At 71.2% G+C, this 42638-nt stretch carries 43 protein-coding genes and 1 pseudogene; 23 read left to right on the forward strand and 21 right to left on the reverse strand.

The window, feature by feature from the left end:
- Positions 1 to 117: 117 nt before the first annotated feature.
- Together ACZ5XZ_RS34240 and ACZ5XZ_RS34245 are read right to left on the reverse strand one after the other, a co-directional pair.
- Complete coding sequence (locus ACZ5XZ_RS34240) at positions 118 to 885, reverse strand: endonuclease I family protein (RefSeq protein ID WP_468985564.1); 768 nt, start codon at positions 883 to 885, stop codon at positions 118 to 120.
- Positions 886 to 1149: 264 nt separating this feature from the next.
- The gene (locus ACZ5XZ_RS34245) at positions 1150 to 2376 is read right to left on the reverse strand and encodes an MFS transporter (protein ID WP_468985373.1); all 1227 of its coding nucleotides are present in this window, start codon (positions 2374 to 2376) and stop codon (positions 1150 to 1152) included.
- Positions 2377 to 2764: 388 nt separating this feature from the next.
- Between ACZ5XZ_RS34245 and ACZ5XZ_RS34250 the strand changes: the two genes are divergently transcribed.
- Positions 2765 to 3169, forward strand: a complete 405-nt coding sequence (locus ACZ5XZ_RS34250) for a hypothetical protein (RefSeq protein WP_468985375.1) — start codon at positions 2765 to 2767, stop codon at positions 3167 to 3169.
- Positions 3170 to 3179: 10 nt separating this feature from the next.
- Here ACZ5XZ_RS34250 and murJ read toward each other — a convergent pair whose 3' ends face one another.
- Both murJ and ligD read right to left on the reverse strand, forming a co-directional pair.
- A complete protein-coding gene (gene murJ, locus ACZ5XZ_RS34255; protein ID WP_468985378.1) occupies positions 3180 to 4883 on the reverse strand; it encodes a murein biosynthesis integral membrane protein MurJ in 1704 nt (567 codons plus the stop codon).
- Between the two features lie 10 nt (positions 4884 to 4893).
- Complete coding sequence (ligD, locus tag ACZ5XZ_RS34260) at positions 4894 to 5787, reverse strand: non-homologous end-joining DNA ligase (RefSeq protein ID WP_468985380.1); 894 nt, start codon at positions 5785 to 5787, stop codon at positions 4894 to 4896.
- 81 nt (positions 5788 to 5868) lie between these two features.
- Between ligD and ku the strand changes: the two genes are divergently transcribed.
- Positions 5869 to 6831, forward strand: coding sequence for a non-homologous end joining protein Ku (gene ku / locus ACZ5XZ_RS34265; RefSeq protein WP_468985382.1), 963 nt, complete (start codon positions 5869 to 5871; stop codon positions 6829 to 6831).
- A 49-nt stretch (positions 6832 to 6880) separates the two neighbouring features.
- Complete coding sequence (locus ACZ5XZ_RS34270) at positions 6881 to 7255, forward strand: RNA-binding S4 domain-containing protein (RefSeq protein WP_468985384.1); 375 nt, start codon at positions 6881 to 6883, stop codon at positions 7253 to 7255.
- Between the two features lie 24 nt (positions 7256 to 7279).
- On the opposite strand, the gene ACZ5XZ_RS34275 is transcribed toward ACZ5XZ_RS34270, so the two are convergent.
- Positions 7280 to 7732 carry a YchJ family protein gene (locus tag ACZ5XZ_RS34275; RefSeq protein WP_468985386.1) on the reverse strand — a complete coding sequence of 151 codons (453 nt, stop codon included), beginning with the start codon at positions 7730 to 7732 and terminating at the stop codon, positions 7280 to 7282.
- Between the two features lie 195 nt (positions 7733 to 7927).
- Here ACZ5XZ_RS34275 and ACZ5XZ_RS34280 point away from each other — a divergent pair, with 195 nt between their 5' ends.
- Together ACZ5XZ_RS34280 and ACZ5XZ_RS34285 are read left to right on the forward strand one after the other, a co-directional pair.
- The gene (locus ACZ5XZ_RS34280; protein WP_030412631.1) at positions 7928 to 8122 is read left to right on the forward strand and encodes a hypothetical protein; all 195 of its coding nucleotides are present in this window, start codon (positions 7928 to 7930) and stop codon (positions 8120 to 8122) included.
- A gap of 157 nt (positions 8123 to 8279) precedes the next feature.
- The gene (locus ACZ5XZ_RS34285) at positions 8280 to 10013 is read left to right on the forward strand and encodes a hypothetical protein (protein ID WP_468985389.1); all 1734 of its coding nucleotides are present in this window, start codon (positions 8280 to 8282) and stop codon (positions 10011 to 10013) included.
- A gap of 30 nt (positions 10014 to 10043) precedes the next feature.
- Here the strand turns inward: ACZ5XZ_RS34285 and ACZ5XZ_RS34290 are convergent, their stop codons facing one another.
- Positions 10044 to 11549 (reverse strand): SCO1417 family PLP biosynthesis transcription factor, encoded by a 1506-nt coding sequence (locus ACZ5XZ_RS34290; RefSeq protein WP_468985391.1) that lies wholly within the window; start codon positions 11547 to 11549, stop codon positions 10044 to 10046.
- Positions 11550 to 11656: 107 nt separating this feature from the next.
- On the opposite strand from ACZ5XZ_RS34290, the gene yczE reads away from it, so the two are divergent.
- From yczE to ACZ5XZ_RS34305, 3 genes are all read left to right on the forward strand, one after another.
- Positions 11657 to 12334, forward strand: coding sequence for a membrane protein YczE (gene yczE, locus ACZ5XZ_RS34295; RefSeq protein WP_468985393.1), 678 nt, complete (start codon positions 11657 to 11659; stop codon positions 12332 to 12334).
- Entirely contained in the window at positions 12331 to 13131 is an 801-nt protein-coding gene (locus tag ACZ5XZ_RS34300) for a glycerophosphodiester phosphodiesterase (RefSeq protein WP_468985396.1), read from the forward strand. Before yczE ends, ACZ5XZ_RS34300 begins: the two co-directional genes overlap by 4 nt.
- 237 nt (positions 13132 to 13368) lie before the next feature.
- On the forward strand, positions 13369 to 13650 hold the full coding sequence (locus tag ACZ5XZ_RS34305; RefSeq protein ID WP_468985399.1) for a peptidylprolyl isomerase: 282 nt from the start codon (positions 13369 to 13371) through the stop codon (positions 13648 to 13650).
- Positions 13651 to 13773: 123 nt separating this feature from the next.
- Here ACZ5XZ_RS34305 and ACZ5XZ_RS34310 read toward each other — a convergent pair whose 3' ends face one another.
- The gene (locus tag ACZ5XZ_RS34310; RefSeq protein ID WP_468985402.1) at positions 13774 to 14424 is read right to left on the reverse strand and encodes a DUF6234 family protein; all 651 of its coding nucleotides are present in this window, start codon (positions 14422 to 14424) and stop codon (positions 13774 to 13776) included.
- A gap of 25 nt (positions 14425 to 14449) precedes the next feature.
- Here ACZ5XZ_RS34310 and ACZ5XZ_RS34315 point away from each other — a divergent pair, with 25 nt between their 5' ends.
- Positions 14450 to 15193 (forward strand): class I SAM-dependent methyltransferase, encoded by a 744-nt coding sequence (locus tag ACZ5XZ_RS34315; RefSeq protein WP_468985566.1) that lies wholly within the window; start codon positions 14450 to 14452, stop codon positions 15191 to 15193.
- 49 nt (positions 15194 to 15242) lie between these two features.
- Here the strand turns inward: ACZ5XZ_RS34315 and ACZ5XZ_RS34320 are convergent.
- Positions 15243 to 15449, reverse strand: a pseudogene (locus ACZ5XZ_RS34320) (sterol carrier protein domain-containing protein); the annotation flags it as partial.
- A 318-nt stretch (positions 15450 to 15767) separates the two neighbouring features.
- Between ACZ5XZ_RS34320 and ACZ5XZ_RS34325 the strand changes: the two are divergent.
- Positions 15768 to 16301 carry a hypothetical protein gene (locus tag ACZ5XZ_RS34325; RefSeq protein ID WP_468985404.1) on the forward strand — a complete coding sequence of 178 codons (534 nt, stop codon included), beginning with the start codon at positions 15768 to 15770 and terminating at the stop codon, positions 16299 to 16301.
- Between the two features lie 510 nt (positions 16302 to 16811).
- Here ACZ5XZ_RS34325 and ACZ5XZ_RS34330 read toward each other — a convergent pair.
- On the reverse strand, positions 16812 to 17531 hold the full coding sequence (locus tag ACZ5XZ_RS34330; protein WP_468985407.1) for a CTP synthase C-terminal region-related (seleno)protein: 720 nt from the start codon (positions 17529 to 17531) through the stop codon (positions 16812 to 16814).
- A gap of 76 nt (positions 17532 to 17607) precedes the next feature.
- On the opposite strand from ACZ5XZ_RS34330, the gene ACZ5XZ_RS34335 reads away from it, so the two are divergent.
- The gene (locus ACZ5XZ_RS34335; RefSeq protein ID WP_468985409.1) at positions 17608 to 18495 is read left to right on the forward strand and encodes a LysR family transcriptional regulator; all 888 of its coding nucleotides are present in this window, start codon (positions 17608 to 17610) and stop codon (positions 18493 to 18495) included.
- Between the two features lie 70 nt (positions 18496 to 18565).
- Here ACZ5XZ_RS34335 and ACZ5XZ_RS34340 read toward each other — a convergent pair whose 3' ends face one another.
- On the reverse strand, positions 18566 to 19774 hold the full coding sequence (locus ACZ5XZ_RS34340) for a PP2C family protein-serine/threonine phosphatase (RefSeq protein WP_468985411.1): 1209 nt from the start codon (positions 19772 to 19774) through the stop codon (positions 18566 to 18568).
- 297 nt (positions 19775 to 20071) lie between these two features.
- Positions 20072 to 20791: a leucine-rich repeat domain-containing protein gene (locus ACZ5XZ_RS34345; RefSeq protein WP_468985413.1), complete on the reverse strand. Its 720-nt coding sequence runs from the start codon at positions 20789 to 20791 to the stop codon at positions 20072 to 20074.
- A gap of 265 nt (positions 20792 to 21056) precedes the next feature.
- Between ACZ5XZ_RS34345 and ACZ5XZ_RS34350 the strand changes: the two genes are divergently transcribed.
- The 7 genes from ACZ5XZ_RS34350 (at position 21057) to ACZ5XZ_RS34380 (ending at position 27346) form a co-directional block, all read left to right on the forward strand.
- On the forward strand, positions 21057 to 21587 hold the full coding sequence (locus tag ACZ5XZ_RS34350; protein WP_468985416.1) for a hypothetical protein: 531 nt from the start codon (positions 21057 to 21059) through the stop codon (positions 21585 to 21587).
- Positions 21584 to 21871 carry a hypothetical protein gene (locus ACZ5XZ_RS34355; RefSeq protein WP_468985418.1) on the forward strand — a complete coding sequence of 96 codons (288 nt, stop codon included), beginning with the start codon at positions 21584 to 21586 and terminating at the stop codon, positions 21869 to 21871. Before ACZ5XZ_RS34350 ends, ACZ5XZ_RS34355 begins: the two co-directional genes overlap by 4 nt.
- 132 nt (positions 21872 to 22003) lie before the next feature.
- On the forward strand, positions 22004 to 22423 hold the full coding sequence (locus ACZ5XZ_RS34360; RefSeq protein WP_468985420.1) for a hypothetical protein: 420 nt from the start codon (positions 22004 to 22006) through the stop codon (positions 22421 to 22423).
- Positions 22420 to 23883, forward strand: a complete 1464-nt coding sequence (locus tag ACZ5XZ_RS34365; RefSeq protein ID WP_468985422.1) for a PrsW family glutamic-type intramembrane protease — start codon at positions 22420 to 22422, stop codon at positions 23881 to 23883. The genes ACZ5XZ_RS34360 and ACZ5XZ_RS34365 overlap by 4 nt, the downstream gene beginning before the upstream one ends.
- Positions 23880 to 24317, forward strand: a complete 438-nt coding sequence (locus ACZ5XZ_RS34370; RefSeq protein ID WP_468985424.1) for a hypothetical protein — start codon at positions 23880 to 23882, stop codon at positions 24315 to 24317. The genes ACZ5XZ_RS34365 and ACZ5XZ_RS34370 overlap by 4 nt, the downstream gene beginning before the upstream one ends.
- A gap of 7 nt (positions 24318 to 24324) precedes the next feature.
- Entirely contained in the window at positions 24325 to 26415 is a 2091-nt protein-coding gene (locus ACZ5XZ_RS34375) for a hypothetical protein (protein WP_468985426.1), read from the forward strand.
- Between the two features lie 415 nt (positions 26416 to 26830).
- A complete protein-coding gene (locus ACZ5XZ_RS34380) occupies positions 26831 to 27346 on the forward strand; it encodes a hypothetical protein (protein ID WP_468985428.1) in 516 nt (171 codons plus the stop codon).
- A gap of 316 nt (positions 27347 to 27662) precedes the next feature.
- Here the strand turns inward: ACZ5XZ_RS34380 and ACZ5XZ_RS34385 are convergent, their stop codons facing one another.
- Complete coding sequence (locus ACZ5XZ_RS34385) at positions 27663 to 28340, reverse strand: hypothetical protein (protein WP_468985431.1); 678 nt, start codon at positions 28338 to 28340, stop codon at positions 27663 to 27665.
- A gap of 203 nt (positions 28341 to 28543) precedes the next feature.
- On the reverse strand, positions 28544 to 29182 hold the full coding sequence (locus ACZ5XZ_RS34390) for a TetR/AcrR family transcriptional regulator (RefSeq protein WP_468985434.1): 639 nt from the start codon (positions 29180 to 29182) through the stop codon (positions 28544 to 28546).
- A gap of 78 nt (positions 29183 to 29260) precedes the next feature.
- On the opposite strand from ACZ5XZ_RS34390, the gene ACZ5XZ_RS34395 reads away from it, so the two are divergent.
- On the forward strand, positions 29261 to 30871 hold the full coding sequence (locus tag ACZ5XZ_RS34395) for an FAD-binding oxidoreductase (RefSeq protein ID WP_468985437.1): 1611 nt from the start codon (positions 29261 to 29263) through the stop codon (positions 30869 to 30871).
- 7 nt (positions 30872 to 30878) lie between these two features.
- Here ACZ5XZ_RS34395 and ACZ5XZ_RS34400 read toward each other — a convergent pair whose 3' ends face one another.
- The 8 genes from ACZ5XZ_RS34400 to ACZ5XZ_RS34435 all read right to left on the reverse strand — a co-directional run bounded on the left by ACZ5XZ_RS34400 (position 30879) and on the right by ACZ5XZ_RS34435 (position 38748).
- On the reverse strand, positions 30879 to 31418 hold the full coding sequence (locus tag ACZ5XZ_RS34400; protein ID WP_468985439.1) for a 2'-5' RNA ligase family protein: 540 nt from the start codon (positions 31416 to 31418) through the stop codon (positions 30879 to 30881).
- A gap of 51 nt (positions 31419 to 31469) precedes the next feature.
- Positions 31470 to 32189 (reverse strand): helix-turn-helix transcriptional regulator, encoded by a 720-nt coding sequence (locus ACZ5XZ_RS34405; protein WP_468985441.1) that lies wholly within the window; start codon positions 32187 to 32189, stop codon positions 31470 to 31472.
- A 10-nt stretch (positions 32190 to 32199) separates the two neighbouring features.
- On the reverse strand, positions 32200 to 33138 hold the full coding sequence (locus ACZ5XZ_RS34410) for an alpha/beta hydrolase (RefSeq protein ID WP_468985444.1): 939 nt from the start codon (positions 33136 to 33138) through the stop codon (positions 32200 to 32202).
- Between the two features lie 144 nt (positions 33139 to 33282).
- A complete protein-coding gene (locus ACZ5XZ_RS34415; RefSeq protein WP_468985447.1) occupies positions 33283 to 33969 on the reverse strand; it encodes a DUF4328 domain-containing protein in 687 nt (228 codons plus the stop codon).
- A gap of 238 nt (positions 33970 to 34207) precedes the next feature.
- A complete protein-coding gene (locus ACZ5XZ_RS34420; protein ID WP_468985449.1) occupies positions 34208 to 35722 on the reverse strand; it encodes a transferase in 1515 nt (504 codons plus the stop codon).
- A 98-nt stretch (positions 35723 to 35820) separates the two neighbouring features.
- On the reverse strand, positions 35821 to 37056 hold the full coding sequence (locus tag ACZ5XZ_RS34425; RefSeq protein ID WP_468985452.1) for a cytochrome P450: 1236 nt from the start codon (positions 37054 to 37056) through the stop codon (positions 35821 to 35823).
- Positions 37057 to 37114: 58 nt separating this feature from the next.
- Positions 37115 to 38497 carry an NAD(P)/FAD-dependent oxidoreductase gene (locus ACZ5XZ_RS34430; RefSeq protein ID WP_468985455.1) on the reverse strand — a complete coding sequence of 461 codons (1383 nt, stop codon included), beginning with the start codon at positions 38495 to 38497 and terminating at the stop codon, positions 37115 to 37117.
- Positions 38494 to 38748 carry a ferredoxin gene (locus ACZ5XZ_RS34435; protein ID WP_468985457.1) on the reverse strand — a complete coding sequence of 85 codons (255 nt, stop codon included), beginning with the start codon at positions 38746 to 38748 and terminating at the stop codon, positions 38494 to 38496. Before ACZ5XZ_RS34435 ends, ACZ5XZ_RS34430 begins: the two co-directional genes overlap by 4 nt.
- A gap of 177 nt (positions 38749 to 38925) precedes the next feature.
- Here ACZ5XZ_RS34435 and ACZ5XZ_RS34440 point away from each other — a divergent pair, with 177 nt between their 5' ends.
- The 4 genes from ACZ5XZ_RS34440 to ACZ5XZ_RS34455 all read left to right on the forward strand — a co-directional run bounded on the left by ACZ5XZ_RS34440 (position 38926) and on the right by ACZ5XZ_RS34455 (position 42489).
- Positions 38926 to 39606: a TetR/AcrR family transcriptional regulator gene (locus tag ACZ5XZ_RS34440; RefSeq protein WP_468985461.1), complete on the forward strand. Its 681-nt coding sequence runs from the start codon at positions 38926 to 38928 to the stop codon at positions 39604 to 39606.
- Positions 39603 to 40295, forward strand: a complete 693-nt coding sequence (locus tag ACZ5XZ_RS34445; RefSeq protein WP_468985464.1) for a hypothetical protein — start codon at positions 39603 to 39605, stop codon at positions 40293 to 40295. The genes ACZ5XZ_RS34440 and ACZ5XZ_RS34445 overlap by 4 nt, the downstream gene beginning before the upstream one ends.
- Before the next feature lie 141 nt (positions 40296 to 40436).
- Positions 40437 to 41807: an MFS transporter gene (locus ACZ5XZ_RS34450; protein ID WP_468985466.1), complete on the forward strand. Its 1371-nt coding sequence runs from the start codon at positions 40437 to 40439 to the stop codon at positions 41805 to 41807.
- A gap of 304 nt (positions 41808 to 42111) precedes the next feature.
- A complete protein-coding gene (locus ACZ5XZ_RS34455) occupies positions 42112 to 42489 on the forward strand; it encodes an RNA polymerase-binding protein RbpA (RefSeq protein ID WP_026170122.1) in 378 nt (125 codons plus the stop codon).
- Positions 42490 to 42638: the final 149 nt, after the last annotated feature.

Below are 42638 nucleotides of genomic sequence, written 5' to 3' on the forward strand. Positions count from 1 at the left end.
CCCCCCCCCCCCCCCCCCCCCCCCCCCCCCCCCCCCCCCCCCCCCCCCCCCCCCCCCCCCCCCCCCCCCCCCCCCCCCCCCCCCCCCCCCCCACGGCCGAACCCGGCCCGGTTGCGGTTACCAGATCTCGTTGACCCACTCGGGGTGGTCGATGAACGGGTTCCGGTTGTGCTGGTACTTGTCGAATATCACCTGGTTGCGGCGCTGCTCGAAGGCGGACGGCGGGTCCTGCCGGCTCCACTCCTTCAGGACCGAGAGCCGGCCGAGGTACGGCTGGCTGCCGTTGTCGACCTTGTCGTTGGGCTCCAGGTCCGGGAAGCCGTCCTCGCCGTCGTAGCGGACGGCCATGTAGAGGATCATGCGGGCGACATCGCCCTTGTCCGCGTCGCGGGGCTCGAAGGAGTCGCCGTCGGTGTAGTTGCCCGGCGCCTCGCCGACCTCCGTACCGCCGTTGTCGAAGTCCTTGTTCCCGCGGGTGCTGTTGACGGACACATCCGCCGGCCGCAGATGGTGGATGTCGGTTCCGGGGCCGGTGTCGGTGCCGAAGTCGCCGTGCGACTTCGCCCAGACGTGCTCGCGGTTCCAGTCGTCCGGATTGCTGCCGTTGGAGTTCTTGCTCTGGGACTTTCCGGTGTACAGCTGAATGACGTTCGCGCTGTTTGCCGGGTCCTCGTCGGTGTCCTTCAGGGCGTCCCAGACCTGGGAATAGGTCAGCTTTCCGGTCTGGGTCTCGCTGATGATCCGGTGCAGCGCGCCCTTGAGCTCCTGGCCGGTCTTGCCCATGGCGTCGTCGTAGTACGTGTCGTCATAGGCGGTGACGGAACCGCGCGGTGCGGCCGGGGTGGCCGTCGCACCGGCCGGGATCTGCACGGCCACCGCCACCATGACGGTGGTGGCGGCGATGGCCAGCACGCGGCCACGGCGAATTATGTGGGTCTTGTCCACGAAGGGTGTCCTCTCCCCGAATTGTGGTACCGGGCCGTGAAATGTGTGGGGCACGACCGGCACCGGCCGTTGGGAATACGGCCACTTGGAAGCCTTCCATCGCGGTAATCACCACAGTGTGAACACCAGGGGAGAGTTGTGTGTCCGACCCGTGGCAATCACCGAATTCCCCCCGAAAGGTCGGCGGAATTCATCGGTCCGCCGTCAGGACCGCGCCGCGCAGGCCTCCTTCGGCTCGACAGCGGACACCTGGACCTGCGGCGCGGGGGCTCCCGCCAGGGCCGTCGGCACCGTGCCGGGACGGCGGCGCAGGTCGGGCAGCAGTGTGACGATCCCGACGGCGGCCAGTGCGGCACCGAGCCACAACGGAGCACGCAGCCCGAAGGAGTCGATCGCCAGACCGCCGACCGAGGAACCCACGATGACGCCGAGGGTGATGAAGGACGAATGCACGGTATTCACCAACGGCCGGGCGTTTCCGGTGCGTTGCACACGCGTGGCCATCGCCGGATTCATCGTGACACCGACCAGGCCGATTCCCATCAACAGCGCCACCGCCGGTACGGCGAGATGAGCCAGCAGCGCGAACCCGGCCAGAAAGAGGAAATTCAGCACCAGACCGGCGAGCTGGACACCGACCGTGAACCGGTCCGCCAGTCGCCCCACGACGGTATTGCCGATGACGGTGGCGGCGCCGTATCCGATGAGCAGCAGCGGCACGGTTCCGGTACGGAATCCCGTGACCTCCGTCAGAATGGGATTGGCATAGCTGAACGCGGAGAAGGTCGCACCGATGATGAGCGTGCTGGTGGAGAACACCAGCCACAGCCGGGGATTTCTGAAGACGACCAGCTCTTCCCGGACGTTCCCTCCGCCCTCGGCGCGCCCCAGCCGGGGAACTCCGGCGAGTGTGGCGAGCGCGGCCGGCACCGCGATCCCGGAAATGACCCAGAACGCCACCCGCCAGCCGAAGCGTTCGCCGACGACCGTCGACAGCGGCAGCCCCAGCAGGGTGCCGAGCATCAGCCCGTTCATCAGCACCGCGATGGCGCGGCCGCGGACCTCCGGCAAGGTCAGCTGGACACAGATCGACATCGCGACGCCGAAGAACGCCTGCGAGGCGACCCCGGTGACGATCCGCGCCACCAGCATCACCCCGTAGTCCGGCGCGAGGGCGGCGAGCACATTGCCCGCCAGGAATATTCCGAACAGCACCATCAGCGCGAGCTTCTGACGCAGCCTCACCACGGCGACGGTGAGGAACGGCCCACCGGCCGCCATGGCCACCGCGAAGGCGGTGATGAGATAGCCGATCTGCGGCACGCCCACCCCCAGCCCGTCCGCCATCTGCGGCATCAGCCCGGCCACCACGAACTCACTGGTCACCATGGCGAAGATCCCGACGGCCAGCACATACACGGCACGCGGCACGGCCCGACCTCCCTTTCCCATCCGATCGATCCCTACGAGAGCGGGCGAAGGCCCCCGGAACTCCGGGCGGCCACACGTGCAGGGGGCGGCACGGCACGCCACGACAGCCCCACCTCGCCCGCTTCGAGGACGATACAGCATTTTGGATCGAACGTTCCAAAACCGCGTCGAGCGAGTGCCCGTCCCTACCCCCATCGGGTGAAGCCGCGCCCTTCTCGCAACCGAAGGCGCATCGGACGGCCTCAGAAGAACCGACGCGTCGCTCACCGGAACCGCCCGGTTCTCTCCCGGAACCGCCCCCCGCTCCCCCGGAACTGGCGCGCCCTTCGCCGAACCCCCGAGCCCTTGTGAACCTGCCGAACCCTTTCGGACCGCACTGGAGGCCCCGATGTCGCCCTACCGCCCCGCTTCCCCGCCGTACGGCGCGACACCGGACTACGCCCTCGCTCCCCCGCGCGCCGAGGACCGCCTCGACACCCGTGCGCTGCCCCTGGACCTCCTCATGCCGCCGCCCCGCCCGGAGGACCGGGTGCCCGCCCTGCCGTCGCACCCCGATGACCTGCCGCTCCCTCCCCCGCGCCCCGAGGAGCGGCTGCAGGCGCCGGTGGCGCTGCCCGACCGCCGGCGGCTGGACCTCCAGGCGGCGCTCACCGCGGCCGGGGTCGCACCGGCGGCCGGGGACCAGGCCGCGGTGGCGGAGCTGGCCGGGCTGAGCGACGCCGCGGTGCAGGCCGTCATCGGCTGGATCGAGGCCGCGGCGCGGGCGTCCTGGCCGCGGCCGCACGCGGTCTGAGCCGCCCCGGTCAGCGCAGGCCGGGCAGGGTGCGCAGCTCGGCGACCCTCAGGGCGCGGGCCAGGCCCAAAAAGATCAGGGCCATCGTCAGCCCCCCGGCGGCCAGGGCCAGGACGGGGGTCCAGCCCTCCGGGACCGGGACCCCGGAGCAGGACCGGGCCGCGAGCCAGCCGGCCGCTCCGGCCGCGGCGGCGGCCCCGGTCAGCTTGCCGTACGTACGGCACAGGCGCCGGCCGTCGAGCCGTCCGGCGAGCCGCCGGCGCAGCAGCCGCGCGGTGACCAGCAGCCCGATTCCGTACGCGACGGTGTAGGCGGCGGCCATCCCGGTGACCGACCAGCGGGCGGGCAGCAGCAGGTAGCAGGCGGTGGCCAGGGCGATGTTCACGGCGCTGGTCCAAAAGGCCATCCAGAACGGCGTACGGGTGTCCTCGAAGGCGTAGAAGCCGCGCAGCAGCAGGTACTGGGCGGAGAAGGGGATCAGGCCGAGGCCGAAGGCCTGGAGCATGTGTCCGGCGGGCGCGGCCGAGGCGGCGTCCACGGTGCCGTGCGCGAACAGCAGTTGGGCGGTCTGCGGGCCGAAGACCAGGAAGAAGAACGCCGCCGGAACGATGAGGACGCCACTGACCCGCAGTGCGCGGGAGAGGTCGCCGCGCAGGTCGTCCAGGCGGCCTTCGGTGACCGCGCGACTCATCCGCGGCAGCAGCGCGGTCACCAGCGAGACGGTGACGATCGACTGCGGCAGCATCCAGATGCCCTGGGCGTAGTTGTAGGCGGTGTACCCCGCACCCGCGGTGGGCAGTTGCTGGTCGACGGCGCCCGCGTAGTGCGTGACGACGGTCATCGCGACCAGGTTGGCGAGGACGAACAGCAGGGTCCAGCGGGCGGCCGCGATGCTCTTGCGCAGGCCGCTGCCGCGCCAGTCGAAGCGCGGCCGGAAGCGGAAGCCGGCGGCCCGTACGAACGGGATCAGCGCCAGGCCCTGGAGGGCGATACCGCCCGTGGTGACGATGCCCAGCAGGTCGATCTGGCCGGGGGTGATGTCCTCGATCCGGTCGGGTCCGGCCAGCAGGCCGAGGTAGACGCCGAACATCGCGATCAGCACGATGTTGTTGAGCACCGGCGTCCACATCATCGCGCCGAACCGGCCGCGGGCGTTGAGCACTTGGCCGAAGATGAAGAAGAGCCCGTAGAAGAAGATCTGCGGGAGGAGGAAGCGGGCGAAGACCACGGTGAGTTCGAAGGCGGCGTGGGTCCGGGGCGTGTCGTCGGTGTAGACGGAGACGATCTGCGGGGCGGCCCAGACCGACAGCAGGGCGCCGATCGCGAGCACGCTCAGGACGAGGGTCACCAGCCGCTGTTCGTAGGCGCGGCCGCCGTCCGCGTGCTCGGCCCTGGCGCGTACCAGCTGCGGCACCAGCACGGAGTTCAGCGCGCCGCCGATGAGCAGGGTGTAGATGCTCATCGGGACGACGTTGGCGGTGTTGTACGTGGTGGCGAGCAGGCCGGTGCCGAGCGCGGCCGCCTGCAGCACCGTCCGGATCAGCCCCGTGGCGCGGGAGACCACCGTCCCCATGGCCATCAGGAGCGACGAGCGCGCCACCCCGTTCCCGGTGCGCTGCCCGCCGCTGTCGTCGCCCCGGTCGCCGTCCGTGCCGGATATCCGCCCACCCGGCGCTCGCAGCTGCCGGGTGTCGTCCGATGTCCCGTCGATCATGAGGGTCAATCTATGCCGCTGCGGGCAGCGGACGGGCCCGGTCGGGGTCGAGCAGCGGCGCGTGCAGCTCGCCGTGGCGTTCGCGGCGGGGGGCGATCTCGCTGAAGAGGAAGCTGAGTTGCTCCGGTGCGGTGCAGTCGGCGATCTCGTCCCAGGTGACGGGCGTGGAGACGGTGGGGGTGGCGCGGGCGCGCAGGGTGTAGGCGACGGCGGTGGTCTTGGCGGCGGCGTTCTGGGAGAAGTCGATGAAGACCTTCCCCGGGCGTAGTGACCTGGTCATCTTGTCCACGACGAGGTCCGGCAGGGCCCGCGCGGCCTCGGCGGCGAGCCGCTTGGCGTAGGCGGTGGTCCGCGCGGAGGGGGTGGGCTCGATGGGCGCGATGAGGTGCAGGCCCTTGGAGCCGCTCGTCTTGGCGAAGGCCTCCAGGCCGTCGGCGGCCAGCCGCTCGCGCAGCCACTGTGCCGCGGCGCAGCACTCCACGATGGTGGCCGGTGCGCCGGGGTCCAGATCGACGACGAGGCGGTCGGCGATGCCCGGCGCCCGGCTCGTCCACTGCGGTGTGTGCAGCTCGACGACCAGGTTCGCGGCCCAGACCAGCGCGGGGAGGTCCTGCAGCAGGACCTGGGGGGTGGGCTCGGAGGTCGAATGGGGGACCTCGCAGGTCTGCACCCAGGTGGGGGTGCCGGGCGGGACGTTCTTGGTGAAGAAGCGCTGGCCGTCCGGCCCGTCGGGGTAGCGCAGGAAGGACAGCGGCCGGTCGTGGAGGTGCGGGAGCAGGGCGTCGGCGGTGGTGGTGCAGTAGTGCAGCACCTCGCCCTTGGTGGTGCCGGTCTCGGGATAGAGGACCTTGTCCAGGTTGGTCAGCGAGAGGCGTCGCCCCTCCACGATGGTGATCGGCGACATACGATGAGAATCCCACACAAGGGATGAGATATGCGTTCTATCTGGAATGGGTCGATATCGTTCGGGCTGGTCACCATCCCCGTGAAGACGTACAGCGCCACCGACCGCACGTCCTCGGTCTCCTTCGTGCGCATCCACGAGAAGGACGGCGCTCCGGTCCAGTACCGGAAGATCTGCGAGCTGGACGGCGAGGAGGTCCCGAACGAGGAGGTCGGCAAGGGCTATCAGCCGCCCGGCGACGACACCGTCGTGCCGATCACCGACGACGACCTCTCCCAGCTGCCGATGCCGACCGCGAAGACGCTGTCGATCCTGTCCTTCGTCGACCCTTCCGAGATCGATCCGCTCCAGATGGACAAGTCCTACTACCTGGGGCCCAACGGGGCGGCCGCCGTCAAGCCGTACACGGTGCTGCGGGAGGCGCTGGAGCACCATCGGAAGGTCGCGATCGGCAAGGTGGCGATGCGGGGGCGGGAGTCGCTGGCGATGCTGCGGGCGCACGACGGCGCGATCGTGATGCACCAGTTGCTGTGGCCGGATCAGATCCGGCCCGCCACCGGTGTCGTACCCGACGAGGTCGAGATCCGCGAGAACGAGCTGACGCTGGCCGAGACCCTGATGGACTCCCTGGGCGCGCTGGACCCGGCCGAACTCCACGACGACTACCGGGAGGCCGTCGAGGAGCTGGTCGCCGCGAAGCTGGAGGGCGCGGAGCCGGTCGTCCCCGCGACGCCGTCCGGCGCCCAGGTCATCGATCTGACCGCGGCCCTGGAGAAGAGCGTGCGGGCCGCGAAGGGGGGCGGAGCGCAGGCCGAGGAGTCGGCGTCCGTGACACCCATACGGGGGCGGAAGGCGGCGAAGAAGCCCGCGGCGAAGAAGCCCGCGGCCGGCGGCACGGACAAGAAGGCCACGACCCGCAAGACGACGGCGAAGAAGACCGCGGCGAAGAGCACCGCGAGGAAGTCCTCCGAGAAGACCACGGCCAAGAAGGCCGCCCCCAAGAAGGCCGCGGCGAAGAAGACCACGGCCAGGAAGTCCGGCTGACCGCCCGCGGCTCGGCCACCGCGCGCCGTGATCGCTCTAGAGTCTGGGTATGGCTTCAGACGAGGGGACCCTCCGCATCGACAGCTGGATCTGGTCCGTACGGCTCACCAAGACCCGCTCGCTGGCCGCGGCGGCCTGTCGCGCGGGGCACGTGCGGGTCAACGGCGAGCGGGTCAAGCCGGCGCACGCCGTACGCAACGGCGACGAGGTCCGGCTGCGGCACGCCGGACGGGAGCGGATCGTGGTGGTCTCCCGGCTGGTGCGCAAGCGGGTGGGCGCGGCCGTCGCCGCCGAGTGCTTCATCGACAACAGTCCGCCGCCCCCGCCGCGCGAGATGACAGCGCCGGCCGCGCATCGCGACCGCGGCGCCGGGCGCCCCACCAAGCGCGAGCGCCGCGAGACCGACCAGCTGCGGGGCCGCTGAGCCGGGCCGGCGGGGCGAGGCTGTCTACGCGGGCGGCAGCGCGTCCAGATAGACCCACTCGCCGCTCTCGCGGACGAACCGGCTGTGCTCGTACTGGCTGTCGGCGTGCCCGTGCAGGCTGAAGTGCGCGCGGAACTCCACGGTGCCTTCGGCATGGAAGGCGGTGCCGCCGGTCGCGCCGAGGATCTCCAGCCCGGTCCAGCGCTGCGCCGGTTCGAGGTCCAGGGCCGCGGGGCGGGTCGTCGGGTGCCAGGTGCGCAGCAGATAGCCGGTGTCACCGACGGCGAAGGCGCTGTAGCGCGAGCGCATCAGCCGCTCCGCGGTGGGGGCGGTGGCGCGTCCCTGGTGGAAGGCGCCGCAGCAGTCGCGGTAGCTCTCGGCCCGTCCGCAGGGGCAGGGCGCATCGGGGGTGACGGCCGCCGGGCGGCGCGGCGGGGGCGACGGCCTCTTGGGCGGCTTGTTCTTCGGCTTCGACACCCGACGATTGTGCCGGTCGGCGGAGGCGGATCGCGACACGCCGGGGACACGCCGGGGCGACACGCCCCGGAGCTGCGCCCAAATAGGGAATTTCAACGATAAATCACCCATTCGCAGCTTTTGGGGGCTTGATACGGGCTGTGAGGCTGGAAGAACTCATGGTGACCGTCCCCACCACCCAGGAGAGAACCCCCCATGATTCTGTCCATTTCCGGCGTCGTCCTGCTCGGTGTCATCGTTTTCCTCTTCTTCCGCAAAGACGGACTCAAGCTGTCCCACGCGCTCGTCTCCGCGCTCTTCGGGTTCTATCTCGCGAGCTCCGCCATCGCGCCGAGTATCAAGGCCGGCGGGGCGAGCCTGGCGAGCCTCCTCGGGGGGATCAAGCTCTAGGGAGATGCCTCCCCGATCTCCTCCGCCGGCTCCACTCCACGGGTCCCGCCCGAACGGACCGCACCAGCTCCCGTCCGGGCGGCACCGCGTTCCGCACACCCCGGCTCGCCGCCCACGCCGAGCCGCCAAGACCACCGCACGAGCAACAGGAGAAGATGTGGCCCGGCGTCCTCTGCCCCGCATCCTGACCGACCGCGCACCGCTCGCCCGTATGGCCAACAGCGCATCGCTCGCCCGCAGTCGCGAACTGGCCCGCACCGCCGCCGACAGCGCCTCCGACGTGTTCCATCCGCTGATCACCATCGGCCGGGGGCTGCGCCGGCTGGCGACGGCCGGCCGGGGACGCTGGACCGAGACGCCCAAGGAGAGTCGCGGTCCGCTGCTGTGCTTCGTCGGCGCGTGCGTGCTGGTGGTCGCCTTGGTGCCGTACGGGCCGCTGCTCGCCCTGATCGCGGCCATGGGGGCGGGCGCCTGGGCGGGGCGGGAGCGCACCACCGTGGAGACCGGTCCCAGCGAGGCGGAGACGGAGCGGCTGCGGGCGCTGTACGAGGCTCTGGTGCCCTACCTCTGCGCCGAGGGTGATCCCAGTCCCCTGTACGCGCACGACGGCGACTGGAAGCAGGTCTTCGACGAGTACGCCTTCGACGACACGGGGCGCCTGGAGCGGCTGCGGCTGAAGTACCCGGCGTACTTCACCGACGGTGAGGACCGGTCCCGGGCCCGCATCGAGCAGGTGCTGTACGCCAAGGCGGGCCGCGGCCGGGAGTACCACTTCGTCTGGGACGAGCTGGCCAATCAGCTCACCGTGACCGTCCTGGCGGCGCTGCCCGCCGATATCGCCGCACAGCGCTTCGTCACCTCTCCGGGCGAGACGGTGCTCGGCTTCACCGACCCGGACTCCGTGCAGCGGACCCTGCCGGTCGCCGCCGGCAAGGAGCGGCGCGACGCCGCGCCGGTGGTCTGGCGCACCGGGCCGCGCTCCGCCGAGCCGCATCTGCTCGCCCTGGGGCAGCCGGCGACCGGCACCACCACGCTGCTGCGCTCGATCGCGCTGCAGGCACTGCAGCACGGCGACGTGCTGGTCGTCGACGGCACCGGCACCGGCGAGTTCGGGTGCCTGGTCGGGCACCCCGGCGTGCTGGGGGTGGAGAGCGGGCTGTCGGGGGCCCTGACGAGGCTGGAGTGGGCCTCCCACGAGACCGAGCGGCGGCTGGTCGTCGCGAACCGGGCGCGGCAGGCCGGCCGGCCCGCGCCGGACGACACCCGGCGACCGCTGTGGATCATCGTCGACCGTTTGACGGCACTCACCCATATCGCGGCCGCGGAGGGCCGGGACGACCCTCAGCGATGGCTGCAGGTGCCGCTGCGGCACGGCCGGGCGGCCCATGTCACGGTGGTGGTGGCCGACCAGTTCGACGGCGCCGATCTGCTGAGCGATCCGGTGCGGGCGCACACCAAGGCGCGGGTGGTGCTCGGCCCCGCCTCGGTGGACGAGGTACGGACGGTCCTCGGGGCGCCGCCGCACACCACGCCGACGGCGCAGGTACCGCCGGGACGCGGCTATGCGCGGCTGGGGACCGCTCCCGTCCTGCGGCTGCAGGTGCCGGCCACGCCCGATCCGTTCGACGACGCGACGAGCGAGGCGCACCGGCAGGCCGTTCTGGCGCTGCTGCCGGAGCGTGCGGCTCCGGCCGGCGCGGAGGCCGACACCACGGCGGCGGTGGGCGCGGCGGACGGCCGGGCCGCGGCGGGCGATCCGGCGCCGGACGCGGAGCCGGCCGGGCCCGCCGCCGAGCCGGTCCGTGCGGCCGCGCGGGTGTCGATCGTCAAGGGCGGCGAGTCCCGTACGGTCAAGAGCGGCTCGGTGGAGGCCCTGCGCGCGGAGCGGTGAGAGCCCGGCTCCGGCGCTCCCCGCGCACCGTCAGGCGACGAAGTGTTGCCGCAGCTCGGCTTCCACCGGGGCGCCCGTCGCGACCAGCCGCGCCGCACCGGCCAGTCGGGCCGCCGCCTCGTCGGCGACCGCGCCGCTGACCGTGAACGGCAGCCGTACGAAGCCCTCGAAGGCGCCGTCCACACCGAACCGGGGGCCGGAGGGCACCCGCACCCCGAGCCGCTCCCCCGCCTCGGCGATCCGGGAGCCGGAGAGCCCGCCGGTACGCGCCCACAGGGTCAGACCGCCGCGCGGCACGCTGAACTCCCAGTCGGGCAGGTGCCGCTGGAGGGCGGCCACGATCGCATCGCGGTTCTCACGGGCCTGGTCCCGGCGGATGTCGATGGCCTGCTCCCATCCGCCGCTCTCCAGCAGCGAGGCGATGGCGAGCTGTTCGAGGACCGGTGAGCCCAGGTCGGAGTAGGCGCGGGCGGCGACCAGGCTGCGGATGATGTCGGGGGCGGCGCGCACCCAGCCGATCCGCATCCCGGCCCAGAACGCCTTGCTCGCCGAGCCGACGGTGATCACCGCGCTGCCGGCGGGGTCGAACGCGCAGACCGGCCGGGGAACCTCGGTGTCCTCGTCGAGTCGGAGCTCGGTCATGGTCTCGTCGACGACGAGCAGCGTGCCGGCCGAGCGGGCGGCGTCGACGAGGCGGCGGCGCTGGTCCTCGGTGGCGAGGGTGCCGGTGGGGTTGTGGAAGTCGGCGACGACATACGCCATCCGGGGCGCGGCGTCCCGCATCACCTGGCGCCAGGCGGGAATGTCCCAGCCGGCCAGCCGCTCCCCGAGGGCGACCGGGACCAGCCGGGCGCCGGCGTCCCGCATCAGCTGGAGGATGTTGGCGTACGAGGGCGAGTCGACGGCCACCCGCTCGCCGGGGCTGGTACACAGCCGGCAGATCGCGGCCACCGCGCCCATCGCGCCCGTGGTCACCATGATCTGTTCGGGCATCGTGGGGATGCCGCGGGCGGTGTAGCGGTCGGCGAGGGCCTGGCGCAGCACCGGCAGGCCGGCCGGGTAGTCGCCGTGGGTGTGGGCGTACAGCGGCAGGTCGGCCATGGCGCCCTGGACGGCGCGGGTGAGCCAGGGCTCGGGGGCGGGAAGGGCGGCGCAGCCGAGGTCGATCATGGAGCCGGCGGCCTCCGGGGGCAGCGGTTCCAGGCCGCGGGTGGGCAGCGGATTGCCGGCCGGGACGGCGGTCCAACTGCCGGAGCCGCGCCGGGACTCCAGGAACCCTTCGGCGCGCAGCGCTTCGTAGGCGGCGGCGACGGTGGTGCGGCTGACACCGAAGGCCGCGGCCAGCTCGCGTTCGGCGGGCAGCCGGGCGGCGACCGGCACCCGGCCTTCGAGCACGAGCAGGCGTACGCCGTCGGCGAGGCCGCGGTAGGCGGGCAACTTGCGTCCGCCGACGGCGAGTTCGGCGGCTCGCGGGTCCTGCGACCGGAGCAGCCGGGCGAGTTGGGGCGCACCTACCGCTGAAGTCCACTGAGCCATGAAGATCAGTCCACCTTCCCCGAATTGGCTCTACTTCCCGAGCACGGACATGCCACATGGTGTCATGCATCGGTCCAATCCTGCCAGGAGGGGGAATTTTCGTGTCCATGACGAGGGGATCCGGCCCACGGAGGGGCCTGCTGGCACGTCGGCTGATCCAGCTCTACACGGGCCTGACGCTGTACGGCGTGAGCATGGGACTGATGGTCCGCGCCGACCTGGGCCTGGAGCCGTGGAGCGTGCTCAACCAGGGCATATCCCGTCACACGGGACTCTCGATCGGCACGGTCACCATCGTCTCGGGCGCCCTGATCCTGCTGCTGTGGATCCCGCTGCGCCAGCGCCCCGGCCTGGGCACGGTGTCGAACGTGGTGATCCTCGGGCTCGTCATGGACGCGACGATGGCGTGGGTGCCCGAGCTGCCCTCGTACGCCGCCCGCATCCCGCTGCTGGCGTTCGCCGTCCTCCTCAACGGCGCCGCGACCGGTCTGTACATCTCCGCCCGTTTCGGCCCGGGGCCGCGCGACGGGCTGATGACCGGGCTGCACCAGCGGACCGGACGCCCGGTGCGGCTGGTGCGGACCTGCATCGAGGTGACGGTGCTCGCGGTCGGCTTCCTGCTCGGCGGCTCCGTCGGCGCCGGCACCGTGGTCTACGCGCTGGCCATCGGACCGCTGGCGCAGCTGTTTCTGCGGCTCTTCGCGATCAAGGGGCTGCCCGAGGCCCCGTCGCGGGTGGTGGCCCGCGCCAGGACTTCACCCGAGCGCGCGATACTGCCGGAGTGACCCCCGCGATACGCCTCCGCCACGCCTACCTCGACCACCCCGCGCCGCTCCCCTTCGCCCACCGGGGCGGGTCCGCGGACGGCCTGGAGAACACCGCCGCCGCCTTCCGCCGCGCGGTCGACCTGGGCTACCGCTATCTGGAGACCGATGTGCACGCCACCTCGGACGGAAAGCTGGTCGCCTTCCACGACCCGACGCTCGACCGCGTCACCGACACCCGCGGCGCGATCGGGCAGCTGCCCTGGCGGGCGGTGCGCCGGGCCCGGGTCGCCGGCCGGGAGCCGCTGCCTTTGTTCGAGGAATTGCTGGAGGAGTTCCCCGAAGCACGCTGGAACGTCGACCTCAAGGCGGAGGCCGCGCTGTCCCCGCTGCTGGACCTGCTGCGCCGCACCGACGCCTGGGACCGGGTGTGCGTCGGGTCGTTCTCGGAGGCCCGGGTGGCACGCGCGCAGCGCCTGGCCGGCGCACGGATGGCCAGCTCCCTCGGCACCCGCGGCGTGGCCGGCCTGCGGCTGCGCTCCTACGGCCGTGGGGGGCTGCCGCTCGACCGGCTGCTGGGCGCGGCGGTGCGGCGCAGCGCGGTCTGCGTCCAGGTCCCCGAGCGGCAGTCCGGCATCCCGGTGGTCGATCCAAGGTTCCTGCGCACCGCGCACGCACTGGGCATGCAGGTCCACGTCTGGACGATCAATGACGCGGACCGGATGGCGGCCCTGCTGGATCTCGGCGTGGACGGCATCATGACCGACGACATCGAAACCCTGCGCACGGTGCTGACCGAGCGGGGTTGCTGGACCTAGGGCCTGTCCGATGGGTCATGGCCGGGTCCGCGGCGGCCCCGCACCGACCGCAGCGAAAGCGCCTGCCTGGTGCGTCATGCTGTGATCGTCTGTGAGATGGTGCATGACCGACTTACCGAAGGCTGCTTACGGGAGCCCGAAGGGACCTCGGCGGGTGGGAGCCGTGATCGCTACCACCTGCCGGTCCCTGGGCGTAATCCTTGGCAGCGTTGATGTCTCATCGAAAGGGTGTAACAAATGGCTAGGGCCACCGCACGTCACATCTTGGTCGCCAGCGAGGACAAGGCGTCGGAGCTGAAGGCACAGATCGAGGCCGGAGCGGACTTCGCCGAGCTCGCCAAGCAGCACTCCACGTGCCCCTCGGGGCGCCAGGGTGGTGACCTCGGGTCGTTCGGGCCGGGACAGATGGTCAAGGAATTCGACACGGTCGTCTTCTCCGCCCCGGTCGGCACGATCCAGGGTCCCGTGAAGACCCAGTTCGGGTTTCACCTCCTCGAGGTCACCAGCCGAGAGAACTGAGGCGAGGCGCCGGGCTGCGTCGTTGAGGCGCGGCCCGGTTCCGCCCGACAGGGCGACCGCATAGCCTCGCGGCGGTCCCGGTCGATGGGTGAGTGAGTTTCCCCGTCAGCAGATCGGAGCGACTCAGTTGCACCTCCCGCTACCGCTGTAGCAGGGTGCATGGCCCGTGCTCGGGACGGGCGAGGGGTCCGGGTGGCTCCGGTCGTAGTCGTGCTGCGCCAGCATGAACAGCACAGCCACCGCTCCGGCGGCCAGGAGCTGCGACAGCACCGTCCACGGCGCGCGGAACAGCGCCGCGAGCCCGGCACATACGACCACGGCGACGAAGAAGTGCTGCATCCAGGCGAGTTGCGCAAGCTGCACCGCATCGATCCGCGCCTGCTCCCCCTGCGCGGCCCACACCTCCATGCCGTACCCGAAACCGGCCAGCAGGAAGACCGCAGCTTCCACGACGAACAACGCAATGCCGATACCCACGTCCCGCGCACGAGGCGTCCTGCGCGACCAGGGCCGGCCACGCCGGGGCGAAGGTTCGGGGAGTGCGCACGTCATGGCCACATCTTGACGCGCAGTCAGGAGGCGCGCATGAGTACGCGTACTCATGCGGCGCGGTCGGCTCGTGACCTGTACCCGTAGGCCTCTTTCGTACAGGAGGCCGGGACGCCGTCCGCACCTTCGTAGCTTCTGCCGATACGACGACCTTCCGCGGTTCGTAGAGACTGCCAGCCAGAGGCCACGGCGCGTCCCGGAGTCGGGGGCCGCGGCCAAGGACATGACGAAACACGGGGAGGACGGCACGATGAGCGTGCAGCAGTACGACGAGATCGGTGAGGCGTACGAGGGCTTCAAGTCCCTGCCGCTGGAACGGTACGCGGCGGTTCCCGCGTTCCTGGCCCTGGTCGGGGACGTGCGCGGCAAGTCGGTCCTCGACCTGGCCTCCGGCACCGGGTTCTACAGCAGGGAGTTCAAGCGGCGCGGCGCCGCCGAGGTGCTCGGAATCGACATCTCCGGCGAAATGATCGCCGTGGCACAGAAGTTGGAGGAGCACGATCCGCTGGGTGTGCGCTACGAGGTGGGCGATGCCGCCGAACTGCGACCCCTCCAGCAGCGCTTCGACGTGGCCGTGGGGGTCCACCTGCTCAACTACGCGGAGGACGTCGCCACCACGGAGCGGATGTGCCGCAACGTGCACCGGAGCCTGAAGCCCGGCGCCGAGTTCTTCGTGGTCAACCAGTCCCCCGACTTCCGGTTCGACGGGCCGTCCCCGGAGAAGTACGGCTTCCGCAGCGAGCTGACCGGCGAGGAGGCCGAGACGGGGCCGCGAGTGCGGACCACGGCGCTGCTCGACGGCAACCCGGTCAGTTTCGTCTCGACCCGGCCGCGCCGCGAGGTCCACGAAGAGTCTCTGCGGGCGGCCGGGTTCAGCGAGGTGACCTGGGTCCCGATGGAGGTGTCCGACGCCGGCGTGCGCGAGTTCGGCGCGGACTTCTGGGCGGACTTCCGCGCCAACCCCCCACTGGAGATGCTGCGCTGCCGAGCCTGACGACCGACCCGCGCCTGACGAGACTCGTCCCCGGTCGGTGCGCGCGCGGTCAGAACCAGTGCAGGCAGCGCGGGGAGCGCTGGGCGCGGAAGAGGACGTCGGCGAGGGCGGCCGCGCCCGGGCGGTGGGCTCGGCTGTGTCCGGCACGTACGAGGGGGCTCGGGGCCGCGCCGCCGAGGTAGACCGAGCCCAGGTCGCTCACGTGCAGGGACAGGTCGGGTTCCCGGTCCGTGGGGACGTCGGCGTCGCCCGTCCGCGCGTGATGCCCCGTCACACTGCAGCGTTGGCCGGCGACCAGGTCAAACGGTTTACGGCGGGACCTACGGCCTGATCGACGCAGCGCGGCCGCCGCCCGGTGTCGCGCCACCCGCCGACCATCCGCACCCCTCGTAAACCCTTCGCAAACGGTTCACCAAGTCGGTAAATGCGCTTTGCGTGGCACTGGACATAGATGTTGATCTTGGTGTGCACACATCGGACAGGGGCGCATGTGTCCTCTTCCGACGGATATGAACAGGAAGGCAATGACTTTATGCGTATGACGGCCCGTCAGCGTACTGGTATAGCAACGGGTTTGGCGGCCGCGGCCGCCCTCCTCGCCGCTGCGCCGAGCGCCACCGCCGCGGCGCCCTCAGGGCAGACGCTGGACAAGGTCCTGGCCACCTCCGGCAAGACCACCACCTTCGCTCGCGACACCGCGTGGACGTTCTCCCATCTGAAGGGGGACCACCACCTCGCCTCCGACAAGGACGGCAGCGTGTCGATCGAGGACGGCAAGGGCGTCAAGCTCCTCACCATGTCGCCGAAGCCCGTCAAGGACACGGACGGGCACCTCCACACGGTGACGTGGAAGGTCCGGGGCAACACCCTCTACCAGCACGTTGACACCCCGAACGCCACCCTCAAGGGGGCCGTTGTCCCCACTGTGACGGCCTACGGATTCTGGGACTGGGCCAAGTGCGTGGGGAAGAAGAGCCTGGATACGGCTGAGCTCGGCGGCGTTGCCGGCTGTGTCGCCGATCTGGAGACCGGCTGTGCCCCGGGTGCCGCCGTGGGTGGCTTCGGCGGGGCCGTGGCCGGCGTCGTCCAGGGCGCCCATAAGTGCTGAGCGACTCAGCGGAAGTGAGGATGTGGGGATGCTTCAAGGTGATGTGGCGATGAAGCGGAAGGAACCGCGTCCGCCGAACGGCCGGCTGTTCTTCTCAGGCGCGGTCGCTGTGGCCATCTGCGTGGGAACGGTCCTCAAGGCGTCCTTGTCGGGTTGGGTTTCGACCGTGGCGGGGTTCGCCGGCGCCGTCGCTGTCGCTCTGGTGGCCCGCCTGTGGCATCGGCAGGCGGACCTGAGATACCGAAGGGCCCGCAGTCTCACGGAAGACCGGGACGACACCGACAACGCCACGTCGTAACTCCGCGGCAGATTCCGCCAGTTCGTCCCCTGTCCTGCGGTGCCCGCCGCCGCGCGCAGCAGGCACCGCCGGACAGGGGCTCTCCGCGGTGCGCGGGATGTCCGGCAGCCTGGGGAACCCCGTGTCACGGGGGGAGGCCAGCGGGCTGGCGCCGTGCGCGTCGGGCACCGTGCACAGGCGCACGTAGACGCTCAACAGACGCTTGACGCCGATCACGCCGCGGCCTTCGCCTGGGCGACGGCGGCCGCCGCGAGGCCCAGGATGAGGGGGTGCGGGCGGGTGCCGTCGCCGGCGAGTTCCGGCTGGAAGAGGGTGGCGAGGAAGAACGGGTGCTCCGGCAGCTCGGCGATCCGCACCTCGCCGTCGGTGTCGGTGCCGGTGAACCGCAGCCCGTGGGTGCCCAGCAGCTGAACATGGTGGGGGCTGGCGCCGAAGTTGCAGTGGTAGCGCTCGATGGATCGCTCGGCGCCGATGAGCGTTTCGGCGCGGGAGCCTGCGGTCAGCTCGATCGTGCCCTCGTGACCGACCAGGGAGCACGCAAGCGGTACCACCACGGCGTCGGCCGCCGACGTGTCGGGCGCGTTCTCCGCGTGACCGGCCGTGGCCAGCCCGGCCACGTTGCGGGCGTATTCGAGCAGGACGTGCTGGAAGCCGGCGCAGGTGCCGAGCAGGGGGATGCGGTCCTCGCGGGCGGTGCGGATGGCCGCGAGCGCGCCGGCCTCGCTGCGGTAGGGGCTGCCGGGCAGCACCCAGATCGCATCGAACCCGGTCAGGGTCGTGTGGTCGGCGACGTCCTGGGTGGGGATCCAGTAGGCGTCCAGGTCCAGGCCGTCACGCTCGCGCAGCGCGTCGAGCAGGCCCGGGACACGGGTGTGGGAACGGACGTGGGGCGAGCGGTCGCCGACCAGGGCGACGCGGGCGGTGTGTGTCATGCGGTCATCCTGAGCCGCCCCCCTGCATCACGTCCAACGATGATTCCTGGATCCGGTATCAGCAATACTGATACTCATGGATCCGCAGCAGCTGCGTACGCTCGTCGCCGTGGTCGACCACCGCTCCTTCTCCGCCGCCGCCCAGGCCCTCGGCTACACCCAGTCCGCGGTCTCGCAGCACATCGCGAGCCTGGAGAACGATCTGCAGGCGCCGCTGCTCACCCGCCGCCCGGTGGCGCCGACCCCAGCGGGCGAGCGACTGCTGGAGCACGCCCGCCCGCTGCTGCTGCGCCTGGACGCGGCGCGCGCCGACATCGCGCGCCTGCGGCAGGTGCAACCGGGGCGACTCGCGGTGGCCTGCACGCCGGGCGCGCTGACGCCCGCCGCCGCGCTCACGCTGGTACGCGCCCGCACCGACGCCCCTCAGCTCGCGGCCTCGGTGCGGGTGTGCGGCAGCACCGAAGCGGTCCAAGCCGTGCTGACCGGCGCGGCGGACCTGGCGCTGGTCGACGGCGCGGTGGCACCCAGCGACCCGCTGCCGCTGCCCGACGCCGGCCCCCTGGCCGCCTTCCCCGTCAGCGAGGAACCGCTCGCGGTACTGCTGCCCGCCACCCACCCGCTCGCCGGACGCCCGGCGCTGCGGCTGGCCGACCTCGCCGCCGCCCGCTGGATCGACGCCCCCGACGCCGCCGTACCCCTGGCCCAACTCCGCGCCGCCGCCCAGTCCGACGGCTTCGGCCACCAACTCACCTACACCGGAACCGACATCCGCGGACTGTCCGTCCTGGTGGCCGCCGGAGCCGGCCTCACCACCGCCGCCCTGCCCGTAGCCGGAGACCTCCCCGGCATCGCGGCCGTACCGATCACCGAGCCCCGCATCGTCCACCGCACCGAGCTCCTGCACCCCCGCACACCCACCACCCAGGCCGCCGAACTCATCGACACCTTGCGGCCCACGCAGTGATCGCAGCGGAGCCGGCACGCACCAGGTCCGGCCCGCCCCCACCATGGACGGCGCGGAGCGCAACAACCCTTCACAGGTAGGACTGCGGGTGCCATTCGAAGAGCAGGATGGTGGCGTCGTCCCGCAGGTCGTTGTGCTGGTAGTCGAGGATGGCGTGGCTGAGCAGCCGCAGTACCTCGGCCGGGCGCTGGCCGACGGCGGAGGCGCGGATGATGAAGTCCGTGAACCGGTCGAGGCCGAACTCGACGCCGTTCTCGTCGCGCGCGTCGACCACACCGTCGGTGTAGAGCAGGACACGGTCGCCCGGTTCGAGTGTGGTCTCGTGGACCTGCCGGGCGGCCGAGGCGAGTTCGAGGTGCAGGCCGATCGGCGGCTGCGGGGGGCTGTCCAGCGCTCCCTCGAACACCCGCTCGTCACGGATCAGCAGCGGTGGTGGGTGACCGCAGTTGATCCAGTGCAACTGCCCGGTTTTGGCGTCGAGCCGGCACACCACGCCGGTGCAGAAGTGGTCGGGCAGCCACTGGGCGAGCGCGCGGTCGACGTTGCCGACGAGGTCGGGCAGGTCGGCGCCGCTGCGGCGGGCGTTGCGCGCACCGGCCATGGCCACCGAGGTGGTCAGACCGGAGGACAGATCGTGGCCCATGGCGTCGAGGATCATGGTGTGCAGCACGTGCTTGATCACCGCGTGGTCGAAGGCGTCGCCGCCGGCGTCGTACGCCGGCTCCAGCACCGCGGTCGAGACGCACTGCTTGCTGCCGATGGTGCGGGGCGGCAGGAAGGCCCGCAGCATCTCGGCGGGCAGCTGCATGGTCGCGGTGCGGGTGCGAGCGGCGATCCAGTCGCTGTAGGCGCGCTTGGAGGTGACGACCATCGCGAGCAGATCGGCCAGCATCCGACTGCGGCGCATCCGCGGCCCGTCCAGTGTGGCGGTCCGCACCGCCAGCACCCCCAGCCGCTCCGCACCGTCGATCAGCGGTACCCAGACGACCAGGCCGTCACCGTTGTCCGTCACCCGCGGGGATACCGTGCGGTACGCCCAGCCGGCCTGCGAGGCGTCCACCGGCAGCGACTCCAGGGACTCGTCGAGCGGGACGAGCAGCCATTGCTGCAGGTCGACGAGGTAGATCAGCACTGTGTTCAGGCCGAGGGCGGCGGCACACCGGTCCGCCAGTGCGGACAGATCCACCGGGAGAACGCTCTGCGTCTCGGTGATCAGCTCTTCCAGCAGACGCTCGTCGACGGCGGCGCCGGGCTCGGCGGGCGCCCATGGGTCCGGCACAGGGATCACCCCTTCCCCACCCAGTTTCACACCGATCACGGCACCCCTCACCTGCGCGGCACCCACCCGAGCCGGGCCACGACCACGTCGACGACCAGGGGTTCCTGTTCAGGCGAGGTCCCGGACCGCCTCGCGGTCCAAGGCCTCCACACCGGCTACCTGCCCGGGCCGCGAGGGTGCCACGACGCGGCCGTCTTCGTGGGCTCAGAGATGGGTCTCTTGAACGCGGCGGTGCGCCGTAGCGTTGAACGCGGCGATGCGCCGGTACGTTGAACCCGGCGGCGCCCCGTAGCGCGATCACGTCAAGATCACACACCCCTGCCGCTCCAGTCGGGTCAGCACGGGCAGAGCAGGATCGATGTCGTTCCACCGCAGATCCAGCTTCTCCAGCGAGGGCATCTGTGCGAGCCAGTCCGGCAGGCAACTGAGCCGATTGCTCCGTAGATCGATCTGCCGCAGTAGCGGAAGGCTCGCCAAGGACTCGGGCAGCTCCGCGACGGCGTTCTCCCGAAGGTCCAGGTGACGCAGTTCGTGGAGTTCAGCAGCCGACGGCGGCAGGCACTCGATGGCGTTTCCACGCAGCCAGAGCTCACGCAGGTTGCGGAGCCGGCCGATCGATCCGGGCAACGTGGTCAGTCCGTTGTGCTGTGCTCTCAGCTCGATCAGGCCCGCCATCCCCTCGATGGTGTCGGGCAGGGCTGCCAGCCGGTTTTCGCCGACGTTGAGGTAGCGCAGTCGCGCCAAGTGCCCCAGAGTCGGCGGAAGCCGGGACAGGCGGTTGTCGTGCAAGTAGAGGCAGTCGGTGAGCCCTGACAGCTCCCCCAGTTCGTCCGGCACCGACGTGAGCGCGTTGTGGCCCAGGTCCAGGGTCCTGAGCCGATCCAGCTTTCCGATCTCCGGCGAGAGGGAAGTGAGCCCGTTGTTCGCGAGGATCAGCACGCGGAGTTCGGTTCGTTGCCAGACCGACTCGGGCACCTTTCCGAGATCCTGACGCCATAGGTTCAGCGCGTTCCTCACAGCCGTCGCCCCTTTCGTCAGCGGTGCCGGACGCCATTCTCGTCCGTGCGCTGTCTGCGCGCTTCAAGGGAGGCGAGCCGCTTGCGGCGCAGTCGTCCATGCAGGTCGACCGGCGGCACACGGGCTGCCCGCCGTCCTGCACAGCCCGGGACAGGGTGACCGGATCGGCTGCGGTCAATGGCCCCACCATCGTCTCGCAAACCCTCGCGCGCGGCCTCACCGGGGCCCGGAAAGACGCCGGTGAATCCGGGCGTACCCTGCGGACATGATCGAGCGAAGAGCACTTCTGCAGCGCATACGCGTGTGGCTGGTCGTCTTCATCATCTGTCTGGTGCTGAGCGGGCTCACGGCCTTTCCCCTCGTCACCGAGTTGCACCTCGTCCATGATGCGCTGACGTCCTGGGCGGGGCCTGTTGCGGATGCCCTTCCGGGGCTCATGGAGTGGATCGAACGAGTCCGCGACGGCCTCGACGCCACCGACGCCCGGTACCCCTTCGTGCTGTACGGCACCGACTGGCTGGCCTTCGCCCACCTCGTCATCGCCGTCGCCTTCTACGGGCCCTACCGCGATCCGGTACGCAACATCTGGGTCGTCGAGTTCGGCATGATCGCCTGCGCGGGGATCATCCCGCTCGCGCTCGTCTGCGGCCCGATCCGGGGGATCCCTCTTTGGTGGTCGGTCATCGACATGTCGTTCGGCGTGTTCGGTGTGATCCCGTTGCTGGTCGTTCGCCGCATGATCAAGCGCCTGGAGGCGCTGGAGAGCACTCCCGCCGAGGAGCCCGTCCCCGCTTGACGACGAGGACTTGCCGGCAGTTCGCCCTCGACCACTACCACCGCACCACCCGCCCCGGCGCACCCGCCGGGGCCGCCGCGCTCGCCGACGACAGCATCGCCTTGCCACCAGTTCACCTTGCGGTTCCGGTCGCCGCGCGACGGGCCCTGCTCTGCCCGGGTGCCCCCTGCATCATCGCTATTTCATCGGGATTTCAGTGCCTCCCACGACAGTGGACCGGAGCGCAGCCGGCGACGATCCTCCGCGACCTGGACGGCATCATCGCCCGGCTCCGTAAGGCGTAGCCGGGGCCGACGGGGGCCCGGTGCGGCGTCGGGGGCGGTGTTCGCCCCTGGCCGCACGTTCCACCGGATCCGCGTGGAGCGTGTGGGGTTCCGATGAGTGATGGCCAGTCAGGGGGAGTGCGGGAAATGGGTATGGCGGACACGTCCGGCGCGTCACCGCCGGAGTCGGCGGTGAGCGACACCGAAGGCGGGGAGGGGGGTCCCGGCCGGGTACTGGTCCGGCTGGTCCTGGCGGGCGGGCTGGTCGGTGCGGTGCTGCTGACGGCGTCCCTGGTCGTCGGCCTCACGAGTGCTCCCACGATGAGCGTCCCACGGCTGCCGAAGATGCCCTCGTTGCCGACGGATCCCGGCTCGATGCCGACGGGGTTCCCCACGGACCTGCCCACGGGCCTGCCGAGTCTGCCCCCGATGCCGACGTCAAGGCCGTCGGGTCCCGGCTCGATGCCCACGGACTTTCCCACGGGCTTCCCCACGGGCCTGCCCACCGACCTGCCCACGAACCTACCGAGCCTGCCTCCCCTGCCGACCGATCTGACGGGAGGCGGCTCGTGAAGGGCCTCGTTTCCTTGCCGCTGCGGGACGACCGACTGGCGCACACCCGGGCGTTGATGATCGCTCGGATCGCGATCGTCCTGTATCTCGTCGAGTTGCTGTTGAACATGACCCGCCCGCGGGTGCTGCCCGACGAACCGGCCTTGTCGATCTTCTACGAACTGCCCCCGGGCCTCGGCAAGATGCCCGGCTTCGCGGGCTCGCTCGACCGGCTGCTGTCCATGCCGCGCGCCGTCTTCTGGTGCACGCTGGCGGGCATCGTGGCGGGGGTGGTCGTCCAGATCGCGGCGGCCGTCCTACGCCGATCCGAACGGCGCTCGGTGGCGCTGACCTGGCTGACGCTGGGGTGCCTGCTGTTGCCGTTCGGTCTGTTGTCGGTGGTGGTGGTCGTCGAGTACTTCCCGCTGGTGCTCGCCTGTGTGCCCAGTACGGCCCTCGTCCTGCTCCTGCTGCGCGGCGGGGTGCGGTTCGCCCGGGTCCCGCTGGCCGCACTGCTGGCCGCGTTCGCCTGGGGCGCGTTGATCGTGTTCGGACTGGGCCGCGCCTACAGCGGGCTCGCGTTCGGCACCCTCTTCGGCTACCTGGGAAAGTCCTCCCCCACCGACATCGGCCGTCTCATGGAGAACCAGTTCCGCACCATCGACCTGCTGATCGTGCACCTCAGCATCGTGGACGTACTCGCCGTCGCGGGCGGCGTCACCTTGCTCTTCCTGTTGTTCCGCCACCGTGTCACCGATGCCGTGAGCGGCCTGGTCCTCGGCGCCGCCGTCGGGCTCGGCTTCAACTTCGTGGAGAGCGCCCTGTACATGAAGATCTACGGCTCGCTGGGCGGCATGCTCGGGTCGACCGGCGGCTTCGAGTACTGGATCCGGCAGTCGATCGGCCTGCTCGGCGGGCCGGTGGCCTACGGCGCGCTGCTGGGGGCCGGGCTCGGCGTCGCAGCCCGGGCACGGCGGCGCGGGCTCATCGCGACGGCCGCCGTGGTCGGGGCGATCGGCGGGGCCACGGCCTCCGAGCTCCTGTCGGGGTGGCTGTCCGGGCTCGTCCGCGACCACGTCGAGGTCGGCAGCGCGCTCGACGTCCTGGTGGTCTCCCCGTTCCTGTGGCTGCTCCCCCAACTGCCCCTGATCGCCCTGGCCCTCGCACTGCTGGTCCGTGGTCTACGGGCGCGCGCACCCGCACTGCGGGCGGCCGTGGCGGAGGAGGTCGCAGCCGGCCCGGCCATCACCCAGGCGGAGGTTCCGGTCCTGACCTCGCCCGCGCTGCGGCTCTGGGCGGTGGTGGGCGCCTGGCGCTGGCGCGGCTGGCGAGCGGCCCGCGCGCTGCACCGCCTGCACTCCGTCCAGTTGGACCTGGCCGGCCACCACGTGCACAACGATCCCACAGACACCGCTCACGCCGACGAGTTGCGCGCACGGATCGCGCGGCTCAAGGGCGTGCCCCCGGAGGTAACCCCATGAACGGTCTCAGAACTGCCTGGCGGACGGCCGTCAGCGCCACCGCCCTGGCCGGAACGGTCCTGCTCCTGACCCCGCAGCAGGCCTCGGCCTGCACGGTCGGGATCGGCTACAAGCCGTCGTTCGACATCCGCGACCTAAGCCACCCCAAGACGTGCTCGACGGGCGCCTCGCTCGGCGGCGCCGGCGCGGTCGCCGCTCTGGTCCCCGGCGCCCTCGTCGCGGCGAGCTGGTGCGCCCATCGGAAGGCCGAGAAGGGCTTCGGCACGCCCTCGGAGAACGGCAGCACCGGCCCGAGCCGGGCCCTGATCGGCTACCTGGACGCCGCGGGCGTCGCGGTGGGCCGCCGGCCGGACGGCTCGACGGAGCCGGTCGCCGGATCCCCGCGCCGCACCGAGCAGGAAGCGGGGGGGCACGGTGCGGACCGATCGCTCTAGCCGCGCCGTGCGAGGGGGCCGGTGGGGCGCCGCCCTGCTGGCCGTCGGCATCCTGCTCGCCGGCCAGCCGGCCCCCTCGGCGGTGGCGTCCGACACGCCGGGCGCCGCCCAGTCGCCGACGCCCGAGGTGGGGGGCGAGTTCGCGGACATCGCCCGCGAACTCCTGGACGACCCGATCGGCCGGGCCGGCCTCGAAGCCCACCGAACCCTGAGGATGACCGACGGCAACCGCAATCTCGCCGTCATCTGGTTCGACCTGACCGATTTCCAGGCCACGCACCTGGCGTCGATCACACGGCACTTCGGTGAGAACCCCTCGCACGCCGACTACTACCTCGGGTACGGCAAGCTGCTCAGGCGCGAGGGGAACGAGGCGCTCTTCGACCGGATAGGGATTCCGGGCGATGGCCCGCTGTTGGAGTTCGCCGCGGTCAACGACCCGCGCAAGGACCATTCCGAAGCCGTCATCTACGACAAGATCCTCTCCACCGTCCTCTCCCGCCTCGGCCTGCGGAACGCCGCGATCAACAGGCTGCTGAAGAGGGCGATCGCCGGTTTCTCGGACCGGGGCCGGTGTGCGGCCTGCCTGCGGCTCACCAGCGCCATACCCGAGAAGAACTTCGTGTCCGGAACGCCGTACGCCACCCGGCAGGAGAAGTCGGAGTCGGCGAACCGGGTGGGCGCCATCACGAGCAAGGGCGTCTCCATCCTCCGGCGGGAGAAGAAGAAGCAGGAGCAACAGGCCGCCGCGGCGCTACCGGTCTCGTCCGCCCCGGGAACCTCCTGCACCTCGATGGGGCGCGGCCGTGGACGTCCCGTCATGGCGATGGCCGCGCCCCTCGCCGCCGGCCCCTGTGACGACGAGGACGAGGGCGCACGATCGGGCGCCCTCCAGCAACTACTGTCCTCCCCCTCCGATGCCGACGCCTACGGAGGCGTGGACTTCTCGACGTTGGAGATGCGCTACCTCTCCGACACGACGAGCGGGGTGCAGTACGCGTACTCTTCGCAGCCCCTGCCCAAGGGATATCAGCAGAACACCGCACTCGGAATGCGGATGGTGAAGAACCTGGGATCCGACCTGCGGACCTGGCTGGTGCTCGATCCGCGGAAGTTCTGGGTCAATCTCAATCCCACCGAACCGGACCGCATCGTCGACTCCGCGCTCGGACAGACCAACGCCGGACGCGCCATGCTGGAGGCCGATCTCCAGATGAAGCGCACATCGGCGAAGATCCTGCACCCCGACTCGGCGACGGGAAAACAGTACTGGCGGCAACTCAAAAGCTCCGCGGACGGCTCCCTCTGTTTCTCCTCCCGGATGTGGATCGTGCCCGGAAAGGTCGAGGTGCGCCAGGACGGTGATGCGCTCTACATCCTCAAAGCACAGCTCGACGTGAAGACGCAGTCGGACCACATCGACGACCCCTATGCGAAGCCGTGCAACGCCGATCCGGCCACCAACGCCCACAACGAGAACCTGGAACGCACCCTCGTCCTGCCCAAGGTCGTGCAGGCGGTCAACACCGACCCGGAGTACGCGCCGCTGCGCAGCGCGTTCATGGCGCGGATCATCGCGCAGTGGGTGCGCGAGCGGCACCGACAGGGGCACCGGACCTCGTTCGACACGCTGATCGGCTCCAAGGACCTGGGCACGGCCAAGATGACCGGCGACTGGCGTCCCAGGAAGGTCTTCGACGACTACGTCCGCTCCTACCGCAACAAGGAGTTCGACATCAAGCGGGAGACCACCGACGGGCGGTACAAGCGCATCACCCGCTACGTGTACGGCGGCGCGGACCTCACGAACGTCCGGCTGACCGGCGTCTCCGCACCGGAGATGCGCAAGCGGTACCCACAACTCGCCCAGTCCGCACAGTCCTCCACCGACCGCCGGGTGACCGCGGCCGACGGCTCGATCTGGCTGGGCGGTTCCGTCCAGGCGCCGGAACGCGGCTTCTGGGACGACCTCAAGGACCAAACCACCCGCCTGACCGGCGGAAACGGCTCCCTTCTCGTGGTGATCCTGCTCGCCCTGGGAGCCATCCTCTTCGGCTTCCGCAACCGCCCGCGCCGCACCAACCGCCCCACCGCGTAAACCCGGCCGGATCCCACGGCCGACCGCCCGGCGAGGCTCCCGCGACGGTGCGATCGCGCGGCTCGCGACTACCGGGCGGAGGAACCCCGGAGCAGCGCCAAGCCGACGCTGCGGGGAGGGTGCTGGGAGGGTGCTCGCTACGATGCAGTGCTGCGCGATGCGCTCGGCAGGGACGACGCCGACGCCGATCCGGCGGGGCGTCTACGTCGGCGGCCCGCAACACTTGGCGAACCCGACACTGCGGCCCGGGCGGCGCACCGGTCAGGGTGCGTCGAATCGGCGACGGCACGCATCGCCCTTTGGCGCATATCTGGGCTGTACGCCCCGTATACCGATGAGAGATCCATTGCCACTCCCACACACTGGGTTGGTGACGGACATATGGAGTGTGCTGGTCCCCTCTGTGGGGGCGGTCTTGACCACGCTCGTCGGCGTTTTCGCCGGCAGTGTGGTCAGCAGGCGGGCGCAGGATCGTAGTTGGAATCGCGATCAGCAGGTCGCGGCGTGTTTGCGTGTGCTTCAGGAGTCGTCCGCTGCATTGACGGGGCTGAGCATGATGGAGGCAAGTCGTCCTGCGTCCGCTCCGCAGGGGATGGTCGTCTCCACCACGGTTGACTGGAACCCCTGGAACGAGGCGATCAGCCTGGTCAACGTCGTTGCCGACCGTGATATCGCGGAGGCCGCGCACGCCCTCGACGAGCAGTTGTGGCGTATGCATATAAAGATCCGGCGGGGTCTGACTCCCGACGAAAGCTGGCTGGACCTTCAGGCCGGGGTGACCGCGGCTCGGTCCGATCTCATCATCACCGCGCGTCGTCGGTTATCCCTGGCAGGGGATTCCCTCCCGCGTCTGTCGGGGCGTCCGGCGCCGGATGATCCGGTTTGGCCTACCGCGCATCCCGGTCACCAGGAAAATCCAGGTCGAGTTTAGGGTCGCTCCTGGCGAAGAAACGGCGAACAGCGACCCCACCCACGTTGGTCGGACCAGCCCGCCACCCAAGTCCGCGTGGTCGCACAGTCCCTACGCGTCGACGATCTGCAGCATCGAAGCGGTGGCCGTGGTGATGGCAGTGCTGGAGCGGCCCGATCATGTGCTTGAGGAGGTTGCTACCTGTTCTGCCTGCCGCGGAGTCCCTCATCACCGAGGGCATCGCCCTCGAAGGACCCCTGGTCAACAATCTCGGGCTGCCCCAACTCCTCTAAGGCATGTTCAGCAGGGGCCTTTGGCTCAACCCATCGGACACGCTCTAGTCCCCCTGTGTAGGTCGGAGGACGGGCGGCCTCTGGAGGTCCCCGGGCAGGCCGGCGTCGCCGTTCTTCCACGCGGGGTCGGAGGCGCAGGGCCCGGTGGCGCTGCCGGTGAAGTAGTCCCGGTCCGGGTACCAGGTGAAGGACATCCGCTCGTCCCCGTCGTCCCGCTGGACGAACAGGTCCCATGCCTGGCCCTTACCGCCTTCACTGTAGGACGTGACCTCCCAGTCGTCGTCCTTGAGGTGCTGGTGCAGTCGTCGGAGGTTGGGGACGGCTCGGCTCGCGGGCACGTGGTCCAGCGCCCAGCTGTGGCTCATCCGGTAGGCGCCGTCGATGGTCTTGTCGTCCAGTCCCAGCAGGCCCCCGTCGTAGCAATGGCTGGAGCTGAACGTGTTCTCCGTGCTGACGCCGATCTTCTCGGCTCCTGGTTCTACGGTGCGCTTGAACCTCATGACGTCGTACGCCTCCTGGGAATGCTGGAAGGCGCGGTTCGCCATCTCCTCGGGCGCGACGCGGGGAATGTCCGTCGGCCCCCATGCGAGCGGGACGACCAGAACAAGTGCGACAACGACGAGCGCGGCACAGCCCCATCCGAGGGTTCCGCGAGCGGAAGAGGGGGCCGGGGACTCGGTCGGGGCGGTGGTGGTGTGGGCCGGTGCGGCCTCGTCGGGCATACCGGGACGGTACGTCAGCGGGGCAGCCGGCGGATGGGCACGGGTACCCGGCAGGAAGTGAGTACGGGTACTCAGTTGGGCTGTGCTCGTATGGCCGAAGGATGACGGCTTCGTTTCAGAGCCCACAAGCTTGGTCGATTCGGTGCTGTCGGCTTGGCCGAGCAAGGGGCTGCGCCAGCAGGGGCGTAGGGCCTCGGCCCCGCTCACGCGCCGTCGTCGTCGGTGGCGAGGAGGGTGCGGCCGGCCGCGAAGAGTCGTGCGCAGCGTTGCGCCATGGCTTCGGGTGACTGGTCGGGGTGGTTGACCCACCAGCGGACCAGGGCGGTGCACAGGCCGCGCCAGGCGTATTTGAGGGCGTCGGCGTCGAGCGGGTCGCTGGATCCGGCGGTGTGCAGCAGGTCGGCGGTGCCGAGCGCGGCGAGGTCGTCGATGGCGCCGCGGTAGTACGCCGCGCGTCGGGCGGCGTCGCTGTCGGGCGGCAGTGTGGCGTCGTAGAGGACGAACCAGGCCTCGCGCTGCCCGTCCAGGGCGGTGAACAGAGCGTGCAGCACGCGCAGGGCGGTGGGCGGTGCGTCGGAGCCGTGTTCGGCCATCGCGGCGCGGACGGCGTCCAGCAGCCGGTCGCCGACGGGGTTCAGGCAGGCGAGGTAGAGGTCCTGCTTGCTGCCGAAGTAGTGGTGCAGCAGTGGCTTGGTGACGCCCACGCGGGCGGCGATGGTGGCCACGGTGGTGGCCTCGTAGCCGTGCCGGCCGAACTCCTCGGTGGCCGCGGCCAGGACCTGTCGTTCGCGCGCGGCCCTGGGCACGCCCTTGGTGCCGGCCCTGGAGGGAAGCGTTGTCATGAGCCAGATATTACCTTAGGGTAATTTTCCGTTGGGTAAATTGCCTGCCCGGACTGGACTTCGCTGGGAGCACACTTCATGCCTGCCACCCCGTCCCACCCCGGCACCTCCCCCTCCCGCACCCGCTCCTGGTGGGGCTGGGGCTACGCCGACGCCCACCCCGACGACGCCGAGTGCACCGCCATGGGCGCCCTGCTGCCGGGCACCCTGGCCCGCCCGCTGCCGATACCCCGGGTCGCCGACCTGCCCGTCGCCCGCCCCGGCGTAACGCCCCCGCCCGCACTGGCGCATCTGGTCACCGCCGATCCCGAAGCGCGCGCCGCCCACGCCATGGGCAAGGCCTACCGTGACGTCATCCGGGCCCTGCGCGGCCGGCCCGGCCGGATCCCCGACCTGGTCGCCCGACCGACCGGCGAGCAGGAGGTGGCCGACCTGCTGGACTGGGCCGGCGGGCACGGCGTGGCCGTCATCCCCTTCGGCGGCGGTTCCTCGGTGGTCGGCGGCGTGGAGTACCGCGGCGACGCCCACCGCGCCGTGCTGTCGCTCGACCTGACCTCGATGGACCGGGTCCTGGAGATCGACACGGCCGGCCGCTCGGCCCGCATCCAGGCCGGCGCGCTCGGTCCCGTACTGGAAGAGCAGTTGCGGCCCCACGGCCTGACCCTGCGCCACTTCCCGCAGAGCTTCGAGTTCTCCACCCTCGGCGGCTGGCTGGCCACCCGGGCCGGAGGCCACTACGCCACCGGCCGCACCCACATCGACGAGTTCGTGCAGTCCCTGACCGTGGTCACGCCCGCCGGGGCCGGCACGTCCTGGCGCCTGCCCGCATCCGGCGCCGGCCCGTCGCCCGACCGCCTGTTCCTCGGCTCCGAGGGCGCGCTCGGCGTCATCACCGAGGCGTGGATGCGCCTGCAGGAACGCCCGCGTTACAAGGCCTCGACGTCCGTGGCCTTCACCGACTTCCACCAGGCGCTGGACGCGGTGCGAGCCCTCGCCCAGTCCGACCTCGCCCCGGCCAACTGCCGCCTGCTCGACTCCGGCGAGGCGCTGCTGTCCGGCGCCTCGCACGATGGCTCCGCCGTACTGGTCCTGGGCTTCGAATCCGCCACCACCCGCGTCGACGACCGCCTCACGAGCGCCCTGGACCTGGCCCGCGCCCACGGCGGCCGCGGCGGGGCGCCGACGGCGGACCGCGACGCCCCCGCAGACGCAGCCGTGAGCGCCTGGCGCTCGACGTTCCTGCGCATGCCCTACCTACGCGACGGCCTGGCCCGCATGGGCGCCGTCGTCGAGACCTTCGAGACCGCCGCCACCTGGGACACGATTCCCGCCCTGATCGACGCGGTACGCACCGAGGTCGGCGCCGCCGCCCTGAAGGCCACCGGGCACCCGGCCACCATCAACTGCCGTCTGACCCACGTCTACCCCGACGGCGCCGCCCCCTACTTCACCGTGGCCGTCGCCGGCCGCCCCGGCGACGAGGTCGAGGTCTGGGACGACATCAAAGCCGCCGCGAGTGACGTCCTGCACCGCCACCGCGCCACCATCACCCACCACCACGCCGTCGGCCGCGACCACCGCCCCGCCTACGACCTCCAGCGCCCGGAGCCCTTCGCACTGGCGCTGCGCGCCGCCAAGGACGCCCTGGACCCCCGTCGCATCCTCAACCCGGGCGTTCTGGTCGACTGACGAGATCTCATTCAAGGAGGGCGAACGACGCCCGCTCTTGCCACTTCGCGCCGTCGTACACCATGAGGTCGACGGACGAAACCCGGGACGTGAAGGGGAGTTTGCCGAGCAGGTCGGCCTCGATCTCATCCATCAGCGCATCGTCCTGACCGTCGGCGACGGTCAGGTGAGGCACGATCTCGGTGAACTGGCCGCGATAGGGAGGGGCTTCGGGCCACCGGTCAGCGATCACCTCGGTGAGCCGCCGCAATTGCGTGTCCGGCTCAGGGACGAGGTACAGCACCCCCGGAAACCGCCCACAGCTCTCAAACCGCAAGTCGAAGGCGTGATGACCGCCGAGCACGTCAGTGAGGGCCGAGCAGACACGCGTATGTATTCGGCTCTCGTCGAGGAACGGGAAAAGCACCGTGATATGTGCCCGTACTCCGGCTCGGGCTGATGGATCGAACCGTTCACGCCATACGCGGACGGCCGGCTCCGCGTCCGGGACCCTGACGATGAGTCCCGTCTGGCCTGCCTGAAACCGGCTGGTGCTGTCGTCTGCCATGACACGGCATGCTGCCATGGAGCCGGCCCTCGGATCCTCATGTCCGGCTCCTCATGGCGAGGGTCTGAGCGAAGCCAGCGCGGTAGGCCGCACCGCGCCGGCGGCGGACGAGCCGTGGAGCAGTTCGGTCAGGTCATGGGGGTGTGCCTGCTCGCCGGTTGGGGCGGCTGCGGTGATCCGGTCCAGTCGGAAGCCCCGGCCGGCCCGCCGGGTGCGGCACCAGGCGATGAGGTACCACCGGCCGTCGGCGGTGAGCAGTCCGGCCGGTTCCACTTCGCGGTCGCTTTCGCGTCCTGCCGCGTCGACGTAGGACAGCCGCAGCGCCACGTTGTCGGTGAGGGCTCGTTCGACTGCGGCGCGGACCACGGCGTCGGTCCGCGCCGGCAGCGCGACGATCCGTGCGGTGAGTTCGCGGGCCGCCGTCGCGGCGGGACCGGTCATCGATGCAGCGATCTTCTGGTACGCGGTGCGGGCCGCACCGGCGTAGGGGGCGGAGGTGTCGGCCGCGGCCAGGGCGGAGACCAGCGCCGAGGCCTCATCGGCCGTGAAGTGGATCGGGGGCAGAGTCATCGCCGGGTCGATCGTCCAGCCCCCGCCTCGCCCGGGTGTGGTGCGCACCGGGACACCGGACTCCATCAGCGCCTGAAGGTCGCGCTGCACCGTGCGCGTACTGATCTCGAATCGCGCGGCGAGCGCCGCGACCGTGAGCGGCCGCGGCGCCAACGCGCGCAGCTCTTCGACCAGCGCATAGAGCCGAGAAGTGCGGTTCATCAGGCCGACGCTACCGCCCCGCGGTGGCCAGGAACTCCCGCTCCCGCCCCAGTTCCCGCTCGGTGACGGTCAGCGGGAACAGGGTGAAGCCGTGCATCGCCCCGGCGACGACGCCGAGTTGCACGGGCGCGCCCGCCGCCTGCCACCGTTGGGCCAGAAACAGCGAGTCGTCCAGCAGCGGATCCTCGGTACCGACGACGATACGGGCGGGCGGCAAGCCGGCCAGGTCGGCGAAGAGCGGCGAGACCTCCGGGTCGCGGCGCTGCTCCGCCCCCATCCCCGGTGTGAACAGCTCATAGCTGCCCCGCAGGGAGTCGGTGTTGCTCAGCAGCCGTCTGGCGCCGAACGACCGCTGGCTCGGTGTCATCGACAGGTCGTACAGGCCGAAGAGCAGGTGGGCCGCCCGGAAAGCGCCGGTGATGCCGTGCCGGTCCCGAAGGCGCAGGAGCGTCACGACACTCAGGTGGGCGCCGGCTGATTCGCCGCCGATCAGCAGCCGTTGGGTGCCGAACTCGGCTGCGGCGTTGGCCACCAGCCACCGGGCGGCGGCCTCGCAGTCGTCGGGCCCGGCGGGGAAGGGGTGCTCCGGTGCCAGGCGGTACTCCACGCTCACCACGGCCAGCCGCGCCCGCACCGCAAGCCGCCACAGCTTCTCGTCCTGCCCGCCCGCGGAGCCGAACGCCCAGCCACCCCCGTGTATGTGCAGATATACGCCGTCGACGTGGTCCGGCACGAACGCCCGGACTCTCACCCCACCCGCAACGACGCGGTCCTGGCCCTGCGGCAGTCTCACCGGTGGCGTGTCGCCACCGAGCCGGTTGCGCCGCAGAAGCGCCAGCACGGTGGCGTCCGGCGCCCGCCCGCGGAGGGGGCGGCTCGCGGCAGTGGCCTCGAACTGCTCGTTGAATGCCAGGGTCTCGGCGAGGCAGTCCTCGTCTGTGATCGTCATGACGTCGACGCTCGCAGCCGTCCGCGACAACACCCTGTCACCGTTTCCCAGTGAGCTGCGTCACTCAGGTGCGCACGCTCGGCAGTGCGGCAGAGCCTGCCCGGCCGCGTGAACTCTCCCCGACGCGTGGACCGCTCCAGGGGGCTACGCGCTCGGGGCGAGCACGTCGGTCTGCCATGTGGTGATGCGCCTGAGGATGAGGATGATCAGCACGCCGGCCACCAGGTAGAGCGCCGTGAGCAAGGTGGACAGGTTCGCATTGGCCAGAAAGCTCTCCTCGGTGTCCTCCTGCGACGCCATGCGCCATTGGATCGGCTTGACGAGCGTGGCGGCCACGAACAACGCCCACCAGGCATTGATCAGGGCGAGAGGGGCGGGCCGCCGGGGGGCGCTGGCCTTCCAGATGTCCGACACGATCTGGTACGGGTACCACAGGTTGGCCACCGGGGTGATCCAGGCGCCGACCACCCAAGCCCTGGACCGGCGGTGCGCGGCGGCGCCGCTCATCAGCTCGGCGTTGATCCGCGCCCGCCGCAGCCAGATGAGGAACGCCACGCCGCCCGCGAGCCACGCCAGGGCCGTCGGCCATGACGCCAGCGCCGTAAGGGCATCGGCGTCGGCGGACAGGAGGTCCGCGTCCGTCGCCGTCCCGGCGAGGTAGTCGTGGACGAGGAGGTAGCTCCGCCAGTTGGTCACCGACACCAGTACCTCGCGCACGAGCTCCAACGAGATCAGTATGGTCGCGGCGGTCGCCGCGCCGCTCACCGGCCTGTGCGGCTGCGCGCCGGCGGAGTTCGCGCTCGTCGGCTCGCCCTGCTGTGCACCGTCCATGTCCATGATTCCCCCGAAGTGTGCGCGCATTTTGTGCTGAACACTCTTTGGGGTCGGGATGCTACGGCGCGCAGCCTGATGTGTCTGCCCTTTCTCAGGCCGTTTTCAGGTCGTTTCTCAGGTCCTTCTCAGGTCCTTCTCAGGTCGTTTCTCAGCTCGTTTCTCAGGAAGGCTGGACTGTGACCGTCGTGACGCCCCGGTGGGGGGGAGGTGGGGCCGAGCACCCCAATGGAGCGCGCTACCCGAGGCCGAACAACTGCAGTCCCCGGAACACCAGCCAGCCCAGCAGGCTCAGGGACGTGACCAGCAGCATGCCTTTCCACAGCGACGTCTGCGTGGCGAGGTGCGCCCGCCAGGCCAATGTCCGTTTGCGGACTCCCACCGATGCCAGGGCGGCCTTCATGGCGCGGGCCACGTGGTGCGTGGGCGTGTACGTGATCGCCCATGCCCGAGTGGCTTCTTTGACGCGAACCAGTTGGCGCACGAGCATGCTTCGCGGGGTCTTGGCGCCGTGCGCGGGCCCTACCAGATGCACATGAGGCGTCCACGCGGAGTCGAAGGTGATGACGGCGGAGGCCGAGGGATCGCCCGCGGTCACGTCCTCCAGCCGGGTCGGCGCCGGCAGGAGCGCGTCCAGGCGACGGGCCACGCCTGGCAGCCCGTCCAGCGCCAGGAGGACGAGCTTCCGCGGGGGCTGGGTTGCGCGGGCCTGCTCGATCTCCCACCACAGCCCCTCGCTCAATCCCAGGCGCAGCACGATGAGTTGGGACAGTCCCATCAGTCGGAGGACCGCGGGCTGCCAGTGATCGTGCGGCAGATAGCACCGCGCCGCACCCAAGCGCGGAAGTGGCTCCTCGGGTCTGCCCACCGCGATCACGGGACCGAAGGCGCCCAACGCCCCCGCGAGCTGCTCCTCCCGCGAATGAATGCTGACCGGCGCCCCGTCGTCGACCCGGGCCGCTGCGTCGTCGTCGGCGAAGCTGCGCAGGTAGAGCACGGGCCTGCGGCCGTCGGCCAGCAGGGCCTGGGCGGCGCCGCGTGCCGAGCGCGGGCGGGTGTAGCGCAGGATCAGGACGCCGGCTCCCAACGCGGCCAGCCCGCACGGCGTGAGGAGCACTTGCGCCGCCAGCGACATGTCCAAGTTCGGTCGTTGGGCCGTGTTGACTGCGAAGAAGCCAGCCGCGAACAGCCCGTATCCGACGCCGTTGGCCGTCAGGAACACCGGCCGTCGCCACCACGGCTGACGCGGGGCGAACCGGCCGACCACCTCGACGATCTCCGCGACGCCCGACCGGCGGCGACGCCGTAGCCACAGCGCCGGCACGAGCAGCGCCCCGGCGGACGCCGCCCAGTACAGCGCTGCCGTGCTCGATGAGTCGAAGTCCCGGTCGAGGCCCGTCTGTTCCTGCTCGACTCGCGCCGCCAGTCCCGCGACCCGCTCGCGGGCCAGGGAGACCCGGCCGGCCCGCGCGTCGCCGGTGGCGGAGGAGACCGCGGAGCGGCTCTCCCCCGGCGGGGCGTGGTCCTCGAACCATGCGTCGCCCGTGCCGACCTCCGCGCGCGCGGACACGTCCCCGTGGGCGTAGCGGTCCAGCGCGACGGTGAACGCGGCGGCCCGCATCGGGGCGTCGCGGAAGCGGTCGCGGGCGCGCAGGTCCATGCCCGCGGTGATCGCCAGGTGCAGCGCGACATAGGCCGTGACGACCGCGGCCACCGTGACCAGCCGGGCGAACGCCCGTAAGCGAGAGGTCACCCCCACCCCCTACCTCGACGGAGCACCGCGTCCGGCGCGGACCGCGTCCCGTACTACCACCTCGGCCGACCGGCTGTGGCCGGTTTCCGGAAGGGTGGTCAGGTGCCGCGCGGGTCGGGCACGAGGCGGTCGAAGGAGACCGGGAGGCGATCCGGGCCGCGCAGGATGGCGTTCTCCCGGTACGGCGGGGGGTCCGCTACCAGGCGGGGGGATTGCAGCCGGCGGGCGAGGGCGGTCAGGGCGATCTGCGCTTCGGCGCGGGCGAGGGTGGCGCCGATGCAGTAGTGGATGCCGCCCCCGAAGCCGAGGTGGGCGTTGTCGGGTCGGTCGGGTACGAACCGGTCCGGGTCGGGGAAGCGGTGGGGGTCGCGGTGGGCCGCGGCGAGGAGCAGTCGGACGCGTGCGCCCTTGGGGATGGTGGTGCCGGCGATGTCGATGTCGGCCAGGGTGCTGCGTCCGGACATCTGCACCGGCGGGTCGTAGCGCAGTACCTCCTCCACGAGCGGAGTGGCGAGCTCGGGGTCGGTGCGCAGCCGGGCGAGCGCGTCGGGGTGGCGCAGGAGTGCGAGGGCGCCGTTGGCGATGAGGTTGACGGTGGTCTCGTGGCCGGCGATGAGGAGCAGGCCGAGCGTGACGCGGAGGTCCACGGGGTCCATGGGGCCGTCGGGTCCCTGGCCGCGCATCAGGCCGGAGAGCAGGTCGTCGCCGTCGGTGGCGTCGTGGCGTGCGATGAGCCCTTCGAGGTACTCCACCAACTCGCCGCGCGCCCGCTGGAGTTCGCGCAGTTCGTCCTCGGTCTGGGTGTCGACGGGGTCCAGCCCGCGGGTGAGGCGGCGGGCCAGGCTGCCGAAGAGGCGTTCGTCCTCGCGGGGCACGCCGAGCAGTTCGCAGATGACGGTGACGGGCAGGGGGTGGGCCAGGTCGCCGACGACGTCGAGCACCCCCGGCTGATCGCTGGTGTGTGCGTCGAGCAGTTCGGTGACGAGTGCGTCAATGTGGTCACGCAGGCCCGTGACGCGCGGGACGAACTCCTCGGTGACCAGGCGGCGCAGCTGGTCGTGCCGGGGCGGGTCCTCGACCAGCAGGCTCTTGCGGATCTGCTGCTGTTGCGGGTTGCGGCGGTCGGCGCTGATGCGGGGGTCGCGGAGCAGCAGACTGATCTCGCGGTGGCCGCTGACCAGCCAGGTCCCGTCCTCCGTGCACACCACCGGCTGCCGGCGGAGCTGTGCGTAGCAGGGGTAGGGGTCGGCACGGTTCTCGTAGCGGAGGGCCTGGGCGAACAGGCCCGAGGCCGTGTGCTGCCGGGTGGTGGCGGTCATGGTGGTGGTGGTCATGGTGGATCTCCCTTCACTGGTGGCTCGCTGGGTGTCTCCCGCGTGTCTCACTCGTGCCTCACCGGCGTCCGGCCAGGACGGACGGGTGGATCGGCGGGGTGGGCGGCCGGCCTGGTGCGGGGGCGGTGGGTTGCGGAACCGCGGTGGGCTGCGGGATCGCGCCGCGTCGGGGGAATTCCGCGTCGACGGGACGGAGTCGGTCCGGGCCGTCGGTGGCGTTGAGGTCCGGGGGGAAGGGTGCGCCGGCCTCGATGAGGGCGGCGTAGCCGTCCAGCACGCGGGGGTTGTCCACCGCGACGGCGGCGACCAGGCGGCCCTGTCGGCCGTAGGCGGCCACGAAGCGCCGTTGGTCGAACGAGCCCTGGGTGAGGACGACCTGGTCGGCGTGGGCGGGCAGCCCCACGCACTTGAGGTTGACCTGGAACTGGTTGGACCAGAACGCCGGCAGGGGCTGGTGGCTACGGTGGTCACCCGGCTCGCGGGTCATGTTGTGCGCGGCGGTACGGGCCTGGGCGACGGCGTTGTCCCAATGGTCCAGGCGCAGCAGCTGCCCGGGGTAACGCGGGTGCGGCCAGCGGGCGACGTCACCGGCGACGAAGACATCCGGCACCGGGGTCCCCTCGGCGGTCCGCGCCCGGCAGGCCGCGTCGCAGACCACCCCGCGGGCGTCGGCGGCCAGGCCGGAGCCGGCCAGCCACTCGGTGTTGGCGAGCGCGCCGGCGGCCACCACGGCCACCTCGGCCGTCACCACCGTGCCGTCCGAGAGGACCGCGCGCCGCAGCCGGCCGTGGGCGTCGCCCTCCAGGGCGTGGACCGTGGTGTGCAGCCGCAGGTCCACTCCGGCGTCGCGGTACCAGCGGGCCGCGGCGGCGCCGACGACACCGCCCAGCGCGCTCGCCAGGGGGGCTTGGCCGCGCTGGGTCACGGTCACGTCGAGCCCCAGGTCGCGGCAGGACGAGGCGACCTCGCCACCGGTGAAGCCGGCGCCGACTACCAGCACCCGGCTCGGCGCCGCGGCCAGCGCCGCGCGCAGCCGGTCGGCGTCGTCACGGGTGCGCAGCACATGGACCCCGTGCAGGGTGCCGCCCTGCCGCTCGGGCCAGGGCCGGGCGCGGGTGCCGGTGGCGATCAGCAGCCGGTCGTATCCGACCTGCCGCCCGTCGGCCATCGTCACCCGGTGTTCGCGCAGGTCAAGGCCGGTTGCGGGGGTGCCGAGCAGCCATTGGGCGGCGATGTCGCGCACCCGGGGCAGCAGGGTGTGGTCGGTGGTCAGCCGGCCGGACAGCACCGCCTTCGACAGCGGCGGACGGTCGTAGGGCGGGTGCGGCTCGTCGCCGATGAGCGTGAGCTCGCCGGTGAAGCCCTCGTCGCGGAGCGCCTCGGCGGCGCGCAGCCCGGCCAGGGAGGCGCCGACCACGACGAGACGTTCGGGGGCGCTCATCGGGCACGCTCCGGGGCCAGGGGCGCGGGCTCGGTGGCCCTGCCCAGGGTGATGGCCTGTACGGGGCACGCCGCGGCGGCCCGGGCGACCTCGCCGCGCGTGCTCGGGTCGGGCGCGTAGTCGTACTCCAGCGCCTCCTCGCCGTGGAACCGGAAGACGGTCGGCGCGGCGTAGACGCACTGTCCGTAGCTCTGGCAGCGGTTGAGGTCCACCACGAGCCGAGGTGCGTCCGGCGGGGAATCGGTGGTCATTTCTTCGCTCTCCTCCCAGGTCAGAGCGGGTCCGGTGGCTCTTGGGCCGTCAGTGGGGGCCTCCAGGCGGCTCACCGGGTCCGATCGCGTCTGCTATTCAGATAGCAGTCACTATTCGGACTGTACACGCTATCCGAGCATTGACATAGTGATCGCTATCCAAATAGCATCCGCAACATGAGCAGCGAGCATGACGAACCGGTACGGAAGCGACTGACCCGCGCGGAGGCCAAGGCCCGCACCCGGCGCCTGCTGCTGGACGCGGCGGCCCGGGTCTTCGCCCGCAAGGGCTTCACCGGGGCCTCGGTGGAGGAGATCGCCGAGGCCGCGGGCTTCTCCATCGGCGCGCTGTACTCGAACTTCAACGGCAAGGAGGCGCTCTTCCTGGAGCTGATGGCCGAACGCGGCCTGGGCCGCGTCGCCGAGGCGGCCCGGACCCTGGACCGGCACGAGGCGGGCACCGGCGAGGCCGCCGCCGAACTGGGCCGCCTGCTGGTGCACGTCGCCGACAAGGACATCGACTTCGCCCCGCTCCAGGCCGAGTTCTGGCTCTACGCGGTGCGCAACCCCCATGTCCTCGACACCATGGCGGCCGCGCTGCGCGAACCGCGCCAGGAGCTCCAGGGCCTGGTGGGCACCTGGCTCGCGGACCAGGACGCCCCCTCCGAGGTCGACGCCGAAGCCGTGGCCACGGTGGTGGCGGCGCTGTTCCAGGGCCTGGTGCGGCTGCGGCGGGTGGACCCCGACAGCGTCCCCGAAGAGCTCTTCGGCCAGGCCCTGCGCTGGCTGTTCACCGGCATCGGCGCGGCACCCGGCGGCGGCCGGGACCACCCCGCCCCCGAGGAGCCGGCGTCATGAACCCGGACCGGCGAGACCCCACCCGAGACCCGACCCGAGACCCGACCCGAGACCCGAGACCCGCCCGGAACATCCGCCGGGCCTACGCCGTGGCCGGCCTGGTCCTGGCCCTGATGTGGATCGGCGAGGGCAACGAGCCCGCCTGGGCCCACGCCGTGCGCGCCACCTTCCTCCTGCTGCTGCTCCCGCCCCTGCTGCTGCGGACCAACCGCCGGCTCTCCACCGCCTTCCACGAGTCCGCGCGTCCCGGCCCGGCGCTCGCCAGGCTGATCACCGCCCGGGTCCTGATCGTCGACGCGGCCCTCGTCGCCGGCGCCCTCTTCGGCCACCTGCTGGACCCGCACACCCCCGTCGACACCAGGTCGCTCACCCTCCGGCTGCTGCTGGTCCTGCTGACCGTCCCGCTCCAGATCCGCGCCGCACGGCGAGCCCGGGCCGCCGGCGTTCACCCTGCGACCCGCCCCACGCTGTCGGCGCCCCGGCTGATCTGCGCCAAGCTGGGCCTCATCGCTGCCGCGGTGCTGGTGGAGATGCTCCTCGACCCGTATGTGGCCGACGCCCAGTTGCTGATCGCCGCCGCCATCGCCATCGGCGTGGCCGCCCTGGGACCCAAGATCCACCCCAGGCTGCTGGTCCCCCGGCCCGCCGACACCCCCCGGGAGCCGAGCCCGGTCGGCTCGGCCGTCTGAACTCGCACGACGGCTGTCGAACGCGGCCGGTCCAGGGCGCGTACGGGAAAGTGACGGTGCCGAGGGAGCGCCGTATCGTCGACTCACCTCAGCATCGGCGGGAAGCGTCGACGGGGATCACTGACGGGGGTCGGGGTGGGCGTGCGGAGCGCACAAGCCGGGGCGGACGTGGACGAGGCGGCCGCCCGGCGCCGCGAGCAGCGCGGCTGGTACTGGTACGACTGGGCGAACAGCGTCTACTCGACGAGCGTGCTGACGGTGTTCCTCGGCCCCTATCTGACCTCGGTGGCCAAGGCCGCGGCGGACGCGGACGGCTTCGTCCACCCGCTGGGCATCCCGGTGCGGGCCGGCTCCTTCTACGCCTACACGGTGTCGGCGTCGCTGCTGCTGTCCGTACTGGCGATGCCACTGGCCGGGGCGCTGGCCGACCGGACCGGGCGGAAGAAGCCGCTGCTGGGCGTCTGTGCGTACACCGGTGCCGCGGCGACCACGGGGATGTTCTTCCTGGGCGGTGAGCGCTATCTGCTGGGCGGCGCGCTGCTGATCCTGGCGAACGTGGGCTTCGTGGTGTCGTCGATGCTCTACAACTCCTTCCTGCCGCAGATCGCCCGGCCCGACGAGCGCGACGCGGTCTCCTCCCGGGGCTGGGCGTTCGGCTACGCGGCCGGCGCGCTGATGCTGGTCGCCAACCTGGTGCTCTACGGCGCCCACGACTCCTTCGGCCTCTCCGAAGGCGAAGCGGTGCGCATCTGCCTGGCGTCCGCGGGGCTGTGGTGGGGCGTGTTCGCACTGATTCCGCTGCGCCGGCTGCGCGACCGACGGGCGGTGGCGGGCATCGCCACGCCCGGTCCGGCCGGCGGCACCTCACTGGGCCGGGGCCGGCGCCAGCTACGGGAGACGCTGGGCGATATGCGCCGCCACCCCCTCACGCTCGCGTTCCTCCTGGCGTATCTCGTCTACAACGACGGCGTGCAGACGGTGATCACCCAGGCCTCCGTCTACGGCTCCGAGGAGCTGAAGCTGGACCAGACGACGCTGATCACGGCGATCCTGCTGGTGCAGGTGCTGGCCGCGGCGGGAGCCCTGCTGATGGGGCGCCTGGCCCGGCGCTACGGCACACAGCGGACGGTACTGGGCTCACTGGCGGCCTGGACCCTGACGATCGCCGTCGGCTACTTCCTGCCCGCGAAGGCCCCGCTGTGGTTCTTCGCCCTGGCCGCCGGCATCGGCCTGGTCCTGGGCGGCAGCCAGGCGCTGTCGCGCTCGCTGTTCTCGCATCTGGTGCCGCGCGGCAAGGAGGCGGAGTACTTCTCCGCGTACGAGATGAGCGACCGGGGCGTGAGCTGGCTGGGGCCGCTGGTGTTCGGGGTGGCCTACCAGCTGACCGGCAGCTACCGGGACGCGATCGTGTCCCTGGTGGCATTCTTCGTGATCGGTTTCGTGCTGCTGGCGAAGGTGCCGGTGAGGCGGGCGATCATGGCCGCCGGGAATCCCATACCTGACCGGATTTAGTCCCGGAGGGTGTGGGGCGGTAGTGTACGCCTTTGGCCCACCAGGCGGACCGTTACTGCGCGCTCAAGCATGAAAGGCGTTGGGTGACATCTGCTGCCAGATGTGACAAACCGGGCGCCGGTGGGTACAACAAGGGGCGGCACGAAGGTAGGCAGCGGCGCACAGCGCCTCCGTCAATGGCGGTGGTGGGCGACGGGTGGGCTCATATCCCGATACGGGAATCTTCACCGCCGACCGGACGTTGACCGGATGACGACGACAGCGACACCTGTCCTGTGGGCGACAAGCCCGGGAGGCACGATTCATGAGTGAGCGAGCTCTCCGCGGCACGCGACTCGTGGTGACCAGCTACGAGACCGACCGCGGCATCGACCTGGCCCCGCGCCAGGCGGTGGAGTACGCATGCCAGAACGGACATCGATTCGAGATGCCGTTCTCGGTTGAGGCCGAGATTCCGCCGGAGTGGGAGTGCAAGGTATGCGGTGCACCCTCGCTTCTGGTGGATGGCGATGGCCCTGAGGAGAAGAAGGGTAAGCCCGCGCGTACGCACTGGGACATGCTCATGGAGCGGCGCACCCGCGAGGAGCTGGAGGAAGTGCTGGCCGAACGGCTGGCGGTCCTGCGCTCCGGCACCATGAACATCGCCGTGCATCCGCGCGACAGCAACCGCAAGTCCGCCTGACGGCATACCTGCGGCACGCAGTACACAAGGGCCGGGGCCACTGCACTTCGCAGTGGCCCCGGCCCCTTTGTCTGTGTCTCCCGGCACGCTGCCCCGAAAAGGCCCTGGACAACCCGGGGAGGGGGGGTTCCCTTGGAGCACCGGTTCAA

Source organism: Streptomyces sp. NPDC033270, assembly GCF_055576575.1.

Bases quoted from the DNA above. Each gene is read 5' to 3' on its own strand.
- ACZ5XZ_RS34240 (WP_468985564.1), bottom strand. From the start codon at position 885: ATGGTGGCGGTGGCCGTGCAGATCCCGGCCGGTGCGACGGCCACCCCG.
- ACZ5XZ_RS34250 (WP_468985375.1), top strand. From the start codon at position 2,765: ATGTCGCCCTACCGCCCCGCTTCCCCGCCGTACGGCGCGACACCGGAC.
- murJ (WP_468985378.1), bottom strand. From the start codon at position 4,883: ATGATCGACGGGACATCGGACGACACCCGGCAGCTGCGAGCGCCGGGT.
- ligD (WP_468985380.1), bottom strand. From the start codon at position 5,787: ATGTCGCCGATCACCATCGTGGAGGGGCGACGCCTCTCGCTGACCAAC.
- ACZ5XZ_RS34270 (WP_468985384.1), top strand. From the start codon at position 6,881: ATGGCTTCAGACGAGGGGACCCTCCGCATCGACAGCTGGATCTGGTCC.
- ACZ5XZ_RS34280 (WP_030412631.1), top strand. From the start codon at position 7,928: ATGATTCTGTCCATTTCCGGCGTCGTCCTGCTCGGTGTCATCGTTTTC.
- ACZ5XZ_RS34290 (WP_468985391.1), bottom strand. From the start codon at position 11,549: ATGGCTCAGTGGACTTCAGCGGTAGGTGCGCCCCAACTCGCCCGGCTG.
- yczE (WP_468985393.1), top strand. From the start codon at position 11,657: ATGACGAGGGGATCCGGCCCACGGAGGGGCCTGCTGGCACGTCGGCTG.
- ACZ5XZ_RS34305 (WP_468985399.1), top strand. From the start codon at position 13,369: ATGGCTAGGGCCACCGCACGTCACATCTTGGTCGCCAGCGAGGACAAG.
- ACZ5XZ_RS34310 (WP_468985402.1), bottom strand. From the start codon at position 14,424: ATGTCCTTGGCCGCGGCCCCCGACTCCGGGACGCGCCGTGGCCTCTGG.
- ACZ5XZ_RS34315 (WP_468985566.1), top strand. From the start codon at position 14,450: ATGAGCGTGCAGCAGTACGACGAGATCGGTGAGGCGTACGAGGGCTTC.
- ACZ5XZ_RS34330 (WP_468985407.1), bottom strand. From the start codon at position 17,531: ATGACACACACCGCCCGCGTCGCCCTGGTCGGCGACCGCTCGCCCCAC.
- ACZ5XZ_RS34335 (WP_468985409.1), top strand. From the start codon at position 17,608: ATGGATCCGCAGCAGCTGCGTACGCTCGTCGCCGTGGTCGACCACCGC.
- ACZ5XZ_RS34350 (WP_468985416.1), top strand. From the start codon at position 21,057: ATGATCGAGCGAAGAGCACTTCTGCAGCGCATACGCGTGTGGCTGGTC.
- ACZ5XZ_RS34360 (WP_468985420.1), top strand. From the start codon at position 22,004: ATGGCGGACACGTCCGGCGCGTCACCGCCGGAGTCGGCGGTGAGCGAC.
- ACZ5XZ_RS34370 (WP_468985424.1), top strand. From the start codon at position 23,880: ATGAACGGTCTCAGAACTGCCTGGCGGACGGCCGTCAGCGCCACCGCC.
- ACZ5XZ_RS34385 (WP_468985431.1), bottom strand. From the start codon at position 28,340: ATGCCCGACGAGGCCGCACCGGCCCACACCACCACCGCCCCGACCGAG.
- ACZ5XZ_RS34390 (WP_468985434.1), bottom strand. From the start codon at position 29,182: ATGACAACGCTTCCCTCCAGGGCCGGCACCAAGGGCGTGCCCAGGGCC.
- ACZ5XZ_RS34395 (WP_468985437.1), top strand. From the start codon at position 29,261: ATGCCTGCCACCCCGTCCCACCCCGGCACCTCCCCCTCCCGCACCCGC.
- ACZ5XZ_RS34400 (WP_468985439.1), bottom strand. From the start codon at position 31,418: ATGGCAGACGACAGCACCAGCCGGTTTCAGGCAGGCCAGACGGGACTC.
- ACZ5XZ_RS34405 (WP_468985441.1), bottom strand. From the start codon at position 32,189: ATGAACCGCACTTCTCGGCTCTATGCGCTGGTCGAAGAGCTGCGCGCG.
- ACZ5XZ_RS34410 (WP_468985444.1), bottom strand. From the start codon at position 33,138: ATGACGATCACAGACGAGGACTGCCTCGCCGAGACCCTGGCATTCAAC.
- ACZ5XZ_RS34415 (WP_468985447.1), bottom strand. From the start codon at position 33,969: ATGGACGGTGCACAGCAGGGCGAGCCGACGAGCGCGAACTCCGCCGGC.
- ACZ5XZ_RS34425 (WP_468985452.1), bottom strand. From the start codon at position 37,056: ATGACCACCACCACCATGACCGCCACCACCCGGCAGCACACGGCCTCG.
- ACZ5XZ_RS34430 (WP_468985455.1), bottom strand. From the start codon at position 38,497: ATGAGCGCCCCCGAACGTCTCGTCGTGGTCGGCGCCTCCCTGGCCGGG.
- ACZ5XZ_RS34435 (WP_468985457.1), bottom strand. From the start codon at position 38,748: ATGACCACCGATTCCCCGCCGGACGCACCTCGGCTCGTGGTGGACCTC.
- ACZ5XZ_RS34440 (WP_468985461.1), top strand. From the start codon at position 38,926: ATGAGCAGCGAGCATGACGAACCGGTACGGAAGCGACTGACCCGCGCG.
- ACZ5XZ_RS34445 (WP_468985464.1), top strand. From the start codon at position 39,603: ATGAACCCGGACCGGCGAGACCCCACCCGAGACCCGACCCGAGACCCG.
- ACZ5XZ_RS34455 (WP_026170122.1), top strand. From the start codon at position 42,112: ATGAGTGAGCGAGCTCTCCGCGGCACGCGACTCGTGGTGACCAGCTAC.